This window comes from Duganella sp. BJB1802, from assembly GCF_013369445.1.
In the GTDB taxonomy this organism is placed as follows: domain Bacteria; phylum Pseudomonadota; class Gammaproteobacteria; order Burkholderiales; family Burkholderiaceae_D; genus Rugamonas; species Rugamonas vulcania_A.
Genome location: NZ_JABWEF010000019.1, coordinates 1 through 56,155 on the forward strand (window position 1 = coordinate 1; position 56,155 = coordinate 56,155).

General features: G+C 65.1%; 56 protein-coding genes and 3 pseudogenes (1 of these 59 cut by a window edge). 46 read left to right on the plus strand and 13 right to left on the minus strand.

Annotated features, from left to right (window positions below; translation table 11 throughout):
* The coding region (locus tag HUX88_RS25065; protein WP_176363559.1) for a cytochrome P450 at positions 1–729 on the plus strand (729 nt) is incomplete at its 5' end.
* On the opposite strand, the gene HUX88_RS25070 is transcribed toward HUX88_RS25065, so the two are convergent.
* On the minus strand, positions 726–1,514 hold the full coding sequence (locus HUX88_RS25070; RefSeq protein WP_176363560.1) for an NAD(P)H-dependent oxidoreductase: 789 nt from the start codon (positions 1,512–1,514) through the stop codon (positions 726–728). The genes HUX88_RS25065 and HUX88_RS25070 overlap by 4 nt on opposite strands.
* Before the next feature lie 84 nt (positions 1,515–1,598).
* Here HUX88_RS25070 and HUX88_RS25075 point away from each other — a divergent pair, with 84 nt between their 5' ends.
* The 3 genes from HUX88_RS25075 to HUX88_RS25085 all read left to right on the plus strand — a co-directional run bounded on the left by HUX88_RS25075 (position 1,599) and on the right by HUX88_RS25085 (position 3,414).
* Entirely contained in the window at positions 1,599–2,498 is a 900-nt protein-coding gene (locus HUX88_RS25075; protein ID WP_176363561.1) for a LysR family transcriptional regulator, read from the plus strand.
* 46 nt (positions 2,499–2,544) lie between these two features.
* Positions 2,545–3,060: a hypothetical protein gene (locus HUX88_RS25080; RefSeq protein WP_176363562.1), complete on the plus strand. Its 516-nt coding sequence runs from the start codon at positions 2,545–2,547 to the stop codon at positions 3,058–3,060.
* Between the two features lie 84 nt (positions 3,061–3,144).
* Positions 3,145–3,414 (plus strand): BrnA antitoxin family protein, encoded by a 270-nt coding sequence (locus tag HUX88_RS25085; RefSeq protein ID WP_176363563.1) that lies wholly within the window; start codon positions 3,145–3,147, stop codon positions 3,412–3,414.
* Between the two features lie 39 nt (positions 3,415–3,453).
* On the opposite strand, the gene eda is transcribed toward HUX88_RS25085, so the two are convergent.
* Together eda and edd are read right to left on the minus strand one after the other, a co-directional pair.
* Positions 3,454–4,077 (minus strand): bifunctional 4-hydroxy-2-oxoglutarate aldolase/2-dehydro-3-deoxy-phosphogluconate aldolase, encoded by a 624-nt coding sequence (gene eda / locus HUX88_RS25090; RefSeq protein WP_117011564.1) that lies wholly within the window; start codon positions 4,075–4,077, stop codon positions 3,454–3,456.
* A gap of 3 nt (positions 4,078–4,080) precedes the next feature.
* Complete coding sequence (gene edd / locus HUX88_RS25095; protein WP_117011565.1) at positions 4,081–6,003, minus strand: phosphogluconate dehydratase; 1,923 nt, start codon at positions 6,001–6,003, stop codon at positions 4,081–4,083.
* Between the two features lie 209 nt (positions 6,004–6,212).
* On the opposite strand from edd, the gene pgi reads away from it, so the two are divergent.
* From pgi to HUX88_RS25170, 16 genes and pseudogenes are all read left to right on the plus strand, one after another.
* Positions 6,213–7,862, plus strand: a complete 1,650-nt coding sequence (gene pgi, locus HUX88_RS25100) for a glucose-6-phosphate isomerase (RefSeq protein WP_117011567.1) — start codon at positions 6,213–6,215, stop codon at positions 7,860–7,862.
* 4 nt (positions 7,863–7,866) lie between these two features.
* Positions 7,867–8,763, plus strand: coding sequence for an SMP-30/gluconolactonase/LRE family protein (locus HUX88_RS25105; protein ID WP_176363564.1), 897 nt, complete (start codon positions 7,867–7,869; stop codon positions 8,761–8,763).
* Between the two features lie 112 nt (positions 8,764–8,875).
* A complete protein-coding gene (zwf, locus tag HUX88_RS25110; protein ID WP_117011569.1) occupies positions 8,876–10,348 on the plus strand; it encodes a glucose-6-phosphate dehydrogenase in 1,473 nt (490 codons plus the stop codon).
* Between the two features lie 6 nt (positions 10,349–10,354).
* Positions 10,355–11,209 (plus strand): SIS domain-containing protein, encoded by an 855-nt coding sequence (locus HUX88_RS25115; RefSeq protein ID WP_117011571.1) that lies wholly within the window; start codon positions 10,355–10,357, stop codon positions 11,207–11,209.
* A gap of 210 nt (positions 11,210–11,419) precedes the next feature.
* Positions 11,420–11,806 carry a hypothetical protein gene (locus HUX88_RS25120; RefSeq protein WP_176363565.1) on the plus strand — a complete coding sequence of 129 codons (387 nt, stop codon included), beginning with the start codon at positions 11,420–11,422 and terminating at the stop codon, positions 11,804–11,806.
* A gap of 67 nt (positions 11,807–11,873) precedes the next feature.
* Positions 11,874–12,713: pseudogene (locus HUX88_RS33365) on the plus strand (M56 family metallopeptidase); the annotation flags it as partial.
* A 162-nt stretch (positions 12,714–12,875) separates the two neighbouring features.
* Positions 12,876–13,688, plus strand: a complete 813-nt coding sequence (blaOXA, locus tag HUX88_RS33370) for a class D beta-lactamase (protein ID WP_373886840.1) — start codon at positions 12,876–12,878, stop codon at positions 13,686–13,688.
* A gap of 23 nt (positions 13,689–13,711) precedes the next feature.
* Entirely contained in the window at positions 13,712–14,527 is an 816-nt protein-coding gene (blaOXA, locus tag HUX88_RS25130; protein ID WP_176363567.1) for a class D beta-lactamase, read from the plus strand.
* Positions 14,528–14,661: 134 nt separating this feature from the next.
* Entirely contained in the window at positions 14,662–15,597 is a 936-nt protein-coding gene (tal, locus tag HUX88_RS25135) for a transaldolase (protein WP_117011578.1), read from the plus strand.
* A gap of 178 nt (positions 15,598–15,775) precedes the next feature.
* A complete protein-coding gene (locus HUX88_RS25140; protein WP_117011580.1) occupies positions 15,776–16,978 on the plus strand; it encodes an efflux RND transporter periplasmic adaptor subunit in 1,203 nt (400 codons plus the stop codon).
* A gap of 12 nt (positions 16,979–16,990) precedes the next feature.
* A complete protein-coding gene (locus HUX88_RS25145) occupies positions 16,991–20,143 on the plus strand; it encodes an efflux RND transporter permease subunit (RefSeq protein WP_176363568.1) in 3,153 nt (1,050 codons plus the stop codon).
* A pseudogene (locus HUX88_RS25150) lies at positions 20,136–21,569 on the plus strand (efflux transporter outer membrane subunit). Before HUX88_RS25145 ends, HUX88_RS25150 begins: the two are co-directional and overlap by 8 nt.
* 162 nt (positions 21,570–21,731) lie before the next feature.
* On the plus strand, positions 21,732–21,989 hold the full coding sequence (locus HUX88_RS25155; RefSeq protein ID WP_117011585.1) for a hypothetical protein: 258 nt from the start codon (positions 21,732–21,734) through the stop codon (positions 21,987–21,989).
* Positions 21,986–22,384 (plus strand): PIN domain-containing protein, encoded by a 399-nt coding sequence (locus HUX88_RS25160; protein WP_176363569.1) that lies wholly within the window; start codon positions 21,986–21,988, stop codon positions 22,382–22,384. Before HUX88_RS25155 ends, HUX88_RS25160 begins: the two co-directional genes overlap by 4 nt.
* A 44-nt stretch (positions 22,385–22,428) precedes the next feature.
* The gene (locus HUX88_RS25165; RefSeq protein ID WP_176363570.1) at positions 22,429–23,514 is read left to right on the plus strand and encodes a patatin-like phospholipase family protein; all 1,086 of its coding nucleotides are present in this window, start codon (positions 22,429–22,431) and stop codon (positions 23,512–23,514) included.
* Positions 23,515–23,615: 101 nt separating this feature from the next.
* Entirely contained in the window at positions 23,616–25,373 is a 1,758-nt protein-coding gene (locus tag HUX88_RS25170; RefSeq protein WP_176363571.1) for a methyl-accepting chemotaxis protein, read from the plus strand.
* 9 nt (positions 25,374–25,382) lie between these two features.
* Here HUX88_RS25170 and hemW read toward each other — a convergent pair whose 3' ends face one another.
* The 6 genes from hemW to HUX88_RS25200 all read right to left on the minus strand — a co-directional run bounded on the left by hemW (position 25,383) and on the right by HUX88_RS25200 (position 31,050).
* Positions 25,383–26,642, minus strand: a complete 1,260-nt coding sequence (hemW, locus tag HUX88_RS25175) for a radical SAM family heme chaperone HemW (protein WP_117011590.1) — start codon at positions 26,640–26,642, stop codon at positions 25,383–25,385.
* The gene (gene rdgB, locus HUX88_RS25180) at positions 26,639–27,223 is read right to left on the minus strand and encodes an RdgB/HAM1 family non-canonical purine NTP pyrophosphatase (protein ID WP_176363572.1); all 585 of its coding nucleotides are present in this window, start codon (positions 27,221–27,223) and stop codon (positions 26,639–26,641) included. The genes hemW and rdgB overlap by 4 nt, the downstream gene beginning before the upstream one ends.
* Positions 27,224–27,286: 63 nt before the next feature.
* The gene (locus HUX88_RS25185; protein ID WP_117011592.1) at positions 27,287–28,228 is read right to left on the minus strand and encodes a substrate-binding domain-containing protein; all 942 of its coding nucleotides are present in this window, start codon (positions 28,226–28,228) and stop codon (positions 27,287–27,289) included.
* 59 nt (positions 28,229–28,287) lie between these two features.
* A complete protein-coding gene (gene rph, locus HUX88_RS25190; protein ID WP_176363573.1) occupies positions 28,288–29,022 on the minus strand; it encodes a ribonuclease PH in 735 nt (244 codons plus the stop codon).
* Between the two features lie 12 nt (positions 29,023–29,034).
* Complete coding sequence (locus HUX88_RS25195) at positions 29,035–30,006, minus strand: PP2C family serine/threonine-protein phosphatase (RefSeq protein ID WP_176363574.1); 972 nt, start codon at positions 30,004–30,006, stop codon at positions 29,035–29,037.
* Between the two features lie 24 nt (positions 30,007–30,030).
* Complete coding sequence (locus HUX88_RS25200; RefSeq protein WP_176363575.1) at positions 30,031–31,050, minus strand: serine/threonine-protein kinase; 1,020 nt, start codon at positions 31,048–31,050, stop codon at positions 30,031–30,033.
* An 88-nt stretch (positions 31,051–31,138) separates the two neighbouring features.
* Between HUX88_RS25200 and HUX88_RS25205 the strand changes: the two genes are divergently transcribed.
* The 3 genes from HUX88_RS25205 to HUX88_RS25215 all read left to right on the plus strand — a co-directional run bounded on the left by HUX88_RS25205 (position 31,139) and on the right by HUX88_RS25215 (position 32,800).
* Positions 31,139–32,029 carry a YicC/YloC family endoribonuclease gene (locus tag HUX88_RS25205; protein WP_117011598.1) on the plus strand — a complete coding sequence of 297 codons (891 nt, stop codon included), beginning with the start codon at positions 31,139–31,141 and terminating at the stop codon, positions 32,027–32,029.
* Between the two features lie 97 nt (positions 32,030–32,126).
* Positions 32,127–32,381 (plus strand): type II toxin-antitoxin system Phd/YefM family antitoxin, encoded by a 255-nt coding sequence (locus HUX88_RS25210; RefSeq protein WP_117011600.1) that lies wholly within the window; start codon positions 32,127–32,129, stop codon positions 32,379–32,381.
* On the plus strand, positions 32,378–32,800 hold the full coding sequence (locus HUX88_RS25215; RefSeq protein ID WP_117011602.1) for a type II toxin-antitoxin system VapC family toxin: 423 nt from the start codon (positions 32,378–32,380) through the stop codon (positions 32,798–32,800). The genes HUX88_RS25210 and HUX88_RS25215 overlap by 4 nt, the downstream gene beginning before the upstream one ends.
* Here the strand turns inward: HUX88_RS25215 and HUX88_RS25220 are convergent.
* Complete coding sequence (locus tag HUX88_RS25220) at positions 32,792–33,079, minus strand: putative quinol monooxygenase (protein ID WP_176363577.1); 288 nt, start codon at positions 33,077–33,079, stop codon at positions 32,792–32,794. The genes HUX88_RS25215 and HUX88_RS25220 overlap by 9 nt on opposite strands.
* A gap of 114 nt (positions 33,080–33,193) precedes the next feature.
* Here HUX88_RS25220 and HUX88_RS25225 point away from each other — a divergent pair, with 114 nt between their 5' ends.
* The 7 genes and pseudogenes from HUX88_RS25225 (at position 33,194) to HUX88_RS32720 (ending at position 38,662) form a co-directional block, all read left to right on the plus strand.
* Positions 33,194–33,937 carry a DUF72 domain-containing protein gene (locus tag HUX88_RS25225; RefSeq protein WP_176363578.1) on the plus strand — a complete coding sequence of 248 codons (744 nt, stop codon included), beginning with the start codon at positions 33,194–33,196 and terminating at the stop codon, positions 33,935–33,937.
* Positions 33,938–34,020: 83 nt separating this feature from the next.
* Complete coding sequence (gmk, locus tag HUX88_RS25230; RefSeq protein ID WP_161099348.1) at positions 34,021–34,659, plus strand: guanylate kinase; 639 nt, start codon at positions 34,021–34,023, stop codon at positions 34,657–34,659.
* Positions 34,660–34,683: 24 nt separating this feature from the next.
* A complete protein-coding gene (gene rpoZ / locus HUX88_RS25235) occupies positions 34,684–34,887 on the plus strand; it encodes a DNA-directed RNA polymerase subunit omega (RefSeq protein ID WP_008451304.1) in 204 nt (67 codons plus the stop codon).
* Between the two features lie 97 nt (positions 34,888–34,984).
* The gene (locus HUX88_RS25240; RefSeq protein WP_176363579.1) at positions 34,985–37,315 is read left to right on the plus strand and encodes a bifunctional (p)ppGpp synthetase/guanosine-3',5'-bis(diphosphate) 3'-pyrophosphohydrolase; all 2,331 of its coding nucleotides are present in this window, start codon (positions 34,985–34,987) and stop codon (positions 37,313–37,315) included.
* Positions 37,316–37,822: 507 nt separating this feature from the next.
* A complete protein-coding gene (locus tag HUX88_RS32710; protein WP_229219545.1) occupies positions 37,823–38,239 on the plus strand; it encodes a hypothetical protein in 417 nt (138 codons plus the stop codon).
* A 42-nt stretch (positions 38,240–38,281) separates the two neighbouring features.
* A pseudogene (locus HUX88_RS32715) lies at positions 38,282–38,446 on the plus strand (transposase); the annotation flags it as partial.
* Positions 38,447–38,458: 12 nt separating this feature from the next.
* Positions 38,459–38,662 (plus strand): hypothetical protein, encoded by a 204-nt coding sequence (locus HUX88_RS32720; protein ID WP_229219514.1) that lies wholly within the window; start codon positions 38,459–38,461, stop codon positions 38,660–38,662.
* Between the two features lie 22 nt (positions 38,663–38,684).
* On the opposite strand, the gene HUX88_RS25250 is transcribed toward HUX88_RS32720, so the two are convergent.
* Together HUX88_RS25250 and greB are read right to left on the minus strand one after the other, a co-directional pair.
* Positions 38,685–39,533: a hypothetical protein gene (locus HUX88_RS25250; protein WP_229213031.1), complete on the minus strand. Its 849-nt coding sequence runs from the start codon at positions 39,531–39,533 to the stop codon at positions 38,685–38,687.
* A gap of 25 nt (positions 39,534–39,558) precedes the next feature.
* Positions 39,559–40,125, minus strand: a complete 567-nt coding sequence (greB, locus tag HUX88_RS25255; RefSeq protein WP_008451309.1) for a transcription elongation factor GreB — start codon at positions 40,123–40,125, stop codon at positions 39,559–39,561.
* Positions 40,126–40,240: 115 nt separating this feature from the next.
* Between greB and HUX88_RS25260 the strand changes: the two genes are divergently transcribed.
* From HUX88_RS25260 to HUX88_RS25320, 14 genes are all read left to right on the plus strand, one after another.
* Positions 40,241–40,810, plus strand: coding sequence for a hypothetical protein (locus tag HUX88_RS25260; RefSeq protein WP_117011610.1), 570 nt, complete (start codon positions 40,241–40,243; stop codon positions 40,808–40,810).
* A gap of 23 nt (positions 40,811–40,833) precedes the next feature.
* Positions 40,834–42,018 carry a sensor histidine kinase gene (locus HUX88_RS25265; RefSeq protein WP_117011612.1) on the plus strand — a complete coding sequence of 395 codons (1,185 nt, stop codon included), beginning with the start codon at positions 40,834–40,836 and terminating at the stop codon, positions 42,016–42,018.
* Between the two features lie 23 nt (positions 42,019–42,041).
* Complete coding sequence (locus HUX88_RS25270; RefSeq protein WP_117011614.1) at positions 42,042–42,689, plus strand: response regulator transcription factor; 648 nt, start codon at positions 42,042–42,044, stop codon at positions 42,687–42,689.
* Between the two features lie 138 nt (positions 42,690–42,827).
* On the plus strand, positions 42,828–44,411 hold the full coding sequence (locus HUX88_RS25275) for a GGDEF domain-containing protein (RefSeq protein WP_176363580.1): 1,584 nt from the start codon (positions 42,828–42,830) through the stop codon (positions 44,409–44,411).
* A gap of 300 nt (positions 44,412–44,711) precedes the next feature.
* Positions 44,712–46,292, plus strand: coding sequence for a flagellin (locus HUX88_RS25280; RefSeq protein ID WP_176363581.1), 1,581 nt, complete (start codon positions 44,712–44,714; stop codon positions 46,290–46,292).
* 90 nt (positions 46,293–46,382) lie between these two features.
* Positions 46,383–46,772 (plus strand): flagellar protein FlaG, encoded by a 390-nt coding sequence (locus tag HUX88_RS25285; RefSeq protein ID WP_117011620.1) that lies wholly within the window; start codon positions 46,383–46,385, stop codon positions 46,770–46,772.
* Between the two features lie 198 nt (positions 46,773–46,970).
* Positions 46,971–47,657, plus strand: a complete 687-nt coding sequence (locus HUX88_RS32725; RefSeq protein WP_373886838.1) for a flagellar cap protein FliD N-terminal domain-containing protein — start codon at positions 46,971–46,973, stop codon at positions 47,655–47,657.
* 6 nt (positions 47,658–47,663) lie between these two features.
* Positions 47,664–49,664 carry a flagellar filament capping protein FliD gene (fliD, locus tag HUX88_RS32730; protein WP_373886839.1) on the plus strand — a complete coding sequence of 667 codons (2,001 nt, stop codon included), beginning with the start codon at positions 47,664–47,666 and terminating at the stop codon, positions 49,662–49,664.
* A 28-nt stretch (positions 49,665–49,692) separates the two neighbouring features.
* Positions 49,693–50,130 (plus strand): flagellar export chaperone FliS, encoded by a 438-nt coding sequence (gene fliS, locus HUX88_RS25295; protein ID WP_117011622.1) that lies wholly within the window; start codon positions 49,693–49,695, stop codon positions 50,128–50,130.
* Positions 50,131–50,133: 3 nt separating this feature from the next.
* Positions 50,134–50,463 (plus strand): flagellar protein FliT, encoded by a 330-nt coding sequence (locus HUX88_RS25300; RefSeq protein WP_117011623.1) that lies wholly within the window; start codon positions 50,134–50,136, stop codon positions 50,461–50,463.
* 14 nt (positions 50,464–50,477) lie between these two features.
* Positions 50,478–51,089: a hypothetical protein gene (locus tag HUX88_RS25305; protein ID WP_176363582.1), complete on the plus strand. Its 612-nt coding sequence runs from the start codon at positions 50,478–50,480 to the stop codon at positions 51,087–51,089.
* Positions 51,090–51,320: 231 nt separating this feature from the next.
* The gene (locus HUX88_RS25310; RefSeq protein ID WP_176363583.1) at positions 51,321–52,067 is read left to right on the plus strand and encodes a flagellar hook-length control protein FliK; all 747 of its coding nucleotides are present in this window, start codon (positions 51,321–51,323) and stop codon (positions 52,065–52,067) included.
* Entirely contained in the window at positions 52,064–52,393 is a 330-nt protein-coding gene (locus HUX88_RS25315; RefSeq protein ID WP_176363584.1) for an EscU/YscU/HrcU family type III secretion system export apparatus switch protein, read from the plus strand. The genes HUX88_RS25310 and HUX88_RS25315 overlap by 4 nt, the downstream gene beginning before the upstream one ends.
* Positions 52,394–52,401: 8 nt before the next feature.
* On the plus strand, positions 52,402–53,160 hold the full coding sequence (locus tag HUX88_RS25320; protein ID WP_117011626.1) for a flagellar brake protein: 759 nt from the start codon (positions 52,402–52,404) through the stop codon (positions 53,158–53,160).
* A 96-nt stretch (positions 53,161–53,256) separates the two neighbouring features.
* On the opposite strand, the gene fliE is transcribed toward HUX88_RS25320, so the two are convergent.
* Positions 53,257–53,601, minus strand: coding sequence for a flagellar hook-basal body complex protein FliE (gene fliE, locus HUX88_RS25325; RefSeq protein ID WP_117011627.1), 345 nt, complete (start codon positions 53,599–53,601; stop codon positions 53,257–53,259).
* 228 nt (positions 53,602–53,829) lie between these two features.
* On the opposite strand from fliE, the gene fliF reads away from it, so the two are divergent.
* Both fliF and fliG read left to right on the plus strand, forming a co-directional pair.
* Complete coding sequence (fliF, locus tag HUX88_RS25330; protein ID WP_117011628.1) at positions 53,830–55,584, plus strand: flagellar basal-body MS-ring/collar protein FliF; 1,755 nt, start codon at positions 53,830–53,832, stop codon at positions 55,582–55,584.
* Positions 55,577–56,155, plus strand: the 5' portion of a protein-coding gene (gene fliG / locus HUX88_RS25335) for a flagellar motor switch protein FliG (protein ID WP_008451337.1). Its footprint extends 420 nt past the window's final position; only the first 579 of its 999 coding nucleotides appear in the window; it begins with the start codon at positions 55,577–55,579; its stop codon lies beyond the right edge, outside the window. The genes fliF and fliG overlap by 8 nt, the downstream gene beginning before the upstream one ends.

Here is a 56,155-nt window from a genome sequence, read left to right on the forward strand (position 1 = left end):
TCCGCGCGCGCCCGCCTGGCGGCCGAGCCGCACCGGCGCGAGCGTCCCGCCAACCTGCTGGAGGCGATGATCTGCGCGGCCGACGAGGGCGACAGCGGCGTCGACGACATCACCGTGGCGGGCAACGTCACCACGCTGCTGCTGGCCGGCGAGGACACCACCAGCAACACGCTGGCGTGGATGCTGTACCTGCTGCAAAAGAATCCGGCCGCGCTGCGCAAGGCGCGCGAGGAAGTGCAGCGCATCGCACCCGACACGGCGGCCTTCACCATCGAGCAGATGGATGCGCTGGACTATCTGGACGCCTGCGCGCAGGAAGCCATGCGTTTGAAGCCCGTGGCGCCGTTCCTGCCGCTGGAAGCCTTGCGCGACAGCGTGATCGGCGACGTCCGCATCCCCAAGGGCGGCCTGGTATGGTGCGTGATGCGGCACGACAGCATCAGCGACAACTACGTGCCGCAGGCCGGCCAGTTCGATCCCGAGCGCTGGCTGCAAAAAGGCGACGGCGCGATGGACAAGCATGTGTCGATGCCGTTCGGTTCCGGCGTCCGCACCTGCCCCGGGCGCTATCTGGCGCTGCTGGAGATCAAGCTGGCCGGCGCCATGCTGCTCAACAGCTTCGACATCGCCTCGCTCGACACGGTGGACGGCAAGGAGCCCGACGAGCTGATGGCCTTCACGATGTCGCCGGTGGGCCTGCGCATGCGGCTGCGGAACCGCGTGGGCTAAGCATCCGCCACATCGAGATGGGCGGCAAAGCCCGACAGCCCGGGCGCCACATCGGCTTTCAACGTCATGGCGGGGATGTCGTAGTCGCCGCCATTCTGAGAGCGGAACGGGATCGGCGCGGTTTGCGCAAGCGTATCGAGACGCTCTCCCAATTCGTCGCGCACTGCGGAGAACCTGGCGTCGTCCATGCGCTCGGCGCGGTACACCACCAGCGGCGGCAGGACATCGAAGCCAGGGTAGTACAGGATGCCATGCTGAATGGGGAACAGCAGATCGTCGATAGCGCCGTTGACGCCGCGCGGGCCATAATGCGACGCCCATCCGCCAGCCGTCACCACCAGCATGGCGCGCTTGCCGGCCAGCGTGCCCTCGCCGTAGCGGTCGCCCCAGCGCACATCCGAATGCTCGCCGACGCCGTAGCCGAAGCCGAAGGCATAGACCCGCTCAACCCAGCCTTTCATAATGGCCGGCATCGAAAACCACCACATCGGGAACTGGAAGATGACGGTATCGGCCCAGCGCAGCTTGTCCTGCTCGCGGACGATATCGGCGCTTTGCAAATCGTTGGCGTAGGCGCGCCGGGAATCCCCCACCGGATCGAAACGGTCGCCAGCCGGGCCGCCGACGACATCGCCGGCATCGACCAGCGCCTTCCATTTCATCGCATACAGGTCGGACACCTGGACGGCGTGTCCCGCCGCTTCAAGACGCCGCACCGTGAAGTCCTTCAACGCGCCGTTCAACGACTTCGGTTCGGGATGGGCATACACAATCAGAACATTCATCACACTACTCCTCGACTGAAAAACACCAGCATAGGAGCGAATCAGGTATATTAAAAATGAATTTCCAATATTCCAGGTATAGCCATGAATAATCTCCGCCGTCTGGACCTCAACCTGCTGGTGACACTGGACGTGCTGCTCTCGGAGCACAACGTGACGCGGGCGGCGGAGCGTTTGAACTTTTCTCAGCCATCCATCAGCGTGCACTTGTCGAAACTGCGCGACATCTTCGGCGATCCGCTGCTGCTGCCCGGGCCGCGCGGCATGCGCCCCACCGCGCGCGCCGAACAACTGCGCGAGCCCTTGCGGCTGGCGCTGGAAGCGCTGGGCCGCGCGGTGTCGCCAGCCAGTCCGTTCGATCCGCGGGAGGCCAATCAAACGTGGCGTGTCGCCGCCAGCGACTACGGCGAATCGACCATCCTGCTGCCGGCGCTGGCGGGCTTGCGCGCGGCGGCGCAGGGAACGCGGCTGGCGGTGCTCGAACTGATCCCGCCGCGCATCGCCAGGCAGGCGGAATCGGGCGAGATCGACCTGGCTTTCCACACCAGCGAGGAAGCGCCGCCGGGCATGCGCCATCGGCTGCTGTTCCGGGAGCGTTACGTGCTGGCGGGACGCCACGGCCATCCGCGCCTGAAACGACGGCCGACGCTGGCGCAGTTCTGCGCAATGGAGCATGTCATCGTATCGCCCGACGGCGGAGGGTTCAGCGGCGTCACGGACCGTGCGCTGGCGGCGGCGGGCTTGCCGCCGCGGCGGGTGGCGCTGTCGGTGCCGCACTTTCTGTTTGTGATATCGGCGCTGGCGAGTACCGATATGGTCGCGATGCTGCCGGAACGGCTGGTGAAAGACCATCCCGCGCTGCGTTGCGTGGCGCCGCCGGTCGAGGTGCCCGGCTATGAGATGGCCATGTTGTGGCACGAGCGCTCGCATCGCGACCCGGCGCATCAATGGCTGCGCGAGTACATCGCCAGCACGGTGGCTTGAGTATATACTTCGGCGCTGAAGGCTTGGTCACCAATGAAGGATGTATATGAAGATGCTGTCTCGCGTTGACGCGAACGTCGCTGCCGAAATCCACCGGCAGTTTCCGCAATTGAAGCAAATCAGGGAGCTGGACTCGGACGGCGGCATGGAGCGCGTGGCGATCTCCGTGTTCGACCACTGGCTCGACGACGAGAGCGAATGGCATCTGCTGGACTGTTTCGAAGGCCCGGAGCGCGTGGCGCGCAACAAGAAGTTCGGGCAGCACTGGGCAGCGCTGTTCGACCTGACGCCGGTCTACACGCTGCGCCACCGCGGCCGCTGGCCCGCGAAGGCCAAGCTGGTGCTGAAGCGCTACACCGACCGCGAAGGCTACCTGCGCCAGTCGCGCTTCAACGACTACGGCGTGCCGTCGCAATTCATCATCCTGCCGGAACTGGGCTGCATCTACGCGGCGGGCTGGGACGACACCAACATCCTGTATTTCAAAAACAAGGAGCAGGCCGCGCCGGTGCTGGAACTCGCCACGAAGGCCGGCCTGTTCTGCCTGAATCCAAACCGCTGATAACTCCAGAGCTGCGCAACATCAAGGCGCGCGCCCCGCTTGATGGTATATGCATAGGATATGCATAACAATCGGAGCCATACCATGCGTAAAGTGTACGATTTCGGCAGGGGGAAGCGCGGCGCCGTCATTGCGGCGGCGGGCAAAACCCGCATTACCATCATGCTCGACGACGATGTCATCCAACATTTTCGAGAGTTGGCCGAGTCGCAAGGTACCGGCTATCAAACCATGATCAATGCCGCGCTACGGAACGCGATGAATCCGCCCGCCGAACCTGGCAAGCCAATTACGGCAGCCGCTCTCAGAAAAGTCATCCGCGAAGAACTCTCGATGCTGTGGAAGCCGGCCTGATTTGCCATAAAAAAAGACGCCAGCGGCGTCTTTTTTCTATCAGCGCAATCCGCTGGCCGCCTTGGCCAGGTCGGTGATCCGATCCCAGTCGCCGGCAGCGATGGCATCTTTCGGCGTCAGCCACGAGCCGCCCACGCAGGCGACGTTCTTCAGCGCCAGGAACTGCGACGCGGTCTCCTGCGAGATGCCGCCGGTCGGGCAGAACATCACGTCCGGCAGCGGACCGCCGATCGCGTTCAACATGCCGATACCGCCGGCCGGCACCGCCGGGAACAGCTTCAACTGACGGAAGCCATGCTCGCGCGCGGCCATCACTTCCGACGGCGTCATCACGCCCGGCAGCAGCGGCAGGCCGCTGCTCTTGGCGGCGGCGATCAGCGCCGACGTCAAGCCCGGCGACACGCCGAACACGGCGCCCGCATCGCGCGCCGCCGCGAATTCCTCCGGCTGCGTCAACGTGCCGACGCCGACGATCGCGCCTTCCACTTCCGACATGGCCTTGATCGCGGCCAGGCCATGCTTGGTGCGCAGCGTCACTTCCAGCACGCGGATGCCGCCGGCCACCAGCGCGCGCGCCAGCGGGACCGCATGTTCAGGTTCGTCAATCGCGATCACTGGGATCACGGCCGAGGTACGCATAATGTCGAGCAGAGTCATGGTCATGATTTACGCATCTTTCTTCATCGAGTAATCTTCATCGGAACCTGGCACGGTGTTGCCGACCGGGTCTTTGTCATGCAGGCCCACCGTGGTGGGAATCGGCGACGGCAGCGCGAAGGTGGTCGCGCCCTTCTCCGCTTCGCACACGCTGTTGCGGAACATGGCGAACAGTTCGCGGCCCATGCCCACGCCGTTCGGCGTCAGGTCGGCCGTGGCCAGCGAGCGCGAATGCCACACGCTCGATTCGACCAGCGCTTCCAGCGTGCCGGTACGGGCGCAGACGCGGATGATATCGCCATCACGTACCAGGCCCAGCGGACCGCCGGCCAGGATCTCAGGCGACACGTGGATCGCCGCCGGCACCTTGCCCGACGCGCCCGACATGCGGCCATCGGTGACCAGCGCCACGTGGCGGCCGGCATCCTGCAGGTTGGCCAGCGCCGGCGTCAACGCGTGCAGTTCCGGCATGCCGTTGGCGCGCGGGCCCTGGAAGCGCAGCACGGCGACGAAGTCGCGATCGAGCTGGCCGGCCTTGTAGGCGTCCATGAAGTCTTCCTGCGAATTGAAGGTCAGCGCCGGCGCTTCCACCGTCTGATGCTCAGGCTTGACGGCCGACACCTTCATCACGGCGCGGCCCAGGTTACCCTGCACCAGCACGGTGCCGCCGTCCGGCGAGAACGGCGCGGTGATCTTGCGCAGCACCGCCTCGTCGCCCGACTCGGTCGGCGAGTCCTTCCAGACCACGCCCTTGCCGCCCTCGCCCAGGAACGGCTCCGCGCAATGCGCGCGCAGGCCCTTGCCCAGGATGGTGGTGACGTCGTCGTGCAGCAGGCCGCCATCCAGCAGTTCGCGGATGACGAAGCCGGTGCCGCCTGCCGCGTGGAAGTGGTTCACGTCGGCGTTGCCGTTCGGGTAGATGCGGGTCAGCAGCGGCACCACTTTCGACAGCTCGTCGAAGTCGTTCCAGTCGATGACGATGCCGGCCGCCTTGGCGATGGCCACCAGGTGCAGCGTGTGGTTGGTCGAGCCGCCGGTGGTCAGCAGCGCGACGATGGCGTTGACGATGGACTTCTCATCGACCACATGGCCGACCGGCAGGTATTCCTTCGATTGCGCGGTGATGACGGCGGCGCGGCGCGCGGCGGCCTTGGTCAGCTCGTCGCGCAGCGGCGTGTTCGGGGTGATGAAGGCGGCGCCCGGCAGATGCAGGCCCATGACTTCCATCAGCATCTGGTTGCTGTTGGCGGTGCCGTAGAAGGTGCAGGTGCCGGCGCTGTGATAGGACTGCGATTCGCCTTCGAGCAGCTCGGCGCGGCCGACCTTGCCCTGCGCGTACAGCTGGCGGATCTTGGCTTTCTCGGAGTTCGACAGGCCGGTGGTCATCGGGCCGGCCGGCACGAACACCGCAGGCAGGTGGCCGAAGTGCAGCGCGCCGATCAGCAGGCCGGGTACAATCTTGTCGCACACGCCCAGGTAGACGGCGGAGTCGAACATATTGTGCGACAGCGCGACGGCGGTCGCCATGGCGATGGCGTCGCGCGAGAACAGCGACAGCTCCATGCCCGGCTGGCCTTGCGTGACGCCGTCGCACATGGCGGGCGTGCCGCCGGCGAACTGGGCGACCGCGCCGACATCGCGCACCGCGTCCTTGATCAGCGCCGGGAAGCCTTCGAACGGCTGGTGCGCCGACAGCATGTCGTTGTAGGCCGAGACGATCGCCACCGATGGCTTCTTGAGTTCCTTGAGCGACAGCTTGTCGTTGGCGGGGAAGGCGGCGAAGCCGTGCGCCAGGTTGGTACAAGCGAGCGCGCCGCGCTGGACGCCTTTGACGCGGGCCGCCTCAAGATGGGCCAAATACGCGCCGCGCGACGGCTTGCTGCGCTGGATGATGCGTGCGGTGACGGTTTCTAGGACTGGATGCAACGCCATGATCGTTCCTTATGAATGAATTCCGTGAAATTTTACTACAAAATTTCGAATTCGGCCTACTTTTATTATCCCGTCGTCGTCCAATGCGCAGGGCCGCCCGGTCCGCCCAGCCCGGAAACGATAGTTTTCACGGAACCGTAGTGAATTTACCGGATTTTCCTGTATCATTCATGCATCCCCTCCCTCAGACTTAACGACGCCCAACGATTATGCGCCAGCCAGCACTGACCACCACTTCCAGCTTCCAAGCCCTTGAATCCCACGCCGCCGACGCGAAGAACTGGCAATTGCGCCAGCTGTTCGCCGCCGACGCGCAGCGCTTCCCCAAACTGACGGTGGATGCGGCCGGCCTGTTCCTCGATTATTCGAAGAACCGCCTGGACGCCACCACCATCGGCCTGCTGCTGGACCTGGCCCGCGAACGCGGCGTGGAGCGCCAGCGCGACGCCATGCTGAACGGCGAGAAGATCAATCTTACCGAACATCGCGCGGTGCTGCACACGGCCCTGCGTATGCCGCGCGGCAAGGCGCTGACCGTCGACGGCCAGGACATCGCGCACGACGTGCACGCGGTGCTGGACCAGATCAAGGCCTTCACCGACCGCGTGCGCAGCGGCGCCTGGTTGGGCCACACCGGCAAGCCGATCACCGACGTCGTCAACATCGGCATCGGCGGCTCGGACCTGGGCCCGAAGATGGCCGTGCTGGCGCTGCGCTCGTACGCGCATCCACGCCTGAAGATGCACTTCGTCTCCAACGTCGACGGCCATGACATGGACGCCGCGCTGGCGCAGGTCAATCCCGAGACCACGCTGTTCATCATCGCCTCCAAGACCTTCGTCACCGCCGAGACCATGCTCAACGCCGGCACCGCCCGCAACTGGTTCCTGCAGACCGCCAAGGAGGAGGACCTGGCGCGCCACTTCGTCGCCGTCTCCACCAACATCGAAGCCGTGAAGGCCTTCGGCATCGATCCGGCCAACATGTTCCCGTTCTGGGACTGGGTCGGCGGCCGTTACTCGGTGTGGTCGGCGATCGGGCTGGCGGTGGCGCTGGCGGTGGGCTTCGGCTACTTCAGCGCCTTCCTCGGCGGCGCGCACGCGATGGATGAACACTTCCGCGAAGCGCCGCTGGAGCAGAACATGCCGGTGCTGCTGGCGATGGTCGGCTTCTGGAACCGCCAGTTCCTGGGTGCTGGCTCGCTGTCGATCGCGCCGTACCACCAGGACCTGAGCCGCTTCCCGGCCTACCTACAACAGCTGGACATGGAGAGCAACGGCAAGCGCGTCACGCGCGGCGGCGCCGAAGTCGACACGCCGACCTGCCCGGTGGTATGGGGTGAATGCGGCACCAACGCGCAACACGCCTACTTCCAGCTGCTCCATCAAGGCACCGACGTCACGCCGATCGACTTCATCGCCGCGCTGCGCGCCACGCACGACCTGGCGGGACATCACGATTCGCTGCTGGCCAACTGCTTCGCGCAATCGGAAGCCTTCATGACCGGCAAGACCGCCGCCGAAGTGCGCGCCGACCTCACCGCGCAAAAACTGAGCGAGGCCGAGATCGACGAACTGGTGCCGCACAAGACCTTCCCCGGCAACCGTCCGTCCAACACCATCCTGATGGACCAGCTGACGCCGTCCACGCTGGGCGCGCTGATCGCGCTGTACGAGCACAAGACCTTTGTGCAGGGCGTGATCTGGGACGTCAACAGCTTCGACCAGTGGGGTGTGGAGCTGGGCAAGGTCCTCGCCAAGAACATCCACGCCGAGCTGACCGGCGACATCAAGCCGGAACGCCACGACAGCTCCACCAATGGCCTGATCATCATGGCCAAGGCCGCACAACACATCTAAGACCATGAGCACACCAAACATCGAAGTCGCCTACGACGCCGTCATGCAAACCGGCGAGTGCCCGCTGTGGCACGCGCAGGAGCAGGCGCTGTACTGGGTCGACATCCCCGCCTTCACCGTGCACCGCCTCGATCCCGCCAGCGGCGCGCACCGTTCGTGGAAGCTCTCCAGCGAGCCGGCCACGCTGGCCGTCAGCGACCAGGGCGGCCTGGTGGTCGCCATGCGCAGCGGCTTCGCGCACCTGGACACCGGCAGCGATGAAGTGCGCCTGACCGAGATCGCCGCCGCGCCCTACGACACCGCCATCACCCGCTTCAACGACGGCCACGTCGACGGCGCCGGACGCTTCTGGGTCGGCACCATCTACGAGCCGCGCGACAAGCCGGCCGCCGAGATGTTCGTGCTGGAGCAAGGCACGATCCGCAAGGCCTGGTCGGGCGGCATGACCAACTCGAACGGCTTGGGTTTCAGCCCGGACTACAGCGCCATGTACCACGCCGACACCAGCGCCCACCGCGTCACCAAATTGGACTTCGACGTCGCCAGCGGCAAGGTGTCCAACCAGCGCCTGCTGCACCAGTTCTCGATGGACAAGGAGCACAACTACGGCGGCCGCCCCGACGGCGCGGCGGTCGACAGCGAAGGCAACTACTGGGTCGCGATGTTCGAAGGCGCGCGCATCGCCAAGCTGTCGCCCACCGGCGAGTTGATCGGCGAGATCGCGCTGCCGGTGCGCTGCCCGACCATGATGGCCTTCGGCGGCGCCGACCTGCGCACGCTGTACGTCACCAGCGCGGGCGCACGGCCGGCGCCGGAACTGGCGCAGTACCCGCTCAGCGGCAAGCTGCTGTCCCTCCGCGTCGACGTGGCCGGCCGCACGGAGCCGGCCTATATCGAATAAACTATATGTTGCATCCGCAGCATTTGTAGTAAATTTTCTTGCAATACACTAAATCGTGTAGTAAATTTACAGTTACATCCCTCTTTCAGCACTCTACATACTGCGAATAATTATGGCTCTTACCGATTTTGACCTGGTTCTGTTTGGCGGCAGCGGCGATCTGGCGATGCGCAAATTGCTGCCCGCGATGTACGCCCGCGATGTCGCCAATGACTTGCCCGCCACCGCCCGCATCATCTGCGTCGGCCGCGCGGACGCCAGCCAGCAAGACTTCCTGCACACCGTCGAGACCACGTCCAAACCGCATATCAAGTCGCCGGCCGTCACGCCGGCCGCCTGGGCCAAGTTCACCGCGCGCATCGTCTACGTGTCGCTCAACGCCACCGACTCCGACAGCTACAAGTCGCTGGTCGAGGCGCTGCGCAAGGACGACGCCATCACCAAGGTCTACTACCTGGCCACGCCGCCGGCGATCTTCTCGCAGATCTGCGAGAACCTGAAGGCCAACGGCCTGGTGACCAAGAACTCGCGCGTGGTGCTGGAAAAACCGCTGGGCCGCGACCTGGCCTCGGCCAAGCAGATCAACGCCGAAGTGGGCCAGGTGTTCGAGGAATCGCAGATCTACCGTATCGACCACTACCTGGGCAAGGAGACCGTGCAGAACCTGCTGGCCCTGCGCTTCGGTAACATCCTGTTCGAGCCGCTGTGGCGCCGCGAGTGGATCTCCGACGTGCAGATCACCATCGCCGAGAAGCTGGGCGTGGGCAACCGCATGGGCTACTACGACACCTCGGGCGCGCTACGCGACATGCTGCAGAACCACCTGCTGCAACTGCTGTGCATCGTGGCGATGGAGCCGCCGACCTCGATCGCGCCGGACGCCGTGCGCGACGCCAAGCTGCAGGTGCTGCGTTCGCTGAAAAAATTCACGCCGACCACGCTGGCGCAGAACATCGTGCGCGGCCAGTACCGCGCCGGCCACGTGGACGGCAAGGCCGTGCCGAGCTACCGCGACGAGCCGGATGCGCCGGAACATTCGCGCACCGAGACCTTCGTCGCGATGAAGGCGGAAATCGACACCTGGCGCTGGGCCGGCGTGCCGTTCTATCTGCGCACCGGCAAGCGCATGGCCGACGGCCTGGCCGAGATCGTGGTGCGCTTCAAGCAGATCCCGCATTCGATCTTCGCGCAGCCGACCAACAGCTTCCAGCCCAATTCGCTGGTGATCCGCCTGCAGCCGGACGAAGGCCTGCGCATGAACCTGATGGCCAAGACGCCGGGCGACGGTATGCGCCTGAAGCAGGCCGAGCTGGAACTGGACTTCCGCGAATCGTTCAAATCGCCGCGCATGGACGCCTACGAGCGCCTGCTGCTCGACGTGCTGCGCGGCCAGCTGACGCTGTTCATGCGCGGCGACGAATTGGAAGCGGCGTGGGAGTGGGTCGAGCCCATCCTGAACAACTGGGAGGCCGACGACAGCTTCCCGATTCCATACGCCTCCGGCACCTGGGGCCCGGCCGCCGCGTCGGCGCTGATCGGCCGCGACGGCCTGCAATGGCGCGAAGAAGCCTTACCGGAAGACTAACCAGCGATGCTTTTAGATTCCATCCGCACCCAGCTCGACTCGCTCTCCAAATCGGAGCGCAAGGTCGCGCTGGCCGTGCTTGATCATCCGGGCCAGACGGTCAGCCAGAACATCACGGCGCTCGCCAAGAGCGCGCAGGTGTCCGAGCCGACCGTGGTGCGTTTTTGCCGCACGCTGGGTTACGACGGCTGGCACGAGTTCAAGCTCAAGCTGGCGCAAGGCCTGGCGCTGGCCCTGCCCGGCCTGAACGAACAGCCGACCCAGGACGACCTCGCGGCCGACCTGGTCAACAAGATCTGCAGCCGCTCGATCAACACCCTGCTGGACCTGCGCAACAACCTCGATCCCGAGGCGATCCAGAAGGCGCTGGACATCCTGTCCAAGGCCAACAAGATCGAGTTCTACGGCCAGGGCACGTCCGGCATCGTGGCGGCGGACGCGCAGCACAAGTTCTTCCGCTCCGGTGTGCCGACGGTGGCGTATGCCGACCCGCATATCCACAGCATCGCCGCCGCATTGCTGCGCGCGGGCGACGCGGTGGTGGCCATCTCGCAGCGCGGCAACAGCCCATCGCTGGTGCGCTCGATCAAGCTGGCGCGCCGTGGCGGCGCCGACGTGATCGTGCTGGCGCCGTCCGGCACGCCGCTGGCGGACCTGGCGACGGTGCTGATCCCGATCGACCTGATCTTCAACATCGATCCCTACACGCCGATCTCGGCGCGGCTGGCCTACCTGGTGGTGATCGACGTGCTGGCGGTCGGCCTGGCGCTGCAACGCGGCCCCGAGTTCCGCAAGAAGATGCAGAACGCACAGAAAGCCTTGCAGGAATTCGATCTGCAGTTCGACTCCTTCATCGGCTAAGAAAAAAAGCGGACGTCCACGACGTCTGCTCTTGTGCAAAGCGCGGCCATCCAGGCCGCGCTTCACGTACTATGAACGACAGATTTGAGTCCGCAGCTGTGGTAAAAACTCTCAATCGTCGCGAACGCGAAACCTCGCTCCACAAGATATCCAAACTCCATACCCAGTTCAGCACTTTCGCAGCAGTCGCTGCGGAGAAAGGAGTCAATCATGGAAATCCCCGATGAATACCAGGATATTATTCAAGGGCTCTCAAAAGCAACAGATGACGAGCGCATCAGATGGACATTGGAACAATTTGGTTTGGAATTCGAAGTGGCCGGCTTCAAATTAGTTCTCAATTCAGGCGATGACTTCGAACGGAAGGTGGCATATGTAACGTTCGCGCTCACAGAAAAAACCGGCAAAATGCTGGACATCTGGCGGGTCGACGAAGGGTGTCCGGAATATGACTTTTTGTACGGCCTGTACCTGCGAGCCAGACGCAAGGCGCTCGGCATACCCCAACGGTTGGAGCGCATCAGGGATGAGCTCAGGAAATCGAACATCATCGGCGAGGCATCACCGGTAGCAGAGAAAGCGGATGCAACCTCCTGATTACCGTTCTTGACGTCTTGCGACAGATGTCACATAATGCGTGACATCTGTCGCGTAGAGGCGTCGTATGTTCATTTCCACCCTTCTGATTTTCCGTTTTCTGCTCGCCAGCCTGGGCTGCTTAGCCGCCGGCCTGGTGGTATGGGCAATGACCGCCGCCTGCCGCCGCTACCTGCCGCAGGTCGCCGTGCAACGCTCCATCTGGCTGCTGGGCCAGGTGACGGTAGTCGCGACCTTCCTCGCGTTCCTGCTGCCGCATAGCGAGCGACTGCGCCTGCTTCCGCCGATAGAACTGCCCGAAACCGTGCTGTCCGCCCCCGCCGCGCCGGACCATGCCGCCGTGCCGGCGCAGGCCGGCGCCATCGCCAGTGCCGGCAACACGCCCACAGACTACCGCACCTGGCTGAACCGGGGAGCGGAAGCCTGGCTGTCGCTCTACTTGCTGGGCCTGGCCTACACCACGGGCCGCGTGCTGCAGGCGCACCGCACACTGAACGGACTGGCCGCCACCGGCGAGCATCTGATCCTGACCGGCCGGCATCAAGGCCTGGACTCGGCCGCGCCGCCGCCATCGCTCACCGTCATCGAAGTCGATGCACCAATTTCGCCGATGCTGTTCGGCTGGTTCCGCCCGCGCCTGCTGCTGCCGCGCCATCTGCGCAGCTTCGAGCCCTTGCAGCAGCAGATGATCGTCGAACACGAACTCACGCACCTGCGCCGGCACGACCTGCAATGGATGAGCGCCGGCGTCGTGCTGCAAACGCTGCTGTGGTTCAATCCCTTCATGCGCCTGCTGCGCGACAACCTGGCATGGGCGCAAGAGCTCGGCTGCGACCGCGATGTGCTGCGCAACCGCCCGCCGTCACAACGCAAGGCGTACGCGGCCGCGCTGGTGGCGCAGCTGCGGTTGCAGCCGCATCCGGTCACGCATTCGGCCAAGACGGCGCTGGCCTTCGGCGTCGTCAGCGCCCGCACGGTAGCGGCACGCATCGGCCTGATCCGCGAACCGGCGGCCACGCCGCCCGGAGCATGGACAAATGCGAAAGCCGCCGTCGCCGGCCTGGCGGGCATCTTCGCGGCCAGTCTGGCGTTCCAGCCAGCCCTGGCCGACCGCGCTGCGCCAGCCGCGCACGCGGCAACGCCGGCCACCTTCAGCTGCACGGACATGGTCGATGCCGCCAGCGGCGCGCGGCTGGTCCACGACGGCCATTGCGACGAGCGCGTCACGCCGGCGTCCACCTTCAACATCGCCGTCAGCCTGATGGGATATGACAGCGGCATCCTGCGCGACGCCCACTCGCCCAGCCTGCCGTTCAAACCCGGCTACATCGACTGGAACCCCGACTGGCGCGAAACGACCGACCCGACCAGCTGGATACGCAACTCGACCGTGTGGTACGCCCAGCAGGTGACGGCCAACCTCGGCGCGCGCCGCTTCCAGCAGTACCTGAACAATTTCGGCTACGGCAATCTGGACACCACTGGAGATCCCGGCAAGGACAACGGACTATCGATGTCGTGGATCGAATCCAGCCTGAAGATCTCGCCGGCCGAGCAGACGGCCTTCCTGCGGAAAATCGTCAACCGCCAGTTGCCATTGTCGGCACACGCCTACGACATGACCGCCCGCATCACCACGCTCGGCACCTTGCCGAATGGCTGGCAAATCCACGGCAAGACCGGCACCGCCTCGCCGGTGCTGGCCGACGGCAGCGATGACGCACGACGCAGCTACGGCTGGTTCGTCGGCTGGGCCACCAAGGACGGGCGCACCGTGGTCTTTTCCCGCCTGGTGCTACAAGACAGACAGGACCGCGCCGCCGGCCCCGCAACCAGGGACGCTTTCCTGCACGATCTACCGGCGCAGCTGGACGCACTTTAAACCCACGCAAAAAAAGGAATCGCATGAACTTTCGCCACATCGTATTGGGGGCGCTGTACAGCCTCGTCCCGATTTCCGCCGCCCACGCCACCGAGGTATGCACGGCGCTGTCCGACAGCAACGGCCCGACGCTGTTCAGCCGGGGCGACTGCCAGCGCCAAGTGACGCCGGCATCGACCTTCAAGATCGCCATCAGCCTGATGGGCTACGACGCCGGCATCCTGAAAGACCAGCACACGCCGAAACTGCCGTTCCGCGAAGGCTATGTCGACTGGCGTCCCGACTGGCGCCAGGACACCGATCCCAGCAAGTGGATGAAGGACTCGGTGGTCTGGTACTCGCAGCAGGTGACGCAGTCGCTGGGCATGCCGCGCTTCGCCGGCTACACCAGCAAATTCCAGTACGGGAACGCCAACGTGACGGGCGACGCCGAACACGACGGCCTCACCTTGTCGTGGATCGGTTCGTCACTGAAGATCTCGCCGCTGGAGCAGCTGACCTTCCTGAACAAGATCATCAACCGCCAGCTGGGCGTCAGCGCCCGCGCCTACGACATGACCGCGCGCCTGACGCAAGTCGACCAGCCGCTGGACGGATGGCGCATCCACGGCAAGACCGGTTCCGCCTCCGGCTATGGCTGGTACGTGGGCTGGGCCACGAAGGGGACGCGCAGCTTCAGCTTCGCCCATCTGCTGAAAAGGGACGACACGCAACCACAGGACGTGCCGGCCGGCCTGCTGGCGCGCGAGGCGCTGCTCAGGGAACTGCCACAGTTGCTGGGTTCGCTGGAACAGGAAGCGCTGCTCAGGCCAGCGTTGCGCGAAGCCATCAAGCACTGACCTTGCCTAATCGGCAAACTAACCTTTATTGCGTCACAATATAGAGACTATTGGATTTCGCGTTCTTTAACAATTCTTCACGGTTGAGTACAATAAGACAAGCCCTACTCCCCCTCAACTGATAGTCAGCGCACATGAACCAGCTCGAACAGCTCAAGAAATTCACCACCGTAGTCGCCGACACCGGCGATTTCCAGTCCATCCAGGCCTACACCCCGCGCGACGCCACCACCAACCCTTCGCTGATCCTGAAGGCCGTGCAAAAGGACGAGTACAAGCCGCTGCTGGAAAAAGCCGTGCGGGACAACCTCGACAACTCCATCGCCGAGACCATCGACCACCTGCTGATCGCCTTCGGCAAGCAGATCCTGCGCATCATCCCGGGCCGCGTGTCGACCGAGATCGACGCCCGCTTGTCGTTCGACGTCGAAGGCTCGGTGGCCAAGGGCCGCGAGCTGATCAAGCTGTACGAACAGGCCGGCATCGAGCGCGAGCGCGTGCTGATCAAGATGGCCGCCACCTGGGAAGGCATCCGCGCCGCCGAGATCCTGGAAAAAGAAGGCATCCACTGCAACATGACGCTGCTGTTCTCGCTGGTCCAGGCCATCGCCTGCGCCGAAGCGGGCGCGCAGCTGATCTCGCCGTTCGTCGGCCGCATCTACGACTGGTATAAAAAATCCACCGGCATCGACTACGTCGGCGCCGAAGATCCGGGCGTGCAGTCGGTCAAGCGCATCTACAACTACTACCGCAAGTTCGGCTACCAGACCGAGGTGATGGGCGCGAGCTTCCGCAACACCGGCCAGATCCTGGAACTGGCCGGCTGCGACCTGCTCACCATCAGCCCCGACCTGCTGCAAAAGCTGGCCGACAGCGACGCGCCGGTCGAGCGCAAGCTCAGCGCGGACACCGTGCCCAGCGCCGGCATCATCAAGATGACGCAGGACGAGAAGACCTTCCGCTTCCAGCTCAACGAAGACCAGATGGCGTCCGAAAAACTGGGCGAAGGCATCCGCGCCTTCTGCGCCGACTCCGGCAAACTGAAGCAAATCATCTCCGGCATGCGCTGACCCCCGGCGCAGGGGCAGGCGAAAGGCGGTAACGCGGCGCGAGCCGTGTTACCGCCTTTTTACTTTTGTGGGCATACAAAACGTTACATAACTAGCTGTATTACAATGTTGCGACCTTAGCCACCGCCCAGGCTGGCTGACCAAGCGCTCTACATAAATCCTTTTACGAGATCCATCCATGAGATTAGTACCTCGTTACACAGCTGCCGTTGTCTCCTTGTCCCTGCTGGCCGCCTGCGGCGATAAAGCCGCCGCCCCCGGCGCCCCTCCCCCAGCCAATGTCGCCGTCATCACCGTCGCCCCCGCCGCCGTCACCCTGAGCACCGAACTGCCGGGCCGCACGGAAGCGTCGCGCATCGCGCAGGTGCGCGCGCGGACCGCCGGCATCGTGCTGCAGCGCGTGTTCAAGGAAGGCGGCGACGTCAAGGCCGGCGAGGTGCTGTTCCGTATCGATCCCGCCAGCTTCCAGGCCTCCTACGACAGCGCGCAGGCGGCCGTCGCCAAGGCCGAGGCCAACCTGGCCCAGGCCGATTTAAAGGTAAAACGATATAAACCGTTGTTGGCCGCGCAGGCCGTGAGCCAGCAGGAATACGACGATGCCGTCACCGCGCAGAAGCAGGCCGCCGCCGACCTGGCCACGTCCAAGGCCGCGCGCACCAACGCCGGCCTGACCCTGGGCTACGCCACCGTGACCTCGCCGATCTCCGGCCGCATCGGCCGCGCGCTGGTGACCGAGGGCGCGCTGGTGGGCCAGGGCGAAGCCACGCCGATGGCCACCGTGCAGACGCTGGATCCGATCTACGTCACCATCACCCAGTCGTCGACCGAGCTGCTGCAGCTGCAACGCGCGCTGGCCGCCGGCAAGATCAAGAGCTCCGGCAAGAACGAGGCGCGCGTCACCCTGATCACCGAGGACGGCCAGGCCTACCCGCAAACGGGCCGGCTGCTGTTCTCGGACGTGTCGGTGGACGAGAGCACCGGCGCCGTGTCCATGCGCGCCGAGTTCCCGAATCCGCAGCGCACCCTGCTGCCGGGCATGTACGTGCGCGCGCGGCTCGACCAGGGCGTCAACGAAGCCGCCATCACCGTGCCGCAGCAGGCCGTGGTGCGCAGCCCCGAAGGTTCGTCGGTGCTGATCGTCGGCGCCGACAACAAGGTGATCGCGCAGCCGGTCACCGCCACCGCCAACGAGGGACAGAACTGGGTGGTGAGCTCCGGCCTCAAAGGCGGCGAGCGCATCGTGGTCGAAGGCTTCCAGAAGGCCAAGCCCGGGGCGACGGTCAATCCGCAGCCGTGGAAAGGCCCGGCCGGCACGGCGCCCGCAGCAGCTGCGCCAGCCGCCGCCGCTCCCGCCGCATCCGATCGCGGCACCGCCAAATAACAGGGAGTCTTGATGGCCAAGTTTTTCATCGACCGCCCCGTATTCGCGTGGGTGATCGCACTCTTCATACTGCTGGGCGGGATGCTGGCGATCACGGTCTTGCCCGTGTCGCAGTACCCGACCATCGCTCCGCCATCGATCGTGGTGACGGCCAACTACCCCGGCGCCACCGCGCAGGTGCTGGACGACGCCGTCACCAGCGTGATCGAACAGGAGATGAACGGCGCCGACGGCTTGCAGTACGTCGAATCGTCCAGTGAGGCCAGCGGCGCCGTCACCATCACCGTCACCTTCGTCCCCGGCACCAATCCGGACCTGGCGGCGGTCGATGTGCAGAACCGCATCAAGCGCGTGGAATCGCGCCTGCCGGCCGCCGTCACGCAACAGGGCGTGCAGGTCAACAAGGCGCGCTCCAACATCCTGATGTTCGTCGGCCTGACCTCGACCGACGGCCGCCTCGACCCGACCGGCCTGGGTGATTACCTGGCCCGCAACGTGGTCAATGAAGTCAAGCGCATTCCCGGCGTGGGCCAGGCGCAGTTGTTCGGCACCGAGCGCGCGATGCGTATCTGGGTCGATCCGGCCAAGTTGATCGGCCTGAAGATGAACATGGCCGACGTCACCGCCGCCATCCGCGCGCAGAACGCGCAGGTCACCTCCGGCACGCTGGGCGACTTGCCCAGCCCCGCCAAGCAGACCTTCTCGGCGCCCATCGTGGTCACCGGCCAGCTGTCGTCCACCACCGAATTCGGCCAGATCGTGCTGCGCGCGAACCCCAACGGCTCGCTGGTGCGCCTGAAGGACGTGGCGCGCATCGAGATGGGCGGCGCCAGCTTCTCCATCAACGCGCGCCTGAACGGCGCGCCGTTCTCCGCCATCGCGGTGCAGCTGTCCCTGACCGGCAACGCGCTGCAAACGGCGACCGCCGTGCGCGAGAAAATGGACCAACTGGCCAAGTACTTCCCGCCCGGCGTGAAGTACACCATCCCTTACGACACCTCGCTGTTCGTCAAGATCTCGATCGAGGAAGTGGTCAAGACCCTGCTCGAAGCGGTGGTGCTGGTGTTCCTGGTGATGTACCTGTTCCTGCAGAACTTCCGCTACACGCTGATCCCGACCATCGTGGTGCCGGTGGCGCTGATGGGCACCTTCGCGGCGATGCAGATCTTCGGCTTCTCGATCAACGTGCTGACCATGTTCGGCATGGTGCTGGCCATCGGCATCCTGGTCGATGACGCCATCGTGGTGGTGGAAAACGTCGAGCGCATCATGAGCGAGGAAGGCCTGTCGCCGCGCGACGCCACCCGCAAGGCGATGACGCAGATCACCGGCGCCATCATCGGCATCACGCTGGTGCTGATCGCCGTGTTCATTCCGATGGCCTTCTTCGGCGGCGCGGTCGGCGCCATCTACCGCCAGTTCTCGCTGGCGATGGTGTCGGCCATGCTGTTCTCGGCGTTGATGGCGTTGACGCTGACGCCGGCGCTGTGCGCCACCATCCTGAAACCGGTGGAAGCGGGACACCACCACGAGAAGAAAGGCTTCTTCGGCTGGTTCAACCGCCGCTTCGCGGTGACCGCCACCGGCTACCAGGGCGTGATCGCCAAGATGATCAAGCGCACCGGCCGTTACCTGGTGATCTTCGCGCTGATCTGCGGCGTGGTGGGCTGGCTGTATGCGCGCCTGCCGTCGTCGTTCCTGCCGAACGAGGACCAGGGCTACCTGATCGCCAACGTGCAGCTGCCTGCGGGCGCTTCGACCAGCCGCACGCAGGCCGTGTTGTCGCAGGCCGACGCCTACTTCCGCAAGCAGCCGGGCGTGGCGCGCACCATCGCGGTGGCGGGATTCAGCTTCTCCGGCAATGGCCAGAACGCCGGCCTGGTGTTCATCCCGCTGAAGGACTGGAAGGAGCGCGGGCCGGACCAATCGGCGCAGGCGATCGCGCAGCGCGCGTTCGGCGCGTTGTCGAGCATCCCGGATGCGATCATCTTCCCGCTGTCGCCGCCGCCGATCCGTGAACTGGGTAACGCCACCGGCATCACCGCGCGCCTGCAGGACCGCAGCGCGCTCGGTCACGACGCGCTGATCGCGGCGCGCAACCAGCTGCTCGGCATGGCCGGCAAGAGCGCCATCCTCAAGGGCCTGCGTCCTGAAGGGCTGGAGGATGCGCCACAACTGCAAGTGGATATCGACCGCGAGAAGGCCAACGCGCTGGGCGTAAGCTTCGCCGACATCAACTCGATGATGTCGACCGCGCTCGGCTCGTCCTACGTCAACGACTTCGCCAGCAGCGGGCGCCAGCAGCGCGTGATCGTGCAGGCCGACGCGCCGCGCCGCCTGCAACCGGAAGACATCATGCAGCTCAACGTGCGCAGCGCGGCCGGCACGATGGTGCCGTTCTCCTCGTTCGCCACCTCGCACTGGATCCAGGGTCCGGTGCAGCTGGTGCGCTACAACGGCTACCCCGCCATCAAGCTGACCGGCGACGCCGCGCCTGGCCGCTCGACCGGCGAGGCGATGGACGAACTGGAACGCCTGGCGGCGCAACTGCCGCCCGGCTTCAGCATCGAATGGACCGGCCAGTCGCTGGAAGAGAAGACCTCCGGCTCGCAGGCGCCGATGCTGTTCGCGCTGTCGCTGCTGGCCGCCTTCCTGGTGCTGGCGGCGCTGTATGAAAGCGAATCGATCCCGGTGGCGGTGCTGCTGGTGGTGCCGCTCGGGATTCTGGGCGCGCTGCTGGGCGCCACCATCCGCGGGCTGCCGAACGATGTGTACTTCAAGGTCGGCCTGATCGCGATTATCGGCCTGTCGGCCAAGAACGCGATCCTGATCATCGAATTCGCCAAGGACCTGCAGGCGCAGGGCAAGGGCCTGATCGAGGCGACGCTGGAGGCGGTGCACCTGCGCTTCCGGCCGATCATCATGACGTCGCTGGCCTTCATCCTCGGCGTGCTGCCGCTGGTGATCGCCACCGGCGCGGGATCGGCCAGCCAGCGCGCCATCGGCACCGGCGTGATGGGCGGGATGATCACGGCCACGGTGCTGGCGGTGTTCCTGGTGCCGGTGTTCTTCGTCGTGATCCGCAAGATCTTCAAGGGCAGCGAACGTCAGCGCAAGCTGGCCGCACATGAACTGAACGATAAGAAGCATGAAACCTATGACTAAGCTCTCCCTGCCCCTGACCGCGCTGGCGGCCTTGCTGTCGGCCTGCTCGATGGCGCCGACCTACCAGCGCCCCGCCGCGCCGGTGGCCGCCGCCTTCCCGGCCGACAGCGCCGGCGCCGCCGCGCCACCCGGCGTACCGCTGCCGCCGGCGGCGGCACGCGCGAAGCCACGCCGATACCGGCTGGCGCAACTGCTTCGCCGATCCGCGTTTGCAGCAGCTGATCGCCGCCGCGCTGGAGAACAACCGCGACCTGCGCACCGCCGCGCTGCGCATCGAGGAAGCGCGCGCGCAGTACGACATCCAGTCGGCCGACCGCCTGCCCAACGTGAACGCCAGCGCCCGCCACCAAGGCCAAGACGCCGGCCTTCCTGTCGCCCAGCGGGCAGACCAGCATCGGCAAGCGGTATGACGCCGGGCTGGCGCTGTCCTCCTTCGAGCTGGATTTCTTCGGCCGTGTGAAAAGCCTGAACGACGCCGCGCTGGCGGCCTACCTGGCCACCGACGAGGCGCGCCAGGCGGCGCAAATCAGCCTGGTGGCGCAGGTGGCGCAGGCCTACTACACCGAGCGCGCCTACGCCGAGCAGTACGCGCTGGCGCAGCAGACCTACGACGCGCGCGCGCGCACCTACAAGTTGACGCAGCAGCGCGCCGAAGTGGGCGCCTCGTCGCGGCTGGACCTGCGCTCCAACGAGACGCTGATGGAAACCGCGCGCGCCGCCGCGCTCACGCTGGCGCGCCAGCGCGCGCAGGCGGACAACGCGTTGACGCTACTGGTCGGCCAGCCGGCCAGCGCCAACCCCGCCGGCGCCAGCGCGGCGACCAACGATCTCGACGCCCTGAGCGCGCTGCCGACCGGCCTGCCGTCGGACCTGCTGACGCGCCGTCCCGACATCCGCGCCGCCGAGCAGCGTTTGAAATCGGCCAACGCCAACATCGGCGCCGCGCGCGCGGCCTTCTTCCCGCGCATCAGCCTGACGGCCGCCTTGGGCAGCAGCAGCCCGTCGCTGCACGGGCTGTTCGACGGCCAGCTCGGGCGGCTGGTCGTTCGCGCCACAGCTGACGTTGCCGATCTTCGACGCCGGCCGCAACCGCGCCAACCTGGGCCTGGCCGAAGTGCGCAAGAACCTGGCCGTGGCCGACTACGAGAAGACCATCCAGACCGCCTTCCGCGAAGTGGCCGACGCCCTGGCCGCGCGCGACTATCTTGGAGAACAGGTCACCGCGCAGCGCGCCGTACAAGACGCCCAAGCCGACCGCCTGAAGCTGTTGCAACTGCGCTTCGACAACGGCATCGCCAGCGCGCTGGACGTGCTGGACGCGCAGCGCGAGCTGTTCAGCGCACAGCAGACGCTGGTGCAAGCGCGCCTGCAGCGCACCACCAGCGCCATCGACCTGTACCGCGCCCTGGGCGGTGGCCTCAAATAACGGTGGGGTCAAGTCCTGACATTCCGGACACGGCTCTTCATGGCGGCCTCTCACTTTGGAAGAGCTCATCAAATGACTTGTTGTGCTCGCCGCACAATTGATGCGCCTCCTTGACGGCTTGCCCGTCGCGCCTACCATTAAACGGTCAAGCAGGAGGTCACCATGAAAATCACCATCGATCTGGATGAGATCACACTCATCCGCCTCGACCGCGCCGCAAAGGACTGTGGCGGCAGAGATATGCTGATCCAGCGTGCGCTGAACCATTGGTTCACCCGGATGGAGCAAAAGACCCGTGAGGAACAACGTGGCAAACCCTGGCCGCAGGATGTGCTTGCCTTCAAGGGTATTCCAGACTTGCTTCCTTTGGAATCGCGCCGGGAAGAGCTGCCCGCCCCTATCGACGATCCCTTCGCATGAAGTACTTGCTCGACACCTGTACCGTCAGCGACCTCATTCGCGGGTATGGCGCGGTGGGACAGCGCTTTCGCGCGACTCCGTCTGACGAGCTGGCCATCTCGGCAATCACTCGCATGGAGCTGGAGTACGGACTGGCACTCTCCCCCGCGCGAGCCGCGCGGATTGAAAACGCATTGAATTTGCATTTGTCCCGCATCCTGTTGCTGCTGTTCGATGAGGACGATGCCAAGGAAGCAGGCAAGCTGCGCGCCAGCCTGCGGATATCGGGCTGTCCGATAGGCCCGTACGACTTGCAAATCGCAGGATGCGCCCTGGCCCGCAATTTGATACTAGTCACCTCCAATACCCGCGAATTCGGACGGGTGCAGGGATTGCGGTTGGAGAACTGGCGGTAAAATGGCGGATTACCCGCTCCAGCCATTGTATCGTTCAACACACCATGTCCTTACCCATCACCATCCGGCTCGGCGCGCGGGCACGCCAGCGCATCGCGGCCGAGGGCATCCAAGCGGCCGATGTCGCCATCGTGCCGGCCGCCGCCGGCGGGCCCAAGGGCCTGATCCTGCATGGCCTCGATTGCTGGATGTTCGGCCACTGGCTGCGCGCCGCGCCGCGTCCGCGCAAGCTGGTCGGCGCTTCGATCGGCGCCTGGCGCATGGCGGCCTCGGCCTTCGACAATCCGCTTGCCGCCCACCAGCGGCTGGCGCGCCTGTACGCCGGCCAGCGCTATCCGGCCAAGGTGACGCCCGCCTACGTCAGCCAGGCCATCCGCGCCCTGCTCGATGAATTGCTCGACGGCCGCGCCGCCGAACCGGCCAACCATCCGAACCACCACGTCTCGGTGCTGACCGCGCGCGGCGTGGGTGCGCTGGGCTACACCGGCGGCCAGCGCTGGCGCGAGATGGCCGGCTTCGCGCGCGCGGCCGCCGGCAATGTGCTGTCGCGCCGCCATCTGGCCTCATCGATGGAGCGCGTGGTGTTCCACAACCGGCGCGACGATGCGCAATGGCTGCGCCAGCCATTCGACGCCTTCGCCGGCCACTTCGTCGGCCTCGACCCGACCAACCTGCGCGACGCGCTGCAGGCCTCGGGCTCGATCCCGCTGGTGCTTGAAGCGGTGTCGTCCATCGCCGGCGCGCCGGAAGGCGCCTACTGGGACGGCGGCCTGATCGACTACCATCTGCACCTGCCCTACCAGCGCGATCCCGGCCTGGTGCTGTACCCGCATTTCAGCGACTACATCGTGCCCGGCTGGCTGGACAAGTCCATGCCATGGCGCCGCACCCGCCCCGGCCCGGCCCACCCGGCGCTGGACAATGTGATCCTGGTCTCGCCCTCGCCCGACTTCGTCGCCGGCCTGCCCAACGGCAAGCTGCCCGACCGCCGCGACTTCAAGGCCTACGGCCAGGACCACGCCGGCCGCCAGCGCGACTGGACCCGCGCCATCGCCGAGAGCGAACGCCTGGCCGAGGCCTTCGCCGCCTGGTGCGAACGGCCCGACCTGGCCCGGACGGCCACCTTCTGATTGTTTCGAAAAAGCAACGGAGGCATCCGAAGATTCATGCCCGCCGCCGCGGGACGGGCGCATACTTGAGCCCTGCAAGTTGCGTCCCACGGAGAGTGATCATGAATTTTCTGACCCATCTGCGCATCGGCACCCGGCTCGCCGCCGGCTTCGCCATTGTCCTGCTGCTCGCCATCGGCGCCACCTCGGTGGCCTTGTACAACGCCCACGTCAACGCCGCCGCCACCCGCCACATGATGGAGCAGCCGCTGGCCAAGGAACGCCTGGCCTCCGACTGGTACGTGCTGATCTACTCGGCCGTGGCGCGCACCGCGCTGATCGCCCGCAGCAGCGACGACACCCTGTCAACCACCTTTGCCGACGTCATCTCCGACAGCACCAAGAAAGGCGGCGAACTGATCGCCAAACTCAAGGAGCTGATGGTCAGCGACGAGGAAAAGGCCGTGTTCGAGTCCTCCGGCGCCCTGCGCGCCACCTACCAGAAGGCCAAGACCGACATCATGAACGCCAAGAAGGCCGGCAACGCCGGGGAGGCTGAAAGACTGTACAAGGACGTCTTCATGCCATCGGCCACGGCCTACCAGAACAAGGTCCAGGCGCTGCTGACCTTGCAGCGCAAGGCCATCGACGACACCGCCCACGCGATCGACGCCGCCAACGACCGCAGCAACATGCTGCTGATGGTGCTGGCGGTGCTGATGGTGGCGATCGGCTCGCTGGCGGCGTGGGTGATCTCGCGCTCGATCACCGTGCCGCTCAAGTCGGCGGTGGCGATCGCCGCCACCGTGGCCAACGGCGACCTGACCACCCGCTTCGACACCGAGACCAGCGGCTGCGAGATCGGCGAGCTGATGACCGCGCTCAAGGGCATGAACGACGCGCTGCACAACGTGGTCAGCCAGGTGCAGAGCGGCACCAGCACCATCGCCACCGCGTCCAATGAGATCGCCGCCGGCAATATGGACCTGTCCCAGCGCACCGAGGAACAGGCCAGCTCGCTGGAGGAAACCGCGTCGTCGATGGAGGAGCTGACCTCGACCGTGCGGCAGAACGCGGAGAACGCCAGGCAGGCCAACCAGCTGGCCCAGGCCGCGTCGGACGTGGCCGAGCGCGGCGGCACCATCGTCGGCCAGGTGGTCGATACCATGGGCTCGATCGACGCCTCGGCCAAGAAGATCGTCGACATCATCGGCGTGATCGACGGCATCGCTTTCCAGACCAATATCCTGGCGCTCAACGCCGCCGTGGAGGCGGCCCGCGCCGGCGAGCAGGGACGCGGCTTCGCGGTGGTGGCCTCGGAGGTGCGCAACCTGGCGCAGCGCAGCGCGGCGGCGGCCAAGGAGATCAAGGAGTTGATCGGCAATTCGGTCGAGCAGGTCGACATCGGCGCCAGGCTGGTGCAGCAGGCCGGCAGCACCATGGACGACGTGGTGTCCAGCGTGCGCCGCGTGACCGACATCATGGGCGAGATCACCTCGGCCAGCAGCGAACAGAGCATCGGCATCGACCAGGTCAACACCGCCATCACGCAGATGGACCAGGTGACGCAGCAGAACGCGGCGCTGGTGGAACAGGCCGCCGCCGCGGCGGCCAGCATGCAGGAACAGGCGGCGCGGCTGGCCGACGTGGCCGCGTCGTTCAAGCTGGGCGACGAGGTGGCGCAAGCGATGCCGGTGCCGGCGCGCCCGGCCCAGGCCCCCGCGCGGGCCGCCGTCCGCGCAGCCGTCCCGGCGTCCGCCGTGCGGGCCGCCATACAGCCGCTGCGCAAAGTGGCGCCGCCGGCCAGGCCGGCGCCGGTCAAGCTGGCCGCGAAAAAATCCGCCAGCGTCGGCGGCGACAGCGACTGGGAAGAGTTCTAGGACCGGCCGTCAGCTGGTCAGGAACATCTCCTGCAGATCGTTGAGGAAGCGCTGGCCCAGTTCGGTCGGCTTGATCAGCTTGTGGTCGCGGTACAGCAGGCCCTTGGCTTCGGCCGCGTTGAGCTGCTTCTCGATCGCGTTCAGGCTCAGGCCGGTGCGCTCGGCGAACAGGTTGGGATCGAAGCCGCCATGCAGGCGCAGCGTGTTGAGCATGAACTCGAAGCCCATGTCCTCCCGCTTGATCTCGTACTCCTCCTGCACCGGCGCGCCCAGCCGCACCTGCTCCATGTAGGCCTTGGGCTGCTTGTAGCGGGCCTGGCGCAGGATGCGGTGCGGGAACGACAGCTTGGAGTGCGCGCCCGCGCCGATGCCCAGGTAGTCGCCGAATTCCCAGTAGTTCAGGTTGTGGCGCGCGCGCCGGCCCTCCTTCGCGTAGGCCGACACCTCGTACTGGCCGTAGCCGTTGGCGGCGGTCAGCTCGGCGATCATGTCCTGCATGTCGGCGCTGGCGTCGTCGTCCGGCAGCGCCGGCGGGTACTTGGCGAACAGCGTGTTCGGCTCCATCGTCAGGTGGTACAGCGACAGGTGCGGCGGATTGAAGGCCATCGCCGTCTCGACGTCGAGGCGCGCCTCGTCCAGCGTCTGCGACGGCAGCGCGTACATCAGGTCGAGGTTGAAGTTGTCGAAGTTGGCCAGCGCGATCTCCACCGCGCGCTTGGCCTCGCCGCCGTCGTGGATGCGGCCCAGCGCCTTCAGGTGGCGCTCGTCGAAGCTCTGGATGCCGATCGACAGGCGGTTGATGCCGCTGGCGCGGTAGGACTTGAACTTCTCGGCCTCGAAGGTGCCGGGATTGGCCTCCATCGTGATCTCGCAGTCGCTGTCCAGAGGCAGCAGGGTTCGCACGTCCGACAGCAGCCGGTCCAGCCCCGCCGCCGACATCAGGCTGGGCGTGCCGCCGCCGATGAAGATCGTATAAATCTTGCGGCCCCAGATCAACGGCAGCGCCATCTCCAGGTCGGTGCGCAGCGCGTCCAGGTATTCCTGTTCCGGGAAAGTGTGGCCGTCCTTGGCCTCGTGCGAGTTGAAGTCGCAGTAGGGGCACTTCTTCACGCACCACGGGAAGTGGATGTACAGCGACAGCGGCGGCAACGCCTGCAGGTTCAGCGAGCCGGCCTGCAGGTACTTGGCGGCGACGCCGGCGGCCTCGCTGATGTCGGTGGCCGGCTTGGCCGCCTTGCTGGCGGCGCCGACGATTTTAATCGGGATCATTTGAGCTTCTCTACCAGCGCGCGCAGGGCCTGGCCGCGGTGCGACAGGGCGTTCTTTTCATCGGCCGTCAACTCTGCGGCGCATTTGCCCAGCGCCGGAATGTAGAAATGCGGATCGTAGCCGAAGCCGCCGTTGCCGCGCGGGGTGGCGATCATCTCGCCGTTCCAGCGGCCGTCGGCGATCACCGGTTGCGGATCGTCGGCGTGGCGCACGAACACCAGCACGCAGTAGTAGTAAGCGGACTTGTCGGCGTGCGCGGCCAGGTCGGCGATCATCTTCTCGTTGTTGCGCGCGTCCGATTTCGGCTCGCCGGCGTAGCGCGCCGAGTACACGCCGGGCGCGCCGCCCAGCGCGTTGACGCAGACGCCGGAATCGTCGGCCAGCGCCGGCAGCCCGGTCAGGCGCGAGGCGTGGCGGGCCTTTTGCAGCGCGTTTTCCACGAAGGTGTGGAACGGCTCGTCCGCTTCCGGGACGTCGTACTCGCCCTGGGCGTGCACGGAAAAACCAACCGTCGACAGCAGCTCGTTGAATTCTTTCAGCTTGCCGGCGTTGTTGGAGGCGAGGATCAGGCGTTGGGTCATGGATAATCTGGTGTGACGATGGGGGAAGCCGGCATTGTAATCCTTTTGCGCGCGCGGCTCCCGCTATGGGGTCAGCAGCGAGCGGATCTCCGGCTTCAGGTAGTTCTCCTGCGTGACCATGACGGCGTCCGTCAGGATCAGCGCGGGCTTGATGGGCGCGCCCTTGGCTGCGGCCAGCGCGGCCTTCATGGCCTGGTAGCCCATCTGGCGCGGGTCCTGCACCACCAGGCCGTGGATTTCCTGGCGCCGCAAGCCGTCCAGCAGGAACTCGGTGGTGTCGAAGCCGATGAATTTCTTCTTGCCGGCCAGGCCGGTGAGCCGCAGCGCGCGCAGCATGCCGTCGCTGGTCGATTCGTTGACGGCGAAGATGCCGTCCACTTGCGGATACTTTTCCAACAACGTTGCCGCGCCACGGGCGGCCTTGCCCCGCGTGCCGCCGCCGTACTCGTCGGCGACGATGGCCACGCGCGGCGCGTTCTTCCTCAGGTGGTCGATGAAGCCGTTGGCGCGGTCGTCGGTCGAGCCGCTGCCGGGAATGGTGCGCAGCACCGCCACCGTGCCCTGCCGGTCCAGCAGCTTGGCCAGGCGTTCGGCGGCCCGCGCGCCGGCGGCGTAATTGTCGGTGGTGACGAAGTTGGCCTGCGCGTTGCCGTCCACCGCCGAATCGACCACGACCACCTTGATCCCCATGGCGGCCGCCTGCCTGACCGGCTCGACCAGCCGCGCGCGGTCGGTCGAGGCGATGATGATGGCGTCGACCTCCGGCCTGGAGTAGATGCGCAGGATCTGGATCTGCGAATCGATGTCGTCGTTATGGGCCGGGCCGCGCCAAGTCAGGCTGACATGCCCGTCCTCCTGCATGGCCCGCTCCACCCCTTGCCGCATGAAGGTCCAGAAGTCCTGGTCGCGCGCCTTCGGAATGAAGACGACGTTGAGGTCTTTGGCTTGGGCCGGCCACATCGAAAACGCGATGCACACCAGCAGGAGCGACATCCATTTTTTCATCCGTCCATTCTACAACCGGCGCGGCGTCCGAGGGCTGTATTTCGGCCGGCCGTTGCGGATCAGGCGGCCAGGCCCAGCGCCTGCTTCTGCAGCTTGACCAGGTCGGCGATGCCGCCCTGCGCCAGGTCCAGCAGGCGGTTCATGCCGGCGCGGTCGAAGGCCGCGCCTTCGGCCGTGCCCTGCACCTCGATGAAGTGGCCGGCGTCGTTCATCACCACGTTCATGTCGGTGTCGCAGCCGGAATCCTCGACGTAGTCCAGGTCCAGCACCGGCATGCCCTGGTAGACGCCGACCGAGATCGCCGCCACGAAGTTCTTCACCGGGACCGACGGCAGCACGCCGCGCTCGACCAGCTTGGAGAACGCGTCGTACGCCGCCACCATGGCGCCGGTGATGGACGCGGTGCGGGTGCCGCCGTCGGCCTGGATCACATCGCAGTCGAGGTTGAGGGTGCGCTCGCCGAACGCCTCCAGGTCGAACGCGGCGCGCAGCGAGCGGCCGATCAGGCGCTGGATCTCCTGCGTGCGGCCGGACTGCTTGCCGCGCGCGGCCTCGCGGTCCATGCGGGTGTGGGTCGAGCGCGGCAGCATGCCGTATTCGGCGGTCATCCAGCCCTGGCCTTTGCCCTTCAGGAAGCCGGGCACCTTCTCCTCGATGCTGGCGGTGCAGATCACCTTGGTGTCGCCGCACTCGATCAGCACCGAGCCCTCGGCGTGCTTGGTGTAGTTGCGGGTCAGGCGCAGGGTGCGCAGCGCATCGACGGCGCGGCCGCTCGGACGGGATTCAAATGACATAAACAGTATTCCTTATTTGAGGACTTGGGAGGATTTTTCGATGGCGCCGCGGATCTCGGCGATGGCCTTCTCGATTTCATCGTCGTCGAAGGCGTCCGCTTCCGTGGCCGGCGCGGCGGCCTGCTCCGGCACCGGGGCGCTGTTGATCGTGGTGCTGTGCAGGTCCTGCGGCAGGGCTTCGGTCGAGATCACGGTCGACAGCTCGGCCGCGGCCAGCGTGCTGGCGCCCATGCTGTCGATCATGGAGCTGCCCTGCCACATGATGGCCAGCGCGGTGACGTTGTCGCTGGCGCTGCCGGCCGCGCCCAGCGCCGCCTGCAGCAGGTCGGGCACGGCCCGCACCACGGTCTGGCTGCGCAGGCGCCGCACCAGCTCGTCGTCCGGCAGCATAGACCACAAACCGTCCGAGCACAACAGCATCAGGTCGCCCGGCAGCATGCCGGCGCCGCCCGAGATCTCCACCTTCGGCAGGCTGTCGGCGCCCAGGCAGTTGTACAGCTTGTTGCGGTCGGGATGGGTGGCGCGCTCGGACGGCTGCGCCAGGCCCTTGGCGATCAGGCTTTCCACGTGCGAGTGGTCGCGCGTGCGCGCCAGGATCTGGCCGTCGCGCATCCAGTACAGGCGCGAATCGCCGCAGTGCGCCCAGGTGGCGGTGTTGTGCTGGATCAGGCAGGCGACGATGGTGGTGCGCGGCGTCTCCGGCAGATTGTGCTCGTGGCGGTAGCGGTGGATGTCGTGGTGAGCCGCCAGGAAGGCCTCCTCCAGGAAGCGCTGCGGCTTTTTCACGTAGGGCGCGGCCTGCTGCTGGAACAGCGCCGACACGGTCTGCAGCGCCACGGTGGCGGCGATCTCGCCGCGCAGGTGGCCGCCCATGCCGTCGGCCAGCACCAGCAGCAAGGCGTCGCGGGTGAAGCTGTAGCCCATGCGGTCCTGGTTGACCTTGCGGCCGCCGATGTGACTTTCCTGGTACACGGAGAATTGCATGGTGCGGCCTCTTGTCGTTGTCGGTTAGATCAGCGTGTCGGGCCCGGCCTTGGCCTGGGGCTTGGACTGGCCCTGCCCGCCCAGCCGGCCGACCAGCCCGCGCCAGCCGGCGCCCAGCCGGTCCAGCACGCCCAGCGGCGGGGGCGGAGCGGCCGGCGCGGCCGGCGCCGCCTGCAGCACCTTCTGCAGCGCGAACAGGCTTTGCGGGCGCTCCAGCGGATCCAGCGCCAGGCACCAGCGCACCATCTTGACCAGTTCCGGCGTGTACTGGCCCTCCAGCTTGTCGAAGTGGCCGGCCATCTTGTCCCCGGTCTTGCGCTGGTCGGCCGGCTGCGGCGGCGCGCCGGCCATGCAGGCGAACATCGAGGCGCCGATGCTGTACACGTCCGACCACGGCCCCAGGCCGCCGGCCTTGGCGTACAGCTCGGGCGGGGCGAAGCCGGGGGTGTACATCGGCGTCAAGGTCGGCAGGTCGTTGTTGACGGTCTGGCGGGCGGCGCCGAAGTCCAACAACATCGGCGTGCCGTCGGTGCGCAGGTAGATGTTGGCCGGCTTCAGGTCCAGGTGCAGCAGCTTGTTGGCGTGCACCTCGCGCAGGCCCTTGAGCACCTGCAGGAAGATGGTGCGGATGAAGGCCTCGCCCACCTTGCTGCCCTTGGCGCGCTGGCGCTGGATGTGCTCCTGCAGCGAATGGCCCGATTCGTAGGCCATCACCATGTAGACGGTGTCGTTGGCGCGGAAGAAGTTGAGCACGCTTACAACATTCGGATGGGAGATGCGCGCCAACGCCCGTCCCTCCTCGAAAAAACACTTGAGGCCGATGCGGAACACGGGCAGATGCGCCTTGGAGATGGTCGGCACCAGTTCGCCCTCCTGCCGCAGCGCCAGGGAACTGGGCAAATACTCCTTGATCGCCACCGCCACGCCGTCGCCGTCGTACGCCAGATAAACAATACTGAACCCACCGGACGCAATTTTCTTTACAATGCGATATCCAGCAATTTCCAGACCATCTGGTAACGGGGCGTTGTTTTGTGCAGCCATAGGATTCCTCGCCTCAACAACCGGATTGTGTGGATAAATCACTGTTTTGTAAAGATTAAATCGGGGACATCCATTGAGCATTTCCAGTATGACGGGCTACGCCGTCGCCACCAGTGAAAGTGCGGCGGGAACACTGACTATCGAAATCAAGAGCGTCAACTCGCGATTTCTAGACCTTCAGTTTCGAATAAACGACGATTTGCGAGCGCTTGAACCCGATTTGCGCTCGGCGATCATGGCGGCCATCACGCGCGGCAAGGTGGAATTGCGCCTCAGTTTCGGCCGCAAGGCCGCGACCACCGGTTCGCAGGCGCTGAACCTGCCGCTTTTGACCGAATTACAACGCTTGCAAGCCGAGGTGAGCGGCCATTTCCCGGCCGCGCCCACCATGTCGGTGGCCGAGCTGCTGCGCTGGCCGGGCGTGATCGAGGAAGCCCAGATCGGCCAGGAATCGCTGCAGGCCGACGTCGCCGCGCTGACCGCGCGCACGGTGCAGGCCTTCGTCCACAGCCGCCAGCGCGAAGGCGCGGCGCTGGAGACGATGCTGACCTCGCGCATCGAGGCGATGGAGGTGATCGTCAAGCGCATCACGCCGCTGATCCCGCAGGTGGTGTCGGCGTTCCAGCAGAAGGCGGTCGAGCGCATGCAGGACGCGCTGGGCTTGGCCTGCCAGGGCTCGAATTCGGCGCTGTCGCGCCAGGACGCGCTCGAGCGCATCCGCCAGGAGGTGATCCTGTACGGCATCCGCATCGACGTGGCCGAGGAGCTGGGCCGGCTGTCTGCGCACCTGACCGAGACGCGCCACATCCTGAAAAAAGGCGGCCAGGTCGGCAAGCGGCTGGACTTCATGATGCAGGAACTGAACCGCGAAGCCAACACGCTGGGCGCCAAGGCCTCGGTCAAGGAACTGGCCGACGCCTCGATGGAACTCAAGCTGCTCATCGAACAGATGCGCGAGCAGGTGCAGAACCTGGAATAAGCGACACATCAAGGGAGCCGAGGCTCCCTTTTCCGTCAGTGCCCAGCTTGCTTGCGACAGTACCCCGAAAGGAGTACCTTGGCTCCAGGAGGGCATCATGACGACTGCGACCTTACCCGGCAAGACAAGCGAGCTATCCTTAGCGCAAGCGCAGAAAAAGGCTGAGCATGAACCGTTCGTCATTTTCGGCGAGAACGGCCCCTCGCACATCCTGCTAAGTATCGCGGACTATGAACGTCTCATCAGCGGCAAACTCAATATCGTCGAGATGCTGTGGATGCCAGACATGGCGGATATCGACTTCGATCCGCAGCGCTCCTCTGAAACCGTGCGTCCAGCCGACTTCTCCTGATGTTTATTCTCGATACCAATGTGGTGTCCGAGCTCAGGAAAGTGGCGCTCGGCAAGGCCAATGGCAATGTCCAGCAGTGGGCTACAAGCGCGGAGCCCAGGGTCCTGTATTTGTCGGCCATAACCATACATGAATTGGAAATCGGCGTATTGCAGCTCAAACGTCGCAATGCCACCGGCAGCGATGTTCTGCGCAAATGGCTGGACGGTCACGTACTTAGCTCGTTTTCCGGGCGCATTCTGCCTGTCGACACTGCGGTCGCCCAGCGCGCAGCAGTGCTACATATTCCCCAGACACGCCCCTGGGCGGATGCGTTCATCGCTGCCACCGCCCTCGTGCATGACATGGTCGTGGTGACACGCAACGTCGGAGATTACCAGACCACCGGCGTGAGGTTACTGAACCCATGGCTACATTAGCTGGTTCAGCTTGAGAACCTGCACGTCCACCAAGCCATCGACGGCCTTGATCAGCTCCAGGAAATGCGGCGTGGTTTCGTGGAGCGCATGCGCCTCGGCGCCGCGCCAGGCCTCGAGCACGACGAAGCGGCCCGGGTGCTCCAGGTCGAAATGCAGGTCGTAGCGGATGCAGCCCGCTTCGGCGCGGCTCGGCGGCACGACGCGCTCCAGCGCGGCCTTGAGCACGGCCTCGTGGCCCGGCTTGGCGGTCAGGGTGGCGACGACGATCAGTTCTTGCATGGGGACTCCTGTGTTTGATGAGAAAATCCAAGCTGGGGACGATTGAAAAAACGGCAAGTGCATCCGCCAAAAAATCCCGCTATCATCGCCCCATCGACCGGCAAGGAGCGCTGCATGGCACAGATCTGGGTAGGCATAGGCGGCTGGGATTTCGCCCCGTGGCGCGAAACGTTTTATCCCAAAGGCACGCCGCAGAAAAAGGCGCTGGAATACGCCAGCCGGCAAGTGACCAGCATCGAAATCAACGGCACCTTCTACCGCACCGCCAAGCCCGAGCACTTCGCCTCGTGGGCCGCGCAAACGCCGGACGACTTCGTGTTCTCGGTCAAGGCCAACCGCTTCGCCACCAACCGCAAGGTGCTGGCCGAGGCCGGCGAATCGATCGAGCGTTTCATCAACAGCGGCCTGGACGAACTGGGCGCCAAGCTCGGCCCCATCCTGTGGCAGCTGGCCGCCACCAAGCAGTTCGACCCCGACGACCTGCAAGCGTTCTTCAAACTACTGCCGGCCAAGCTGGGCACGCGCAAGCTGCGCCACGTGCTCGACGCCCGCCACCCCAGCTTCCTGTGCGACGACTATTACAAGCTGGCGCGCAAGCACAAGATCGCCACCGTCATCACCGACTCGCCCAAGTATCCCAACGTCAGCGAGGTCACCGGCGAGTTCGTCTACGCGCGTTTGATGAACGCGCAGAGCGACATCGAAACCGGCTACACCAAGCCCGCGCTGAAACAGTGGGCCGAGCAAGCGCACCAATGGCAGCAAGGCGCCAAGTCCGGCGACGCCTACGTCTACTTCATCAACGGCGCCAAGGAACGCGCGCCCGCCGCCGCGCTGCATCTGCTGACACTGCTGTAAATTGGCTGCCCATGCTTGCTCTTGGTAAAATACGTCTTTGGGCGACGAAGTTGTGCGCCCGTTGACGTTTTCGAAAGAGAGACATGAGCGCAACCAACTCATTCGCAGGCAGCCTGTTCATGGTGGTCGCGCCTTCGGGCGCCGGCAAGTCCACGCTGGTCAACGCGCTGCTGGCGCAGGAACCGACCATCAAGCTGTCGATATCCACCACCACCCGCGCGCCGCGTCCGGGCGAGACCCACGGCAAGGAATACTACTTCACCACCGCCGAGGATTTCGTCCAGCGCGCCGACGCCGGCGAGTTCCTGGAGTGGGCCGAAGTGCACGGCAATTACTACGGCACCTCGCGCATCATGGTCGAACAACAGATGAAGACCGGCACCGACATCCTGCTGGAAATCGACTGGCAAGGCGCGCGCCAGGTGAAGAAGCAATTCCCGCAGGCGGCCGGCATTTTCATCCTGCCGCCGTCGATCGACGCGCTCGAGGAACGCCTGAAGAAACGCGCCACCGACGCACCGCATGTGATCACGCGCCGGCTGCTGGCGGCGGGCGGCGAAATCGCCCACGCTCCCGAGTTCGAGTATGCTATCATCAACGAAGAATTTGCAGTCGCCCTGTCGGAACTGACGGCGATTGTCAGAGCGGCCCGTTGCCGGTTTGCGCAACAAGCGGCGCGCAACGCCTCGCTATTTGCCCAACTGGGTATCCACGCTGAATAAATACACAAGATTTTAGGAGTTAAGATGGCCCGCATTACTATTGAAGATTGTTTGAAAACTATCCCTAACCGTTTCCAGCTGACCCTGGCCGCGACCTATCGCGCCCGTCAACTGCTGCAAGGCCACACCCCCAAGGTCGAAGCCAAGGACAAGCCGACCGTCGTCGCGCTGCGCGAAATCGCCGCCGGCAAAGTCGGTCTGGAAATGTTGAAAAAGGTCCCAATGTAAGTTGGGCCCGGCGTTCCCGAACAATGTGAATGGTGCGGTTTAGCAGTAGTATGGGATATCCTTATCCCACATTCTCATCGAGACGGAACGCGAACGTATGAATCTGATCCCTGCCGATCCGACATTGAGTGGCATGCCCGCCAGGGCGAACCAGCCGGCCCCTGCGCCGGCTGCGGCCACGTCAGGAGCCGACGCAGGGGATAGCACCGCCACCCTCGCCTCATCCGCACCAGCTCCCATCCCGCCTGTGATTTCTTCGTCGCCCCTGGCCACGCCCACCCTGACCGCCGGCGTCGCCTCCGTCACGCATCTGACCGAAAAACTGGCCGAGTACATGAACGCCGCCGACCTGAAAAAGGTCAAGGAAGCCTACCGCTTCTCGGATGAAATGCACCTGGGCCAGGTGCGCAAGTCGGGCGAGCCCTACATCTCGCATCCGATCGCCGTGGCCGAGATCTGCGCCGACTGGAAGCTCGACGCCCAGGCCATCATGGCCGCGCTGCTGCACGACGTGATGGAGGACCAGGACGTCAAGAAGGAAGAGCTGATCGAACGCTTCGGCGCGCCGGTGGCCAACCTGGTGGATGGCCTGTCCAAGCTGGAGAAGATCGAGTTCCAGAGCCAGATCGAGGCGCAGGCCGAGAACTTCCGCAAGATGCTGCTGGCGATGGCGTCGGACGTGCGCGTCATCCTGATCAAGCTGGCCGACCGCCTGCACAACATGCGCACGATGGAGGTGATGGCGCCGGCCAAGAAGGCGCGCATCTCCAGCGAGACCATGGAAGTGTACGTGCCGATCGCGCACCGCCTCGGCCTGAACAACATCTACCGCGAGCTGCAGGATTTGTCGTTCTCGCACCTGTACCCGCTGCGCTACCGCACGCTGGCCAAGGCGGTGAAGGCGGCGCGCGGCAACCGGCGCGAGGTGGTCAAGAAGATCCTCGAATCGGTCAAGAACACGCTGGCCATGGCCAACATCGAGGCCGAGGTCTACGGCCGCGAGAAGACGCTGTACGGTATCTATAAAAAAATGCGCAGCAAGCACCTGTCGTTCTCGCAGGTGCTTGACGTGTACGGCTTCCGCGTGGTGGTCGACAGCTTCCCCAACTGCTACGTGGCGCTGGGCACCTTGCACTCGCTGTACAAGCCGATGCCGGGCAAGTTCAAGGACTATATCGCGATCCGCAAGCTCAACGGCTACCAGTCGCTGCACACCACGCTGATCGGCCCGTACGGCACGCCGGTGGAGTTCCAGATCCGCACCCAGGAGATGCACCGCACCGCCGAGTCGGGCGTGGCCGCGCACTGGCTGTACAAGAACGGCGACGCCAACATGTCGGACATGCAGCAGCGCACCCACGCGTGGCTGCAGTCGCTGCTCGACATCCAGCAGCAGACCGGCGACTCGGCCGAATTCCTCGAACACGTCAAGGTCGACCTGTTCCCCGATTCGGTGTACGTGTTCACGCCCAAGTCCAAGATCATCGCGCTGCCGCGCGGCGCCACGCCGATCGACTTCGCGTACTCGATCCACACCGGCATCGGCGACCACACGGTATCGGTCAACATCAACAACGAGCCGGCCTCGCTGCGCACCGAGCTGCGCAACGGCGACATCGTCGAGATCGTCACCGACGCCAACTCGCGGCCGAGTCCGACGTGGCTGTCGTTCGTCCGCACCGGCAAGGCGCGCTCGGCGATCCGCCACCACCTGCGCACCATCAACCTGCCGGAATCGATCACCCTGGGCGAGCAGCTGCTGTCGCACGCGCTGACCTCGCTGGGCATCAACCCGGAGCTGGAAGAGCATCTGGTGGAGCGGCTGCTGAACGAATCGAGCGCCAAGTCTTTGGACGAGCTGTATGCCGACATCGGCATCGGCAAGCGCATGGCGGCGCTGGTGGCGCGCCACATCTTCGGCCTGCGGGGCGGCGAATCGGCCAGCGCGCCGGTCGACCACAACAGCGCGGCCGAGCTCGATCCGGTGACCATCTGCGGCAGCGAGGGCGTGTCGGTGCAGCTGGCGCCGTGCTGTTTGCCGATCCCGGGCGACTCCATCATCGGCCAGCTGCGGCGCGACCAGGGGCTGCTGGTGCACACCGGCGACTGCACGCTGGCCAAGCGTCAGAAGATCAAGGAGCCGGACCGCTGGATCGCGGTCAAGTGGGGCACGGAACTGAACCGCCGTTTCGACAGCCGCATCAAGCTGCTGATCAACAACGAGAAGGGCATCCTGGCGCGCGTGGCGGCCGAGATCGGCGAGTCGGACGCCAACATCACGTACGTCGGCATGGATGAGGACAAGGAACACGTGCTGCATCAGCTGCGCTTCACGATCCAGGTGAAGGACCGAGTGCACCTGGCGGGCCTGCTGCGCAACGTGCGCCGCGTGGCCGGCGTCAACCGCATCCTGCGCGAGCGCAGCTAAGCCGCGTCGCGCAGCACAACAAGGGCAGGCATCGCGCCTGCCCTTTTGCGTTTACCAAATTGGGTCGCCTGATTTGACCACGAGCTGTGCCGTAGCGGCCGCTACGGCACAGCTCGTGTCCAAATGTCACACTTCGTGACATTGAGCGTACCGCATCTCCATCGGATAATAACGAAGTAAGTGGCCGGGCGGGAGTGACGCTGATCAGACTTAGTGCCATGTGGAGCACGGGCCGATAGGTGCTTCTGCTCGTTTCATTTGATAAGTCCGAATTGGGTATCTGGGCCATCGCGTCAATGCGTAAGCCTGCATACGAGGAAGGTCAAAAATGGATGCGATATACGCAGCAGTAGGTATTGATGTTGGGGTAAGAGAAAATTAGATATTGCAATTGCTGGTCAACGGAAACCAAGACCAAGGTGCTGGAAAAATCCCGCATCGAAGGTCACCGAGCGCTGCTCGATTGGCTGGGCAAATCCTGCGCCGTTATCGGCCTTGCACGTTTGCATGGAGGCGACCGGGGTGTATTCCGAGCCGGTGGCGCTTGCGTTGCACCAGGCCGGCCTGATGGTGAGCGTGGAGAATCCGGCCTGCATCAAAGGCTTTGGCCACAGCGAGAATGAGCCCGCAACAAGAACGATGCCATCGGACGCCGGCCTGATCGCTCGCTACTGCGCAGCGGTCGCGGCCTGCGCCCTGAGTCCGCCGCCGCTGGAGCAGCGCCAGTTGCGGGCAAGGGCGGACACAGCGCGTTCAAGCCTTGAAGGATATCCAGCAGGAAGAGAACCGGCTGGAGGCGTTAGCCATCGGTGGAATGGACGAGAGGTGGTGCAGCACGTGCGGCAGCATATCACCTGGCTCAGCGCAGAAATTGAGAAGCTTGAAAGCGACATCGACGATCACATCGATCGCCATCCTGCCTGAAGCATCGATGCGGAGTTGCTCAATACAATCCCCGGCGTAGGGATGACCACGGCGGGCTGCTGTATTGGGGAGTTTGGGCGATATCCGCCGCTTTTAGTGCGAAAGCCTTCTGCCGCCTTCCTTGGCGTAACGCCCAAGCAACGCAGCTCCGGAAGCTCAAGGAGGGGACGAACGACCATCAGTCGAACAGGCAATACATCATTGCGCGCTGCGCTGTATATGCCTAGCCTGGTGGCGCGCCGTCATAACCCCATCCTGCGCCAATTCGCCGAGCGGCTTGCTGCGACTGGCATGGCACAGAAAGCCGTGATCGGCGCAGTCATGCACAAACTGGCTCACCTGATTTATGGGGTGATACACAATGACAAGCCTTTCGATCCTAATTACTTATCGAAAGGGCTTGCCATTCAAGACGGTATCTGACCCCAATTTGCTTGATTCCAATTTATTTGTACGGATCGTACCAATAGGCCTTGTTGGCCAGCGGCGTCTGCGGGGATAGCAGCGGATTGTCCAGCCGGAACAGGCGGCGCTTGCGCAGCGCCGCTTTTTCAATCAAGCCGTCATAGAATTCATGGAAGATCTGGTCGAAACGGCCGTCGGCGATCAGCAGTTGCAGCCCGTACTCCAGCCTTCGCGCCAGCCTCGGCTGTCCACCGATGAAGAAGTAGCGTGGCAGCGGCATATAGATCACCAGGCTGCGCTCCACCGCCAGTTGCGGAAACGCCGGCGCGTATTCCTCGCGCTCGTACAGCGCCTCGTCGATCGCACGCGGGAAATGCTGGAACCGGTGCGCCGCCAGCATCCGGTGCAGCCCCGCCGTCGTCGCGCCGCCAACCACGTCGAAACCAGCCTGCGCAAACACCGCCGTCGAACTCCACTGCCGCCCCGCGCCCAGGCTCATCGCCTTCAGCTGCGCCAGGGTGCGCGCCTTTGAAAACGCCTCCTGCTCGCGGCCGTCGATCAGCGAGATGCGATAGCCCGACAATCCCTTGTCCACCGGGATACGCACCGGGATCAGCTCGCGCTCCCACTCGGTCGACGTCACCTGCGCGCTCAGGTTGACGGCCTGCCCTTTCCGCATCTCCACCATCAGCCGGTCGCGCTGCACGCGCAACGTCGAGATCTTCACCTCATACTCGCCGTACTTGGGACGCGAGGCCTCCAGCGCCGCCGTCAACAGGCGCAGGACGTGGCTGTTGTTGAACTCTGTCTTGCTGGAATTCAGGTCGATGATGTAACGATCCAGCGCCAGCGCCGGATCCTGCCAGCCCGCCAGCGCCAGCAGGCACAATCCTGCCCAGGCCAGCCGGCGGGCTTTAGTCGGCAGCCGGGGCCGGATAGCTCACCTCAAGAATCTCCAGCTCCTCCACGCCGTGCGGCGCCTGGAAGGTGATGACGTCCCCCTCGCGCGCCTTGGTCAGCGCGCGCGCCACCGGCGCCACCCAGCTGATCTTGCCGTTCAGCGGGTCGAGCTCGTCGATGCCGACGATGGTGATGGTGCGCGTCTCATCGTGCTGGTTGCAATAGGTGACGGTGGCGCCGAAGAACACCTGGTCGCTGCCATGGTGCACGCTGGGGTCGACAATGGCGGCCGAATCCATGCGCTTGGTCAGAAAGCGGATGCGGCGGTCGATCTCGCGCAGCCGCCGCTTGCCGTAAATGTAGTCGCCGTTTTCCGAGCGGTCGCCGTTGGACGCGGCCCAGTGCACGATGCGCACCACCTCCGGCCGGTCGACGTCGATCAGCTGCAACAGCTCGTCCTTGATGCGCTGGTAGCCTTCCGGCCGGATGTAATTCTTCGACCCGGCCGGAATCGCCAGCGCCAGCGCGGCGGCTTCCTCGTCGTCGTCCTGGTCCGACTCTTTGACAAATGCTTTGTTCATGCGGACTATTGTAACGGCTTCGTGCGGCGCCGGGGCTGTTGTGTACGTTCGGTGTTTTTCCCCGCGCCGGCGGTGCTTTCACGTATCATGATAGCGATAGAACAATGCTTCAACGATGAAACCCTTCCACCGCTTCTGCCGCTCGCTGTTCGCCCCGCTGGTCTACCTGGCGGCCCTGCTGCTGTTGCTGGAGGACTGGCTGTGGGACGTCGGCATGCGCGTGCTGCGCCGGCTGTCGGCCTGGCCGCCGCTGCACCGGCTGGAGGCGTGGATCTGCACGCTCAGCCCCTACGCCGCGCTGGCGCTGTTCGTGCTGCCGGCGCTGCTGCTGTTCCCGGTCAAGCTGCTGGCGCTGTGGGCGATGACGCACGGCCACGCCATGCTGGGCCTGCTCGTCATCGTGCTGGCCAAGCTGGGCGGCGCGGCGGCGGTGGCGCGCATCTTCCTGCTGACGCGGCCGGTGCTGATGACCATCGTCTGGTTCGCCCGGCTGCTGCACTGGTTCCTGGCGCTCAAGGAACGCTGGATCGAACGGCTGCGCGCCACCCACGCCTGGCGCCGCGTCAGCGCGCTGGCCAAGGCCTGGCGCCACTGGCGCCAGCACGCCGCGCCGTCGCCGCGCGGCTGGATCGCGCGCTTCCGCCGCCTGCTGCGGCGCTTCCGCGCGCGCTGGCGGCCCCGTTAATCCATATTATTTATACTATTACCATGAACGCAGCCTCCCCTCCCCCTGCCGACAGCGCGGCCCTGGCCGACGAGCTGGAACAGGTGCGTGCGCGCTTCGACGCCATCGTCTCCAACACGCCGGGCCTGGTCTACCAGTTCGTACTGCACCAGGACGGCCGCGTGTCCTTCCCCTATCTGAGCGACGGCTGCCAGGCGCTGCTGGGCCTGACGGCGGCCGAGCTGCGCGACCATCCGGACCGCTTCCTCGAGCTGATCCTGGCCGACGACCGCAAATCCTACCTGGACGCGATGCAGGCCTCGGCCAACGCGCTGTGGAGCTGGAACTGGGAGGGCCGCATCTGGGTCGACGCCTGGAAGGACGTCAAGTGGATCAACCTGCGCTGCACGCCGCACGCGCTGGCCGACGGCGCGGTGCGCTGGGACGGCATCATGACCAACATCAGCGAGAGCAAGCAGGAGCAGCTGGAGGTGCGCCACTCGCGCGCCCGCCTGGCCGAGCTGAGCGCGCACGCCGAGCGCGTCAAGGAGCAGGAGCGCGGCCGCATCGCGCGCGAGATCCACGACGAGCTGGGCGGCAATCTGACCGCGATCAAGATGGCGGTCGCCATGCTGGCCGCGCGCCTGGACGAGGTGGGCGATTTCCCGGCGCTGCGCGACAAGACCGACTATGTCGACGCCCTGGTCGACCGCACCATCGACGCCGTGCACCGCATCTCGCTCGACCTGCGGCCGGCGCTGCTGGACCTGGGCCTGGCGGCGGCGCTGGAGTGGCAGGTCAAGGAATTCGAGAAGCAGACCGGCATCGCCTGCAGCTTCAACGCCAACCAGCGCGACGTCGAGCTCGACAACGACCAGGCCACCGCCCTGTTCCGCATCGCCCAGGAGGCGCTGACCAACATCGCCAAGCACGCCGGCGCCACCCGCGTCAGCGTCAAGCTGGCGCGGCTACGGCACCACATCAGCCTGAAGATCGGCGACAACGGCCGCGGCATCCGGCAGGCCGACCGCGCCAAGCCGGCCTCGTTCGGCCTGCGCGGCATGGCCGAGCGGGCCCGCGCGCTCGGCGGCACGCTCACCCTGAGCCACGCGGCCGGCGGCGGCACCGTGGTGTCCATCAAAATTAAGCACGAAAGCGCACGCGCGGCCCTCATCGCGGCCGCCGCCGGCGCTACAATAGCGGGTGAAAACATTTCTGCTGTGAAATAGCAAAAGATCAAATAGAGAGTCACATGTCAGAAAAAGCCATCATCAAGGTCTTCATCGCCGACGACCACGCCATCGTGCGGGAAGGCTTGAAACAAATCCTGGCCGAGACGCGCGACATCGTCGTGGCCGGCGAGGCCGAGAACGGCCTGGACGCCATCAAGCTGTTCCGCAAGGCCGACTGCCAGGTCATGCTGCTCGACATCTCCATGCCCGACCGCAGCGGCATCGAGGTGCTCAAGCAGATCAAGAAGGAAAAGCCGGAGCTGGCGGTGCTGATGCTGTCCATGCACCGCGAGGACCAGTACGCGATCCGCTCGCTCAAGGCCGGCGCGGCCGGCTACCTCACCAAGCAGAGCGCGCCGCGCGAGCTGGTGACGGCGATCCGCCAGGTGGCCGGCGGGCTCAAGTACATCAGCCCGGCGCTGGCGCAGGAGCTGGCCAACCACGTCGGCGAGGACCACGAGGCGCCGCCGCACGACTGCCTGTCCGACCGCGAATACCAGACCCTGACCATGATCGCCTCCGGCAAGACGGTGGGCATGATCGCCAAGGAACTGTCGCTGTCGGTCAAGACGGTCAGCGAGTACCGGGCCCGGCTGCTGGTCAAGATGAAGCTGAAGAACAGCGCGGAACTGACCCACTATGCGATCAAGAACCAGCTGATCGAATAGGCACGGTCAGGCGCTTGCCGGAATGTCCATACTTGATACCCTGATGAAAGCCACATTCAGCCCTTTTATTCAGGCTATGCCGACCGGGACACGCGCTTATTATGGTTTAATGAACAAACCTTTAAGAGGCAGCATCTGATGTCCAGCAAATCCCCCACTCCCGAGCAGAATCCGGCCGACATCGCGCGCGAGGCGTTCAAGCGCCTGGCCGTGCGCCGCATCGCGCCGACGCCGGAAGCCTACCGCGACATCTACAACGAAATCGCCGGCATCGCCGCCGAGCCGGCCGCGGCCCCCGCCGCGCCGCTGGGCGCGGTCGATCCCGGGCCGGAATCGGTGCTCAGCCAGTTCGCCACCCGCCTGACCGAGAACAGCGGCGACCTGGCCGACTTCGGCCGCCGCTTCAACCGCGCCGTCAAGTCGCGCGACTGGGAGGGCTACGCCAAGACGCTGTCGCAGCTGGTGGAAAAGCACTTCGTCAGCCGCAAGGGCGGCATCGAGGTGGCCGGCCTGGAGGACGAGCAAAGCCGCACGCTGCGCGACCTGCTCAGCCGCACGCTGACCTTCGCCGTGGCCTCGCTGCTGTCGGGCGCGCCGGTGCTGGTGGCCGAGGCCGAATCGCTGGGCGCGGCCACCAAGCTGGCCCACAGCGAGGAGGCGCTGGCCGAGATTGCCGTGCGCCTCAAGCAGCTGTGCTACCAGATCGAGCTGCGCGGCGGCGACACCGGCGAGCAGCAGGAGTTGCTGCTGCGCCTGTTCAAGCTGCTGCTGGAGAACGTCAGCGAGCTGCTCGACGACGACAGCTGGCTGCGCGGCCAGATCGAATCGGTGCAGAACCTGATCACCGGCCCGATCGACGTGCGCGCGCTGGAGGAGGCCACGCGCAGCCTGAAGGAAGTGATCTACAAGCAGGGCCAGCTCAAGCACAGCCTGTCGGACGTCAAGCTCACCGTCAAGAACATGATGATGACCTTCATCGACCGCCTCGGCCAGGTCGCGGCCTCGACCGGCGACTTCCACGAGAAGATCGGCGGTTATTCGGAAAAGATCAGCAAGGCCGACAACATCGCCGAGCTCAACAACATCCTCGACGAGGTGCTCAAGGAAACCCGGCTGGTGCAGAGCGAGGCCTTGAAGGCGCGCGACAAGATGGTGCTGGCGCGCCAGGAGGTGCAGGACGCCGAGAACCGCATCCACGCGCTGGAGGCCAAGCTGCAGCACTTGAGCGAGCTGGTGCGCGAAGACCAGCTGACCGGCAGCCTCAACCGCCGGGGCCTGGACGACGTGTTCGAGCGCGAGACCGCGCGCGCCGACCGCCGCGGCACGCCGCTGTGCATCGCCATCCTCGACCTGGACGATTTCAAGAAGCTCAACGACACCTACGGCCACATCGCCGGCGACGCCGCGCTCAAGCACCTGGTCAAGATCGTCAAGGACACGCTGCGCTCGATGGACGTGATCGCCCGCTTCGGCGGCGAGGAATTCCTGATCCTGATGCCGGAGACCACGGTCGAGGCGGCCGCGAGCACGATGACCCGCCTGCAGCGCGAGCTGACCAAGCACTTCTTCCTGCACGACAACGAGAAGGTGTTGATCACCTTCTCGGCCGGGGTGGCGCTGCGCCGTCCGAACGAGGAGCAGACCGAGCTGGTCAAGCGGGCCGACAAGGCCATGTACACCGCCAAGCAAACCGGCAAAAACCGGGTGGTGGTGGCCGACTGAGCCCCGTTTATTGTCAATTTGATTCCAGCCCGGCGCCCGCCGGGCTTTTTTTTGCCCAAAAACAAGGCTGAAAAATAATTATTTTTGCCCTAAAGATTCCGCGAACGCGGTCGTTTAAACGGGCATAGGTAATGAACTTTAGGCCTGCCGCAGAAAATTTCCCGGCTTTTTACCCCTTAATTTTCCCATAGGGCAACCGTTACCAGTTACAACAGCGGTTTGAATGTCTCGGAGCGTGGAGACAGACCAATGGGAACTGAGCATATCGCCGAATCGAAGTATTAAGTCTGGAGAAACATCATGGCACAAGTCATTAACACTAATATTGCATCGCTGAATTCGCAACGTAACCTGACCACGTCGCAAGCCTCGCTGTCGACTTCCCTGCAACGCCTGTCTTCCGGTCTGCGCATCAACAGCGCAAAAGACGACGCCGCCGGCCTGGCGATTTCCGAGCGCTTCACCTCGCAAATTCGCGGCAATACCACGGCTGCACGTAACGCCAACGACGGCATCTCGCTGGCGCAAACGGCCGAGGGTGGCTTGAGCACCGCAGGCGATCTGCTGCAGCGTATCCGCGAACTGGCAGTCCAGTCCGCCAACGGCACTAACTCGGATTCGGACCGCAAGTCGATCCAGAACGAGGTGTCGGCACTGTCGGGTGAGCTTGATCGCGTCGCCACGTCGACCCAGTTCAACGGCCAGAACGTGCTGGACGGTTCGCTGACTTCGGCCCAGTTCCAGGTCGGCGCCAACTCGGGTCAAACCATCAACATCGGCGTGCAGTCGGCCAAGGCCACGGACATCGGCAACAATACGCTGTCGGCCAACTTCAACAATGGCGGCACACTCACGCTGTCGGACGCAACCGCCGCCGGTGCCCAGACCGCCGGTCATCTGGCCAATAACCAAGCTGCCGACACACTGAACCTCACCTCCGGTAGCGGCATTGCTACCAATGTCAGCATTGCCGCCGGCGACTCCGCCAAAAAGATCGCAGCCAGCGTCAACGCATTGTCGAACCAGAGCGGTGTCAGCGCGACGGCCAGCACCAGCGCCACCATCTCCGGCTTGACTGCCGCAGGCGTCGGCGATGGCTCGCTACAATTCTCCTTGCGCGGCGACAACTCGCTGGAAAATGATCCCAACTCGACCGCCGTCACCATCTCGGCCAAGGTCAAGGGTGGCGACCTGTCGGCAGTGGCGCAGGCAGTCAATGCCCAATCCGGCACCACCGGCATTTCGGCCAGCATCAAGACCAACAGCTCCACAGGCGTCAAGGAATTGCAGCTGACCAATGCGTCCGGTGCCGACATCGAGATCCTCAACACCAACGCCGCCAGCGACGACCTGCTGTCCAAAGGCACCACCAACATCCGTGGCACCGACCAGCCAGCCGTGGGCAGCACCGCTGCCCAAGTAGCAAGCAACACGGCTGGGTTTGCCAAAGACACCGCCGTAACCGTTGGCGGCAAACTGAACTTCTCGTCCGACACCGGCTTCACCATCGCCTCGACGGCCGGCACCGCGACCATCGTCAACGGTGCCACCGGTTCGGACCTGCAATCGGTAGCCAAGGTAGACGTGTCGACCGTGGACGGCGCCAACAAGGCCCTGAAAACCATTGACTCGGCCCTGAACCAGATCAACAGCAACCGCGCTGCACTGGGTGCGATCCAGAACCGTTTCGCTTCGACCATCTCGAACCTGAACACGACGACGGAGAACTTGTCCGCTTCGCGTAGCCGGATTCAAGATACCGACTTCGCGTCGGAAACGGCCAACCTGACCCGCGGCCAGATCCTGCAACAAGCTGGTACCGCCATCCTGGCCCAGGCCAACTCGCTGCCGAACGGCGTGCTGTCCCTGCTGCGTGGCTAAAATCCGGGGAGGAGTTGATGCAGTAAGGTCACTCTGACTAGGTTCCCCGGCTGATTTATTCAGTCGGGGATTTTTCACAAAGGAAGCATCATGACTATCGATACCATCGGCTCGGCCACGCAGGCCCGCCCAGTAGACCGCCCGGCCAACGCCGCTGGCGGCGATGTCGCTGCGCAGGGTGCCGTGCGCGCGCCGGCCACTGCCGTGGAAACGGCGGCCGCCGTCAAAGGCCCGGCCAACGTGCCGACACTGGAGCAGGTCAACCACGCCGTGTCGCAGTTGAACAAGTCGGCGCAGGCCAAGTCGCAAGGCCTGGAATTTTCGGTCGACAGCGACACCAAGCGCACTGTGGTCAAGGTGATCGACCAGACCACCAAGGAAGTGCTGCGCCAGATTCCCTCGCCTGAGGCGTTAGAAATCGCCAAATCGCTGGAGTCCAAGTCCAGCAACTCCGGCTTGCTGATCCAGCAAACCGCCTGAAGCGGCCGCGCTTGCGCGCGCCGCTTTTTCTCCACGCATGGCATCCTGACACCGGGAGCGCCTGTCCACTGCCCCGTCACATCCTCTCCGCTGCCCGTTTTTTCAGCTTTGCCTGAACTGGCAGGTATTCTCCCCTCTCAAGTCCGGTTTGATTCTGCCGATATTGTCTTATATTATTGTTTTACTTAGGAGCACATCGTGGGCATCTCTTCAGCGGGCATCGGATCTGGCCTCAAAGTCGACGACATCGTCAGCAAGCTGATGGCGGTTGAGTCGCAGCCACTGGCAGATTACGACAAAAAGTCGGCCAGTTACCTGTCCCAGGTGTCCGCGTTCGGCAATCTGTCTGGCGCGCTGGGCAGCTTCCAGGGGGTGCTGTCGGGACTGACCTCGGTGTCGAGCTTCCAGACACTGGTGAGCACCCCCAGCGATGCCACCGTGATGACCGCCACCGCGAGCAGCACCGCGCAGCCAGGTACGTATCGCGTCAACATCAACCAGCTCGCGCAGGCCCAGACGCTGGCCTCCGGCGGCTACAAAACCACCACGGCAGCGATTGGCCTAGGGGCCAAGACCACGATCAACTTCTCGCTCGGCACCGTCAGCGGCGGCAGCTTCGGCATCACCGGTACCCAGTTGGGCGCCAGCCTGTCGAGCGGCGGCCTGTCTCCGGGCTCGCTGAGCATCAACAACACCGTCATCGCTAGCGACGGCACCACCCGCAGCGCGCGCTTGCTGGCCGACGCCATCAACGCCAAGAGCACCACCACCGGCGTCTCCGCCAAGGCCGCGCCCACCGTCACCAACGCCGCGCTGTTCGGCGCCGCCGGCGCTTCCACTTTCGGCAATATCGATACCAGCGCCGGCGGCACCTATGCGGGCTGACCGTCGGTGGCGTGGAAATCGCCGCCCAGGCGACCGGGCGTCGCCGGCGGCGGCGCAGGAGGTCGGCGCCGCCTCGATCGATGCGGCGCTAACCGGCAACACCGCCGTCACCCCGCGCGCTGGCCGACGCCAACATCACCGTCACCGGCGACCGCCGCCGCCGGCACGCTGCAGTTCACCAACGCCGACGGCAGCAACATCGCCATCGCCGAGGCCGTGACCGGCTCCGTCACCGGCGGCATCGGCAACAGCGGCACGGCCAATATCGGCTCCAGCACAACGGCAGTCGGCTCGATCTCGCTGGTCTCGGCCGACGGCAGCCCGATCACCATCGGCGGCACCAATCCGGCCGGCGCCGGCTTGACGGCCGGCGTCGGCGGTGCCTATCTGGGCGCCGGCTTCACCGCCGATTCGACGCGTACCAGTGGCAACATCGTCATTGACAGCAGCAACAATACGCTGCAGGGCATCATGGCCGCGATCAACAAGGGCGGCTTCGGCGTCACCGCGAGCATCGTCTCGGACGGCTCCACGGGCACCAACGCCACCCCCAACCACCTGATCCTGACCTCGACCGCGACAGGCGTCACCTCGACCATGAAGATCACGCTGGCCGGGTCCGGCGGCAATCCACCGGACCCTGATCTGGTCTCGTTGCTGGGCTACGATCCGGGCGGCGTGCAGAACCTGAGCCAAAAATCGGCAGCGGCCGATACGCTGGCCACTGTAAACGGCATTGCCGTCACCAGCTCCAGCACCAGCATCGGCGGTGCGATCGCCGGCGTCAGTATCAGCGCGCTCAAGGTCGGCAGCTCGACGCTGTCGGTGAGCAAAGACAGCGGTTCCCTCACAACTGCGGTCAGCGGTTTTGTCAAGGCGTACAACGACTTGACCAACCAGATCAAGCAGTTGGGCGGTTACGATCCCGATACCAAGACCGGCGGCCCACTGCTGGGCGATCCGACCCTGCGCAATCTGCAAGCCTCGATCCGACGCCAGCTCGGTACCTCGATCACCGGGCTGCAAGGCACCAGCCTGACCAATCTGTCGCAGATCGGCATCTCGTTCCAGAAAGACGGCTCGCTGACGTTGGACAATTCCAAGCTGCAAAAGGCCATCACCAACAACTTCAATGACATCGCCGGCCTGTTCGCGGCGGTTGGCCATGGCAGCGATCCCGATGTCAAGTTTGCCAGTTCCGGCACCAATACCAAGGCCGGCGACTATGCGATCAACATCACCCAACTGGCAACGCAGGGCACGCTGCAGGGCACTAATGCGCTGCCGGCCGAAACCGTGATCGATGCGGACACCACCTGGACCGTGACGCTGAACGACACCTCGCCGCCGACGCTGGCCAACACCGCCACCATCTCCCTGCCGGCCGGCAGCTACAATCCCAGCCAGCTGGCCACATTGCTGCAATCGTCGATCAACGGCGTCAGCGCGTTTTCCAACGCCGGCGCCACCGTTACTGCCACCGTCGGTGACGACGGCAAGCTCAAGCTCGCCTCGACCAATTATGGTTCGAAGTCGAACATCCATATCGCCACGGCTACCGGCACCGATATTTCGGCCGTCTTCGGCACCGGCACCTCAGTCGATGGCCTGGACGTGGCCGGCACTATCGGCGGCTACACCGCCACCGGCAGCGGCCAGACCCTGACCGGCTCACCAGGAGCACCGGTCGACGGCCTGAAGCTGACCATCACCGGCGACGCCGTCGGTTCACGCGGCAGTTTCGGCTTCTCCCAAGGCTACGCCTACCAGCTCAACTCGCTGGCGGCCGGCTACCTGGGCGCCAAGGGCGCGATCACCAGCCGCACCACCGGTCTGAACAATTCAGTCAAAGACATCGCCAAGCAGAAGGACGCGTTCGCCTCCCGCCTGACCGATATCGAAGCGCGCTACCGCGCACAGTACACAGCGCTCGACACGTCGATCGCCAGCATGAATACCACCGCGTCATTCTTGACGCAACAGTTCGCGGCTATGGCCAAGCAATAGCCGCTGACGCTTTAACAGGAGACAGAGTATGTTCGGATCGCGACAAACTGGCGTGCACGCCTATGCCAAGGTTGGCATGGAAACCGGCGTGGTGGCCGCCAGTCCTCACAAGCTGATCGTCATGCTGTTCGACGGCGCCCTGGTGGCGCTGAGCAGCGCGCTGAACGGCATGCGCAACGGCGACATCGGCGAGAAAGGCAAATCGATCTCCAAGGCCATCATGATCATCGACAGCGGCCTGCGCGCCGCGCTCGACAAGAAGGCCGGCGGCGACATCGCCGAGGGCCTGGACGCGCTGTACGAATACATGAGCGCGCGCCTGCTGACGGCCAACCTGAACAACGACCCGGCGATCCTGGAGGAAGTGCAGCGCCTGCTGACCGAATTGCGCGACGCCTGGAACGCCATTGCCGACACCCCCGCCGCCACCGGCATCCGCCCCACCACCAATCTCGCGAGCGCCTGATTCATGATGACCAGCCAAGATATCCTTTCCGTGTACGCCGCCATGGCCGACCTGACCGAACAGATGGTGCAGGCCGCCACGCGCAGCGACTGGGACCAGTTGGTGCTGCTGGAGCAGCGTTGCGCCGCGCACGTGCAGGCGCTGCGCGAGCAGGAGCCGGCCCAGCCGATGCAGGGCGCCGAGCGCGAACGCAAGATCAGCCTGATCCGCCAGATGCTCAACGCCGACCGCCAGATCCGCGACCTGACCATGCCGTGGATGGCGCAACTGTCCAAACTGATCAACTCCACCGGCACTGAACGGCGCGTGATTAACGCCTACGGCAGCGTCTAAAGCAGGGGCGCGCCATGATGCCGCCAGCGGTCACCATCTTGCCGGTCGGCCCGGCGGCCGGCGTCGGCGGCGCCGCGCCGGTGGGCGACGGCCGCCAGGCGGCCTTCCAGCGCGCGCTGCAAAGCCTGGTCGGACAACCTGTCACGGCCGAGGTGCTGTCCAAGTACAACGACGGCAGCTTCCTGGTCCGCGTGGCCGACAACGCCGTGCGCATGATGCTGCCGCCGGACGTGCAGGTGGGCGCCGACGTGCCGCTGACCGTGCTCACGGCCAGCCCCCGCCCCACCTTCCAGCTCGCGAACAATCCCCCCGGCAGCTCGGCCACGGTGGTCTACGGCGACACCGCCGAAGCCGACCCCGGCCTCTATTCCCCCACCCTGCCGTCGCAGGACGCGCCGGCCACCGTGCCGGGCTCGCCCCGGCAACCCGCCGGCAGCGCCCCGGGCCAGCCGGCCACGCCGGGCGCGGCCGATGCCGATGCCGGCGTGCCGGCGGAAGCGGACGGCGTGCCGGGCCAGCCCAAGCCGGGCACACCGGCAGCCGGCAATGCGGCCAGCCCTGCCACGGGTGCCACGCAAGCCGGCGCCGCAGCCAGCAGCCGGGGCGGCCGGCGCGCAGGCCGCTGATCAGCAGGCCGCCGATCAGCAGGCCGCGCAAACATCGGGCCGTCCACCATCACCCTGCAGGCGGCCGGCGCCGCGACACCTGCCGCGAATCTGCCGGGCGCGTGGCGACACCGCCGCCGGCGCTGCAAAGCCCGCCAGCGCCGCAGCCCAGGCCGGCGTGCGGCCACGGCGCGCCAAGCGGCGGCGCGCGCCCCGGCCGGCGCCGTCAAGCCGCAAAGCCTGGCCGCCACGATGTTGGGCAAGGCGCCGCTGACGCCGGCCAACGAACTGCCCGACCTCGACCCCAACACGCCGCAAGCCACGCTGAGCAACACGGCCCGCCTGCTGACCACCGTGCTCAGCGCGGCGCAGAGCGGCGGTGCCGCGCAACTGGCGCTGGTCGGCAAGAACGCGCTGTTCGGCAACGCCGCGCCGCCCACCGAACAGCTGGCGCAAAAGCTGCAGGACACCATCTCGCAAAGCGGCCTGTTCTATGAATCGCATGTCACCGAATGGGCCAAGGGCGAGCGCACCCTGCCCGAGCTGATGCGCGAGCCGCAGATGCAGCGCATGCTGCAAGGCGGCGAGAACGCGGCGCGCGCCGCCGCCAGCGGTCCCGACTTGAGCGCGGCGCAGCTGATCAACCAGCAACTGCACACGCACGAGCAGGGCCGGGTGCAGTGGAACGGCGAAGCCTGGCCGGGCCAGCCGATGCAGTGGGAGATCCGCCGCGAGCAGCGCGAAGGCCGCCAGGACCAGGGCGGCGCCGACGGCGAGCCCGAGCAGATCTGGCGCAGCGGCGTGCGCTTCCGCTTCCCGATGCTGGGGGCGGTGTCGGCGTCGGTCACGCTGATCGGTGGGCAGGTGCATATCCAGGTGCAAGCCGACGACGGCGGCACCGCCGACACCTTGCGCGCCTACGCCGGCCAGCTGGAACAGGCGATGGAGGCGGCCGGCGCGCCGCTGTCGTCGCTGACCATCGCGCAGGAATCGCTATGACCGAAGACCTGCCGCGCCGTCCGCTGCAGCAGGCGGTGGCCCTGACCTACGAGACCGGCGCGCCGGCGCCCAAGGTGGTGGCCAAGGGCCGCGGGCTGGTGGCCGAGCAGATCATCAGCGTGGCGCTGGAGGCCGGCGTGTTCATCCACGAGTCCAAGGAACTTGTCTCTTTGTTGATGGATGTTGACCTTGATCAACAGATTCCCCCGACGCTGTACCGGACGATTGCGGAACTATTAGCGTGGCTATATCATATTGAATCAGCGCAAAAGTCCGGGCTGCCGCTGCCGGCGGCGCCCGACAGCATCCCTCTTACAGAAATTTGACGCGAACGATGTACCCACACTTTCAGGATGCGGAATTGGAAAACTGGCACGATTTTGAAGTCGAATCACGGAAGGAAATCACCTCCCTGCTGCGCGGTATCGGCGAAAAAAACCAGTTGATCCGCATGCTGATCCAAGGCGAGGCCGACGTCTGCGTGACCTCCATCCTGGAAGTGGACGAGCCGCACAACACCGTCTACCTGGACTGCTCGATCGACCGCGAGCAGAACAAGCGCATCCTGGCGTCGCGCCGGCTGTCGTTCGAGACCACGCTGGACAAGGTACGCATCCTGTTCGCCGCCGACCGCATCGAGGCGGCCACCTGGCAGGGCAACCCGGCGTTCAAGATCGCCGTGCCGCCGACGCTGATCCGGCTGCAGCGGCGCGAGTACTACCGCATCTCGACGCCGGTGACCAATCCGGTGCGGGTGCTGATCCCGCTGCCGGACGAGCTGGGCGGCAACACCACCTTCCCGCTAGCCGACATCAGCTGCGGCGGCATCGCCATCCTCGACAACAAGATGATGCTGGGCGACGCCATCGGCCGCAACTACGCGGACTGCCGCATCGACCTGCCGGAGATCGGCCAGGTGGCGACGTCGCTCCAGATCCGCAACTCGCTGGACCTGACCCTGCTCAACAACAAGACCAACCGGCGGCTGGGGTGCGAGTTCGTCGGCATCTCGCGCGGCATGCTGTCGTACGTGCAGCGCTACATCACCAAGCTGGAACGCGAACGCAACGCCCGCATCGCCGGCCTGATTTGAAGTTGCTTCAACAACATTTAGCCAAAGACATTGACACGCTGTAACGCCCGCGCTACGGCAGAGCTCGTGTCCGAATGTCAGACTTGACCCCAAATTTCAAACCTGCATGTTCATGATGTCGTGGTAGGCTGACACCAGCTTGTTGCGCACCTGGATGGTGGCCTGGAAGTTGATGCTGGCTTTCTGCATCGACACCATCATGTCCGACAGGCTGACGCTGTCGTCCCCCATCGCGAATTTCTTGCCCATGTCGTCGGCCTGCACCTGGCTGGCGTTGACGCCGTCCAGTGCGTTCTTCAAGGCGTCGGAAAACTCCACCTTGGCGGCCGGCGCCGGCTCGGTCTTGATCACCGGCGGCGTCAGCCCCGGACGCGTGGCGTGCGCCTTCAACTGGGCAATCATGGCCTGGATCTGGCTGCCGTCAATTCCACCTGTTTTCATCTCACACTCCCATCTTGTTGCTGTCGTGGAACAAATTTCCGCGACATGGCCGGGCGCGGCGTTACAATACGGCACGGCTCTATCAGTGCTGACAGAATACCAAGGCCATGACCAGCTCCCTTGGCCGAGCAGGACCGTAAACGGCGCTCTGTTTGGCCGATTGATTTGCCCGCAGTCGCGCAATAATGGCTCATTCTCTCTAGAACCACGCACCGGAAAACTATCATCATGGCCGTAGCCGAACCACTCGACAACGACACAGCAGCAGCCGACGCCGCCGATGACGGTGCCGAGAAGCTGCCCTTCATCCAGACCCCGATGGGCCGCAATTTCCTGCGCGCGGCCGGCGCGGCGGCCATCGTGGCCATCCTGCTCGGCCTGTGGCTGTGGAACAAGCCGCCCGAGTACGGCGTGCTGTTCTCCAACTTCACCGACCGCGACGGCGGCGCCATCACGGCCGAGCTGGACAAGCTCAACGTCAAGCACAAGTTTTCCGAGAACGGCACCGCCATCCTGGTGCCGACCGACCAGGTGCACGATATCCGCCTGAAACTGGCGGCCCAGGGCCTGCCCAAGGGCGGCAACGTCGGCTTCGAGCTGATGGAGAACCAGAAGCTGGGCGTGTCCCAGTTCCTCGAACAGGTCAACTACCAGCGCGCGCTGGAGGGCGAGCTGGCGCGCTCGATCCAGTCGCTGGCCGCGATCGAGAACGCCCGCGTCCACCTGGCGCTGCCCAAGCCGTCCGTGTTCGTGCGCGACCAGCAGAAGCCGACCGCCTCGGTCATCGTAACCTTGCATCCGAACCGTCAGCTCGATCCGTCCCAGACCGCCGCCATCGTCCACCTGGTCGCCTCCAGCGTGCCGGAACTGCTGCCGGCCAACGTCAGCGTCATCGACCAGGCCGGCAACCTGATCTCCGAGCAGAACAAGAACGGCAACGGCGGCCTCAACGCCAAGAACATGGACGAGACCCAGCTCAAGTATGTCAAGGACATGCAGCTGCAGGTCATCAAGCAGGTCGAATCGATCATCATCCCCATCGTCGGCGAGGGCAATGTGCGCGCCGAGGCCACCGCCGACGTCGACTTCGCCCAGATCGAGCAGGCCGCCGAGACCTACAAGCCGAACTCGCCGCCGGCCGCCTCGGCCATCCGCAGCCAGCAGAGCAGCGAAACCAACGGCAACAACGGCGCCACCAATCCGGGCGGCATCCCGGGCGCGCTGTCGAACCAGCCCCCGGGCACGGCCACCGCGCCGCTGACCCAGACCGCCGGCTCGCCGACCGGCACCGCGCCGGCCCCGGGCACGCCGCCGGGCGCGGCCTCCAACACCACGGCCACCGGCCCGAGCCACAAGGAATCGACCACCAACTACGAAGTCGACAAGACCGTGCGCTACGAGCAGCGCGGCATGGGCGGCCTGCGCCGCCTGACGGTGGCGGTGGTGGTCAACTACAAGCGCATCATCGGCAAGGATGGCAAAGTCACCATCAAGGCCTATACTCCAGAAGAGATGGTCAAGATCAACGACCTGGTCAAGCAGGCCATGGGCTACAACCAGGACCGCGGCGACGCCGTCAGCGTGGCCAATTCGCCGTTCGACGGCGTCGACAAGCCGTTCGAGCCGCCGCCGGAGTGGTGGCGCGATCCGGCCAACCTGCCGATGGCCAAGGACCTGGCGAAGTTCCTGATCACCGCGCTGATCCTGCTGTACATCGTGATGCGTATCGTCAAGCCGATGATGCGGCCGGTGTTCAAGAAGATCGACGAGATCAACGCGCCGGAGCCGGAACCGGAAGAGCCGGAGGAGATCGTCGAGGAAGGCCCGGACGAGGCCCTCATCGCCGAGGAAGAGCTGCGCAAGATGGAAGAAAACACCGCGCGCGGCTATCGCGAAAACCTGGCCATGGCCAAGAAACTGGCAACCGAGGATCCGCGCATCGTTGCCAACGTGATCAAAGAATGGATAGGCGCAAATGACTGAGAATACCGGACTGCAAAAGGCCGCCATCCTGATGCTGGCGATGGGCGAGAGCGAGGCCGCCGAGGTGATGAAGTTCCTCGGCCCGCGCGAGGTGCTCAAGCTGGGCGCCGCCATGGCGACCATGAAGAACGTGCCCCACGAGGAAGTGGTGGGCACGCTGGACAACTTCCGCGACATGGTCGCGGCCGCCTCCACCGTGGGCCTGGATTCGGACGAGTACATCCGCCAGGTGCTGACCAAGGCGCTGGGCGACGACAAGGCCTCGGTGCTGCTGTCGCGCATCCTGGGCGGCAAGGACGCGTCCGGCATCGAGTCGCTGAAGTGGATGGATTCGCAATCCGTGGCCGAGCTGATCCGCAACGAGCACCCGCAGATCATCGCCACCATCCTGGTCCACCTGGAGCGCGACCAGGCTTGCGAAATCCTCGGCCACTTCACCGACCGCCTGCGCAACGACGTGGTGCTGCGCATCGCCACGCTGGACGGCGTGCAGCCGGCCGCGCTGCGCGAGCTGAACGACGTGCTGACCAAGCTGTTGTCGGGCAACGAGAACATCAAGAAATCGTCGCTG

Excerpts from the sequence above, each read along its gene's own strand:
- HUX88_RS25070 (WP_176363560.1), bottom strand. The coding sequence starts at position 1,514 with ATGAATGTTCTGATTGTGTATGCCCATCCCGAACCGAAGTCGTTGAAC.
- HUX88_RS25075 (WP_176363561.1), top strand. The coding sequence starts at position 1,599 with ATGAATAATCTCCGCCGTCTGGACCTCAACCTGCTGGTGACACTGGAC.
- HUX88_RS25080 (WP_176363562.1), top strand. The coding sequence starts at position 2,545 with ATGAAGATGCTGTCTCGCGTTGACGCGAACGTCGCTGCCGAAATCCAC.
- HUX88_RS25085 (WP_176363563.1), top strand. The coding sequence starts at position 3,145 with ATGCGTAAAGTGTACGATTTCGGCAGGGGGAAGCGCGGCGCCGTCATT.
- eda (WP_117011564.1), bottom strand. The coding sequence starts at position 4,077 with ATGACCATGACTCTGCTCGACATTATGCGTACCTCGGCCGTGATCCCA.
- edd (WP_117011565.1), bottom strand. The coding sequence starts at position 6,003 with ATGGCGTTGCATCCAGTCCTAGAAACCGTCACCGCACGCATCATCCAG.
- pgi (WP_117011567.1), top strand. The coding sequence starts at position 6,213 with ATGCGCCAGCCAGCACTGACCACCACTTCCAGCTTCCAAGCCCTTGAA.
- HUX88_RS25105 (WP_176363564.1), top strand. The coding sequence starts at position 7,867 with ATGAGCACACCAAACATCGAAGTCGCCTACGACGCCGTCATGCAAACC.
- zwf (WP_117011569.1), top strand. The coding sequence starts at position 8,876 with ATGGCTCTTACCGATTTTGACCTGGTTCTGTTTGGCGGCAGCGGCGAT.
- HUX88_RS25115 (WP_117011571.1), top strand. The coding sequence starts at position 10,355 with ATGCTTTTAGATTCCATCCGCACCCAGCTCGACTCGCTCTCCAAATCG.
- HUX88_RS25120 (WP_176363565.1), top strand. The coding sequence starts at position 11,420 with ATGGAAATCCCCGATGAATACCAGGATATTATTCAAGGGCTCTCAAAA.
- blaOXA (WP_176363567.1), top strand. The coding sequence starts at position 13,712 with ATGAACTTTCGCCACATCGTATTGGGGGCGCTGTACAGCCTCGTCCCG.
- tal (WP_117011578.1), top strand. The coding sequence starts at position 14,662 with ATGAACCAGCTCGAACAGCTCAAGAAATTCACCACCGTAGTCGCCGAC.
- HUX88_RS25140 (WP_117011580.1), top strand. The coding sequence starts at position 15,776 with ATGAGATTAGTACCTCGTTACACAGCTGCCGTTGTCTCCTTGTCCCTG.
- HUX88_RS25145 (WP_176363568.1), top strand. The coding sequence starts at position 16,991 with ATGGCCAAGTTTTTCATCGACCGCCCCGTATTCGCGTGGGTGATCGCA.
- HUX88_RS25155 (WP_117011585.1), top strand. The coding sequence starts at position 21,732 with ATGAAAATCACCATCGATCTGGATGAGATCACACTCATCCGCCTCGAC.
- HUX88_RS25160 (WP_176363569.1), top strand. The coding sequence starts at position 21,986 with ATGAAGTACTTGCTCGACACCTGTACCGTCAGCGACCTCATTCGCGGG.
- HUX88_RS25165 (WP_176363570.1), top strand. The coding sequence starts at position 22,429 with ATGTCCTTACCCATCACCATCCGGCTCGGCGCGCGGGCACGCCAGCGC.
- HUX88_RS25170 (WP_176363571.1), top strand. The coding sequence starts at position 23,616 with ATGAATTTTCTGACCCATCTGCGCATCGGCACCCGGCTCGCCGCCGGC.
- hemW (WP_117011590.1), bottom strand. The coding sequence starts at position 26,642 with ATGATCCCGATTAAAATCGTCGGCGCCGCCAGCAAGGCGGCCAAGCCG.
- rdgB (WP_176363572.1), bottom strand. The coding sequence starts at position 27,223 with ATGACCCAACGCCTGATCCTCGCCTCCAACAACGCCGGCAAGCTGAAA.
- HUX88_RS25185 (WP_117011592.1), bottom strand. The coding sequence starts at position 28,228 with ATGAAAAAATGGATGTCGCTCCTGCTGGTGTGCATCGCGTTTTCGATG.
- rph (WP_176363573.1), bottom strand. The coding sequence starts at position 29,022 with ATGTCATTTGAATCCCGTCCGAGCGGCCGCGCCGTCGATGCGCTGCGC.
- HUX88_RS25195 (WP_176363574.1), bottom strand. The coding sequence starts at position 30,006 with ATGCAATTCTCCGTGTACCAGGAAAGTCACATCGGCGGCCGCAAGGTC.
- HUX88_RS25200 (WP_176363575.1), bottom strand. The coding sequence starts at position 31,050 with ATGGCTGCACAAAACAACGCCCCGTTACCAGATGGTCTGGAAATTGCT.
- HUX88_RS25205 (WP_117011598.1), top strand. The coding sequence starts at position 31,139 with ATGACGGGCTACGCCGTCGCCACCAGTGAAAGTGCGGCGGGAACACTG.
- HUX88_RS25210 (WP_117011600.1), top strand. The coding sequence starts at position 32,127 with ATGACGACTGCGACCTTACCCGGCAAGACAAGCGAGCTATCCTTAGCG.
- HUX88_RS25220 (WP_176363577.1), bottom strand. The coding sequence starts at position 33,079 with ATGCAAGAACTGATCGTCGTCGCCACCCTGACCGCCAAGCCGGGCCAC.
- HUX88_RS25225 (WP_176363578.1), top strand. The coding sequence starts at position 33,194 with ATGGCACAGATCTGGGTAGGCATAGGCGGCTGGGATTTCGCCCCGTGG.
- gmk (WP_161099348.1), top strand. The coding sequence starts at position 34,021 with ATGAGCGCAACCAACTCATTCGCAGGCAGCCTGTTCATGGTGGTCGCG.
- rpoZ (WP_008451304.1), top strand. The coding sequence starts at position 34,684 with ATGGCCCGCATTACTATTGAAGATTGTTTGAAAACTATCCCTAACCGT.
- HUX88_RS25240 (WP_176363579.1), top strand. The coding sequence starts at position 34,985 with ATGAATCTGATCCCTGCCGATCCGACATTGAGTGGCATGCCCGCCAGG.
- HUX88_RS32710 (WP_229219545.1), top strand. The coding sequence starts at position 37,823 with ATGGAGGCGACCGGGGTGTATTCCGAGCCGGTGGCGCTTGCGTTGCAC.
- HUX88_RS32720 (WP_229219514.1), top strand. The coding sequence starts at position 38,459 with ATGCCTAGCCTGGTGGCGCGCCGTCATAACCCCATCCTGCGCCAATTC.
- greB (WP_008451309.1), bottom strand. The coding sequence starts at position 40,125 with ATGAACAAAGCATTTGTCAAAGAGTCGGACCAGGACGACGACGAGGAA.
- HUX88_RS25260 (WP_117011610.1), top strand. The coding sequence starts at position 40,241 with ATGAAACCCTTCCACCGCTTCTGCCGCTCGCTGTTCGCCCCGCTGGTC.
- HUX88_RS25265 (WP_117011612.1), top strand. The coding sequence starts at position 40,834 with ATGAACGCAGCCTCCCCTCCCCCTGCCGACAGCGCGGCCCTGGCCGAC.
- HUX88_RS25270 (WP_117011614.1), top strand. The coding sequence starts at position 42,042 with ATGTCAGAAAAAGCCATCATCAAGGTCTTCATCGCCGACGACCACGCC.
- HUX88_RS25275 (WP_176363580.1), top strand. The coding sequence starts at position 42,828 with ATGTCCAGCAAATCCCCCACTCCCGAGCAGAATCCGGCCGACATCGCG.
- HUX88_RS25280 (WP_176363581.1), top strand. The coding sequence starts at position 44,712 with ATGGCACAAGTCATTAACACTAATATTGCATCGCTGAATTCGCAACGT.
- HUX88_RS25285 (WP_117011620.1), top strand. The coding sequence starts at position 46,383 with ATGACTATCGATACCATCGGCTCGGCCACGCAGGCCCGCCCAGTAGAC.
- fliS (WP_117011622.1), top strand. The coding sequence starts at position 49,693 with ATGTTCGGATCGCGACAAACTGGCGTGCACGCCTATGCCAAGGTTGGC.
- HUX88_RS25300 (WP_117011623.1), top strand. The coding sequence starts at position 50,134 with ATGATGACCAGCCAAGATATCCTTTCCGTGTACGCCGCCATGGCCGAC.
- HUX88_RS25305 (WP_176363582.1), top strand. The coding sequence starts at position 50,478 with ATGATGCCGCCAGCGGTCACCATCTTGCCGGTCGGCCCGGCGGCCGGC.
- HUX88_RS25310 (WP_176363583.1), top strand. The coding sequence starts at position 51,321 with ATGTTGGGCAAGGCGCCGCTGACGCCGGCCAACGAACTGCCCGACCTC.
- HUX88_RS25315 (WP_176363584.1), top strand. The coding sequence starts at position 52,064 with ATGACCGAAGACCTGCCGCGCCGTCCGCTGCAGCAGGCGGTGGCCCTG.
- HUX88_RS25320 (WP_117011626.1), top strand. The coding sequence starts at position 52,402 with ATGTACCCACACTTTCAGGATGCGGAATTGGAAAACTGGCACGATTTT.
- fliE (WP_117011627.1), bottom strand. The coding sequence starts at position 53,601 with ATGAAAACAGGTGGAATTGACGGCAGCCAGATCCAGGCCATGATTGCC.
- fliF (WP_117011628.1), top strand. The coding sequence starts at position 53,830 with ATGGCCGTAGCCGAACCACTCGACAACGACACAGCAGCAGCCGACGCC.